This is a genomic window from Syntrophotaleaceae bacterium (genome assembly GCA_041390365.1).
GTDB lineage: Bacteria > Desulfobacterota > Desulfuromonadia > Desulfuromonadales > Syntrophotaleaceae > JAWKQB01.
In genome coordinates this window covers 902847-960517 of sequence record JAWKQB010000002.1, presented here as the reverse complement: position 1 = coordinate 960517, position 57671 = coordinate 902847, and the positions used below count along the sequence as shown (strand labels likewise).

The window sequence follows — 57671 nt, the reverse complement described above, 5'->3', positions numbered from 1 at the left end:
GGTCGTCTACAGTCACCTCGACCGGCAGAGAGCAGCAGGTTGCCCGACAGTTCCGGCACAGGCTTTTGTGATATTTGACCCAGGTGTGGGGATGGTCGACATGGCAATACTGTCTGACATGAGATTTCATGAAATAGGGGTCCTTCTGCTGATTGGGATTCAGATCGATGAGGGTTGTGACAGGGACTTCAGCAAAACGATGGGAAAACCTGCGGATTCCGGCACAACGGTCCGGGAAATTAATAAAAATGACGGGGGATTGCAAGGGGTTTTTTGGTGAGGGGTGAGGGGTGAGGGGTGAGGAGTGAGGCGAAAGAAACTGCACAAAATTCATGCAGACCCGGCTTTTTTCCTTGCACCTGTCCAGGCAAAGACGGTCTTTCATGACGCGATTCCGGGTATTTAAGCCGTATGGCAAGCCTCTTGCTTATCCCTTTCCTGTAAGCTTCAGTCCCAACGACGTGACAAAGCTTGCCCAACCCTTTGTGAAAGGAGTCAGGCTTTGGCACAGAAACCGAAAATCCGCGAACTGCTCGACGAAAGCTCCTGCTCCCATAATCAGACCAGAAAGAGCGCCTGCAACGCCCCGGTTCCCGGCGCCACCACCGGCGGCTGTGCTTTCGAAGGTGCCCAGATCTCCCTGTTCCCCTACGCCGATGCCGCTCACCTGGTCCACGGACCCAATACCTGTCTCGGCGCCTCCTGGGAGACACGGCTGACCAGAACCAGCTGGCCGGGCCGTGACCTGACCCAGATGGGGTTCACGACCGGCATTTCCGGCAACGACGTCGTTTTCGGCGGCGAGGAGAAACTGCGAGAAGCCATCGCCTATATCGTCGAACATTACGCCCCCCGGGCAATCTTCGTCTACAGCACCTGCGTCACCGCCATGATCGGCGATGACATCGATGCGATCTGCCGCAAGGCCGAGGAAACCCACCAGATTCCCGTGGTGCCTGTTCATGCACCGGGGATCGCCGGAAGCAAGAATCTCGGCAGCCGCCTGGGCGGGGAGGCGGTGCTGACTCATCTGATCGGCACCCTCGAACCGGAATTCACGACCCCCTGCGACATCAATCTGATCGGCGACTACAACGTCACCGGCGACATGTGGCAGTACACACCCCTTCTGGAGGAACTCGGCATCCGGGTGCTCTCCACTCTCAGCGGAGACGGCCGGGTGGAAAGGATCCGCACCGCCCACCGGGCCAAGCTCAACGTTCTGGTCTGCGCCAAGTCTCTGGTCAGCCTGACACGCAAGCTGAAGGAACGTTACGGCACCCCCTTCATCTCCGTCTCCTTCTACGGCAAACGGGACACCAGCGCCGGGATCCTGGCCATCGCCGAGGCCCTTGGCGATGAAAACCTGATCGGCAGGACCCGGGAGATCATCGCCCGCGAGGAAGCCTTGCTGGATGAGAAGCTCGCCCCCTACCGGGACATTTTCCAAGGCAGGAAAGCGGTTCTCAACACAGGCGGCAACAAATCCTGGTCGATCGCTTCGGCCCTGCAGGATCTCGGCATCGAGGTGGTGGCCACCTCGGTTCGCAAGGCGACGGAGGAGGACAAAGAAAAAGCCCGCCAGTACCTGGGGGAGAATGGCATCCTGATGACCAATCCGGCTCAGGAGCAGGCCCGCATCATCGATGAGACCGGCGCCGACCTGCTGCTGGCCGGCGGCCGCAGCCTCTTCACCGCCATCAAGAAGAAGATCGCCTTCGCCGACGTCAACCAGGAAAAGAAAAAGAGCTACGGCGGGTATGCCGGCCTGCTCAACCTCGCCGAGGACCTCAAACTGGCCTTGCAGAATCCGGTGTTCAGAAACGTCGGCAGGAGGGCGCCATGGGAGAAGTGATGAACAAGCCGGTCAAACCGCTGCAGGTCAACCCGATCCGCCTGACTCAGCCGATGGGCGCGGCCCTCGCCTTTCTCGGCGTGGACCGCTGTATGCCGCTCATGCACGGCGGCATGGGCTGCACCTCCTTTACCAAGGTTTTTCTGACCCGGCATTTCTGTGAGCCGATCGCCATTCAGACCACGGCCGTCACCGACGTCACGGCTGTCCTGGACGGCGGCGATGCCGGAATTGTTGAGGCCGTGAAAAACATCACCGCCAAGGTATCGCCAAGCCTTATCGGCCTGCACACCACCGGACTGACCGAAACCAAGGGGGACGACATCGGCGGTGTGGCCAGGCAGGTGGATTTCCCCCTGGTCTACGTCCACACCACCGATTACGATGGCGGTCTGGAAAGCGGATGGGGCAAGACCACCCGGGCTCTGATCGAGCAGCTGGCGGAACCCTGTACCACCGTCTGCCGGGACAAAGCAGTGCTGCTGCCCCACGTAAGTCTGCAACCGATCGAAGTGGAACGCATCAAGGAGTTCATCGGGCGATTCGGTTTCCGGGTCCTGGCCCTCCCCGATCTCTCCACCTCCCTTGACGGTCACCTGGGGGAGAAGCAGAGTGCCCTGAGCAGCGGCGGCATCACCGTCGAGGAGATCCGGACACTGGCCGACGCAAATCTGGTTCTGTCGGTCGGCGAGTCGATGAAGCCGAGCGCGGCGGCCCTGCTTTCCAAAAATCCGGGCATGCGGCACCTCCACTTCCCCCACCTGCAGGGTCTGGAAGCCGCCGACAATCTGGTAGCGGCACTGATGGCTGAAACCGGCCAGGAGCGGCCCCATGACAGCATCATCCGCTGGCGCAAGCGGTTGCAGGATACCCTTCTCGACAGCCACTTCGCCCTCGGCAAAACCCGCCTGCTTGTCGTGGGAGAGCCCGATTTCTTGGCCGGAGCCTGCCGCGCCCTGGCGGAAGCGGGGGGCCGAACGACCCTGGCCATCTCTACCGTCGACTCGCCCCAGCTGAAAGGTCTTCCCGCCGACCGTGTCCTGGTCGGGGATCTGGAGGATGCCGAAAACGCGCGGGACGAATACGACCTTATCGTCGGCAATTTCCACTGCGAATCCCTCGCTCATCGATGCCATAAGGGTCTGGTCCTCCGTGGTTTCCCCTGCTGGGAGATCGTCGGCAATCAGTTGAAAAATGATCAGCTGTACGAAGGGAGCGCCTATTTCCTGTGCGAGGTGGCCAATGCGGCCGAGGAGGCGGCAAAGGAGAACCACTGACGCCCCTTTGAGGAAAAGACACTGGAAGAGAAGGACATTGCGATGACCGGTTACACGGAAACCATTCTGCGATATGCCTCAGACAACCGTTTTTCGGGGGAGCTTCCCGATGCCGACGGGGTCGGCGAGGTGGGATTGGGCGAGGGGGAAGCCGGGCGGCGGATCGGGGTGCGCTTCGCTCTGAGAATCGAAGGCCGCCGTGTCAGCGAAGCCCGATTTCAGGTTTTCGGCTGTGGATTCTCCGTAGCCGCCTGCGCCGCGGCTGCTGAACTGACCACGAACAGGTCGGTGGAAGAGGCTCTGACCATCGATGCCTCCCGGGTGGATGCCCTTCTGCAGGGGCTGCCCGAGGAGCGAAGCTACTGTGCCGATCTGGCTGTGGAGGCGTTGCAGGCGGCTTTGGCATCCGCCCTGAATGGGTCCGGTACCGTTCATCAGAACTTTCAGCCGCGGATGGCGGACCACGGTCCGCGGGTGAACAAGGAAGATCCTCTCTATCGCGCTCTGATGGATGGACCGGCCCCCCCGGGGGCCAGAGAGGAGGATCGTCATCTGTTTGCCTGCCTGCTGGCGGTGGCGGCCACTGAACCCTTCGATACCGCCGAGGCTCTCGGCCTCTCGCCCGAAGACCTGAACGGGCTCCTCCGCGACTGGTTTCCCGCCGCCGACAGGAATTTGCTGCAAGGTTGCCCCCCTTCCACCCGGCAGTCGCCGCCGGAAGTCAACCCTGAGGTTCTGGCCATTCTTCTATCCCATGTGCCCTCGGATGCGGGCGGTTGTCCCCGGGCCGACGCGCGACGCCTGTCGCACATTCTCGCCGCCCGGGCCGCTCATCCTGGACACCTCTGGGTGGCCATGGGCCTGTTCGAACGGCCCGAGTTGAGTGCGGCCATCCGCCGCCACCTCCCCTCCCTGGCCGACGCCAACAGCCAGAACATGCGCTGGAAGCGCTACCTCTTCAAACAGGTCTGCGACCTCAACGGCGGGGTGATGTGCAAATCCCCGAACTGCGGCGACTGCGCGGATTACCCTCTTTGCTTTCCGGAATCTGAGTAGGTGGTTCGAGGGACATAAAGGACACAAGGGACTTCAAGGACGGTGAAAAGCCTTATTGACGTAATCTGCCCAGAAATTCGGCAACGGTGGCCATGCCTTTCTCGAATTGGGCCAGACTGAGTTTCTCGTCGGGTCCGTGGGGGCCGTCGTCCGGCAGTCCGAAGCCCATCAGCACGACGGGTACCTGCAGAACCTGGTCGAACAGGGCGGCAACAGGGATTGACCCTCCTTCCCGCAAAAACACTGGCGGTTCCCGGTATACGCTTTGGATGGAGGCGGCGGCAGCCCTGAGAAATGGATTGTCGGGCGAAACGAGCACGCCTTCTCCACCACTCATCCGAACGACCTCGACCCTATGGCCGGCCGGGAGATGAACACGAACCGCTTTTTCCAGCCAGGTGAAAACCTGCTCCGGCTTCAATCCGGCCGGCAGGCGCAGACTGACCTTGGCCGTCGCCTGTGCCGGTATGACCGTCTTCACTCCCTTGTCGACGAATCCCCCCCGGATGCCGTGCACCTCCAGGGTCGGCCGGGCCCCGATCCGTTCCAGAGGTGGATAGGCCGTCTCCCCCACCAGGATGTCCACTCCCATCTCCGCTCGCAGGGCGGCAGCCAGATTCAGAGGATCGGCCTCCCAAAACGCCTTTTCCTCCGATGAAGGCGGCTGCAGGGCCGCGGCGAGTTCGGGAATATGGATTGCTCCGTCCTCCCCTTTGAGCCGGCTCAGCAGCAGACACAGCCCGTGGATCGGATTGGGCGCCACGCCGCCATAGCTGCCGGAGTGAAGATCCCTGGCGGCTCCGAAAACCGTAATTTCCGTATAAAGGATGCCCCGCAGTCCGGTGATCAGGCTGGGCCTGTTTTCGGCCACCATGTGAGTATCGCAGATCAGCGCGGCGTCGGCCTGCAGCCTGCCGGATTCGGTCCGCATCCAGGCTTCGATCGACTCGCCGCCGATCTCCTCCTCCCCCTCGAGGAGAACCTTGACATTGACGGGCAGACCTCCCGTCTCCCGGGACCAGGCCTCCAGCGCCGCGAGCACCAGCATGACCTGTCCCTTGTCGTCCACAGCTCCCCGGGCATAGATGTTGCCGTCCCGGATCACCGGCTCGAAGGGCGGACTGGTCCAGGCCTGCAGCGGCCCGGCCGGCTGCACGTCGTAGTGGCCGTAGATCAGCAGGGTCGGCTGGCCGGGACGGTCCAGCCATTCGGCGTAAACCAGAGGATGACCCGCCGTCGCAACCGTTACAACCTGGGGAAATCCGATGTCCTCCAATTTGGCCTGCGCCCAGGCCGCCGCTCGCTGCAGGTCTACGGCATGGTCGGCAGAGGTGCTGACGCTCGGGATCTTCAGCCAGGTCGTAAGTTCGGCAACGAAACGATCGAAATGGTTTTGCAGGTAGGACTGAACCGCGATGATTGGCATTACTCCTCCTCCCCCCCGATCCGGATCACAAGGCGCCTCTGCGGTTCCCGTCCGGTGCTCTCCGCCAACAGGCCCCGGCCGGCAATGAGGCGGTGCTGCATCTTGCGCAGGGAGGCGGGGCGGGGTGTCAGTTCCACTTCGACCCCCTCGGCAAGAGCCCGCCGGATGGCATCCTCGGTTTCCGCAACCATGTCCTGCACCTCCTCCCCCTCGATCCCGTCCATGACGTAGAAAACCCGCTCCAGCAAACGGCGCATCTCGTTGGCGGTGTTCCGCTTGATATAATGGATGGGCACTCCGCTCACCTCCGTCATCCGGCGCAGGCGGCGGTCTTCATTGCGGGAGCGGAGGGCGATGATCAGGTCGGACTGTTCCGGACCGCCGACCGTGCGGGCATTCAGCCGCAGGCTCCGGATCACCCGCTCCAGCAGGTCTCTGGACAGGGCGTAGGGGTAGATACGCACCGGCCCGCGGGGCACCTGATCGTCGCCGCCCGGCACGCTGATGGACAGGCCCGGCGCCTCTTCCTCCTCCGCCTGCACATGGATCTGACCGTCACCGGCCTTTTCCCGCCGTTCCCCGCCCGGACTCATGCCCCGCAGCAGGCGATCCACCGCGGCCGCCGTATCCGGATGCACGATCACCTCTTCCCGATCCACCATCTCCACCACGATGTCGAAAGTGGGGAGAGCCCTGCGTTCACTGACCGTCTTGGCGGTACGCCGTCGCCGAGCCTCCTCGTCACTCAGGGTCACCACCTGCACCCCGCCCACAAGGTCGGACAGGGTGGGATTTTTGATCAGGTTTTCGAGGGAGTTGCCGTGAGCGGTACCGATGAGCTGCACACCCCGTTCGGCGATGGTTCGGGCCGCGACCGCTTCGGCTTCGGTCCCTATTTCGTCGACGATGATGGCCTCCGGCATGTGGTTCTCCACCGCCTCGATCATCACCGCGTGCTGTCGGGAAACCCGGGCCACCTGCATTCTGCGGGCTCTTCCAATCCCGGGGTGGGGAATATCGCCGTCGCCGGCGATCTCGTTGGACGTGTCGATGACGATCACCCGCTTGTCCAGGTCGTCGGCCAGCACCCGCGCCATTTCCCGCAGCTTGGTGGTCTTGCCGACGCCCGGCCGGCCGAGGATGAGTATGCTCTGTCCTGTCTCCACCAGATCACGCAGCAGATCGATGCTGCCGAATACGGCCCGGCCGACCCGAAGGGTCAGACCGACGATCTGCCCTTTTCGATTGCGGATGGCGGAAATACGATGGAGGGTCCGCTCGATCCCGGCCCGGTTGTCGTCACCGAACTCCCCGAGCTGGGCTGTGACGTGGGCGAGTTCTTCGGCATGAACCGGATTCTCTGAAAGCTGCTCCACCCTGTCCGCAAAACGGGCTTCAGGAATCCTCCCCAGATCCATCACCACTTCGATGAGCCGCTCGAGCTCCATCCCGAGCAGAACCCCCTGAAGCTCGGCGGGAAGAATCGATATCAGCAAAAGAATATCTTCGCCATGGGTCTGTATCTTTTTCCGGCCGCCCTTCATTTTTTCCTCCGATATCCACGGGGGCTGCAACTCTCTCTGTTTCAAGCATGACTCCGCCGGGAGGCTCAGTCAAGACAAGCATAAGTCCGTAAACTGAAGCTGCGGAGTAGGATGCAAGGATCGGAGCTTTTACCGGAGTTACTTGACTTTGATCCAGAGACTCAAACTGGCGGGAGCTTCCACATCGGCCCGCTCGTCCCAGGCCTTGAAGCCGGTTTTATGAAGACGTACCGCTTCGACGGCGGCCTCCGGGCCAATATAGGTCTGCAACTGGTCGGTGTCGATCCACAGGTTGTAACCGCCCGCACCGTTCGGGGCAATGGTAAATGTGCCGAGAGGGCTGTAATAGTACCACATCGCTTCTATCCTTTCTTGTTGTTCAGATGAGTAAATCAGCCGGGAGAACAGGGAGGGTACAGGCAAATAGTCCCGCGATCCCGACAGTTTATGCCATCTACCATAAACCTCTTCCCCATGCAAGGCCTAATGACGGTCCTATTGGACCGGCAGCCTGCTGGTCACCGGAAATAATTCCCCGTTCCGGTTGACAGGAGCTCCCCCCGAGATAGTAGTTATGCTAAATTAGCCGGCCTTCAAAAACCATATCTCAGAAAAAGGCAAAGAGATGAAGATACCAAGCATGGACAAGCAGCTCATCACCCTGTTCACCGTTCTGCTGCTGCTGTTCTTCCTGCCCTGGGGACGAATTAATCCGGTCGCGCAGGAGCAGAACGAATTCACCGATCAATTCCCAATCCGGGACTGTAATTTCCGCAGCCACGGGAGCAATGCGTTTTTCGACATCACTCCCGGCCGGACATGGAAGTACAGCAACCTCGAATGCTTTAATTCAGGAGAATGCGCTTCGCTGGAGGAAATGGACGTCTCGGTGCTGGACCAGACCCTTGACATCCCTTTACAGATTGAAGGGTTGGCGATGCCGATCAATGCCCGCGTTGTCGTAACCGAAAAAAGCGTCGACGGCCAGATGGTGGAGACCAGAAGTGATTACTACGCCGAGTGCCGCGAAACCCAGGATGTCTACCACTTCGGGGCATCGGTCCAGACCATTCTGGCTGACGGAAGCACAAGCACCGAAGGCTCCTGGCTGGCGGCTAGGGATGATGCCCTGCCCGGGCTCGCCTTCCCGGGGGGGGCTTTTCTGCTCGGATCCAGATATCGGCGGGAACAGGCGCCGGGGGTCGTGCTGAGCAGCGCTCACCACGATGCCATGGGGCTGGAGGTCACTGTTCCTTTCGGAACCTTTACCGGATGTGTTGAGGTGAGGGAAACCGACGGCCTGGACCCGGGGCGTCGCTCGACCAGGACTTACTGTCCGGGAATCGGACTGGTCAAGCAGGATGACACGCAGCTTCTCCTGACGACCGGCATAATTCCGGCAGGAGACGCAGCCCGGACGGTCCCGAACCGCCATTAGGGACAATTTTTCAGGGAACAGAGCGTCCGAATATTGCCTCGAGGACGATATCGAAAAGACTATTTCGCCCCCGGCTCCGCTACCGACAGCGACCGCCATGAAATTCATCCCTTGGGGAGGCTGCTGGCTATCCTTTAAAGGTTTTGCCCTGTTCCAGCCCGCAGGCCAGCATCTGGTCAAAGGCGGCCCGCTGGGGGGCATTGCCGATAATCGCGACCAGATCCCCCGACGCAAACCGGAAATCGGGTGCCGGATTGGCATGGAAAGCCCCGTCTCTCAGCACACCGACAATGGATGTGCCGGCCCTGTTGCGAATCTCGAGCTCGCGGATGCTGTGGCCGACCATCGGGCTGGTTTCGCAGAAACGCGCCCAGCCGAGTTCCAGCAGGTCCTTGGCGACCTTGAGCTGATGCAGTTCCTGGTAATCCTCCCGTGCCTCCGATATGGGATGGTAGAGTTCGCGACGGATGGTATCGGAATAACGCTGGATGACCGAAGCCGGAATCCTTAATTCCAGCAGGGCCTGCCGGGCGATTTCCAATCCGGCCTCGAATTCGGGAAGAATCACGATATATACCCCCAGACGGTGCAGGGCTTCCATCTGTTCCTGCCCTTCACAGCGGGCGACGATGGGCAGGTCGGGGCGAACCTGGCGGACATGACGGACCAGGGCCTGGGCCGGTACAATGGCGGGAAGGGTGATCAGCAACTGTCGGGCATTCTCGATTCTGGCCGCCTCCAGCACGGTGGGCTGGCTGGCATCACCGTAGATGCAGGGAAACCCCGCCGCTTTCGCATCCTGCAGGCGGCGGTAGTCGGCTTCCACGAGCACGAAGGGAACCTCGATCTCCCGCAGCAGCCGGGCGATATGCTGCCCGACCCGGCCGCCTCCGGCTATGACGATGTGGTCATCCAGACCACTTGCGGGAAGATTCAGGGTTTCCAGGGGTTCCTGAGAACTGAAACGCCGGTACAGACGGTAAATGGGAGCCGTCAGGCCGGCTATCACCGGGGTGACGGCCATGCTGATGATGGCGGCCGAAATGACAAAGGAATGCGCCTCCACATCGAAGACTCCCCGCGCATAGGCGACCTGGCCGAGCACAAAGGAGAATTCCCCGATCTGAAACATGCCGAGCCCGACCGCCAGGGGCACGACATTGCCGTAGCCGAAAAGCTTTGCCAGAAGGGCCATCATCCCCCCCTTGCCGAGCCCGACCATCAGCACCAGCAGTAGGACCGCCACCCAGTTTTCCAACAGGAATTGAGGGTTCAGCAACATCCCCACGGAGGTGAAAAAAAGCAGTCCGAACAGATCCCGCAGAGGAATAATATCGCTCAGGGCCTGGTGGCCGTAATCGGATTCGCTCATGACCAGGCCGGCGACAAAAGCGCCAAAAGCGAAAGACAGGCCGACCAGGTAGGTGGCGTACCCGACACCGAGACCGATGGCGGTGATGGTCAGCAGGAAGAGCTCCCTAGAATGCCAACCGGCCACGATCCCCAACAGACGGGGGAGCAGTTTGGTGCCGACAAGCACCATGAGCCCAAGAAACACCGCCGACTTGACAACGGCCAACCCCAAAGCCGGCACTCCGGTGGCAGGGTCGCTGATCTGCGGCAGCAGGATCAGCAGCGGCACCACTGCCAGGTCCTGCACCAGAAGCATGCCGATCATCACCTTGCTGGACAGGGTGCCGAGGCGCCCCTGACTCATGAGGGTTTTCAGGATGACCATGGTACTGGACAGGGAGCAGAGGCCCCCCAGCCACAGAGAGGGAACCGGCGCCCAGCCAAGATACTGTCCCAGCAGGTAACCGTAGCCGATGGTGAGCAGGATCTGGATGGGTGTACCGAGCAGGGCGATGGCCCGCACCGGCCGCAACTCCTTGAGGGAAAACTCCAGTCCCAGTGCGAACAGCAGCAGTGCCACTCCGATTTCAGCCAGGCGCTCGATCTGATGGATGTCGGAGACGGCGATGCCGCCGGTGTAGGGACCGATCAGCACCCCGGCCAGAATGTAGCCAAGAATCAAAGGCTGCCTGAGCCGTCGGGCCACCAGGGCCCCAAGCAGCGCGGCCACGACGATGATGACAATGTCCGATGCCAATCCCATTTACTTCGATCCCCCCGTTTGCCTCAATCAGATGATTACCTCGCATCATACCAGATAAAAGCATCGGTCCCGAATCCAAAAATCCCCGTCCCGGAAACCGGAGCCGAGGCTCGGACCTCGGACCTCGGGCCTTGAACCTCGAACCTCGAACCCGGGACCGCCCCTGCCCCTTGACCCCCAGCTCTTATGCGTTATTTTTTAATAAGATGAAAAGGAAATCAAAGGATACCGCCATGCCCCACTGTTGCACCCCCGGGAATCGACTGCGCGCGGCGCTCGACGCCGAAAAACCCCTGCAGGTGGCGGGAGTCATCAATGCCTATGCCGCTCTCCTGGCCAGGGAAGCCGGTTTTCGGGCCATTTACCTGTCCGGCGCGGGGGTAGCCGCGGCCTCTCACGGCTTGCCCGACCTCGGTATGACCACCCTGACCGAGGTGCTGGAAGATGCGCGGCGGATCACTTCCGCCGTTGAACTCCCCTTGCTGGTGGATGCCGATACCGGCTGGGGAACGCCCTTCACTATTGCGCGCACGGTCAGGGAAATGATTCGCGCGGGAGTTGCGGGCATTCACATCGAAGACCAGGTGACCGCCAAGCGCTGCGGCCATCGCCCAGGCAAGGAGATCGTATCGGCCCTGGAGATGATGGACCGCATCAAGTCGGCGGTGGATGCCCGGACCGATCCCTCTTTCGTCGTCATGGCCAGAATCGACGCTTTTTCCGTCGAAGGACTGGAATCGGCAATCGATCGGGCCCATCTGTGCCGGGAGGCCGGAGCCGATATGATATTCCCCGAAGCTCTCGCCAAACTTGACCACTATCGACGGTTCGTCGATGCCATCGAACTGCCTGTCCTGGCCAATCTCACCGAATTCGGCAAAACGCCGCTGTTTACCCTCCAGGAGTTGACGGACACCGGCGTCGCGCTGGCGCTCTATCCCCTGTCCGCCTTCCGGGCCATGAGCGCGGCGGCCCTCAAGGTTTATCGGGCCATTCGCGAGGACGGCACTCAAAGCGGCCTGGTCCATACCATGCAGACCCGGGAAGAGGCCTACCGACTGCTGAACTACCATGCACGGGAGGAACAGCTGGACCGGCTTTTTTCGAAGGAGAAGGAATAATGACCCGGAGTCCCGGCCTGGCCGGCATCATTGCCGGCGACACCGTTCTCAGCACTGTCGGCAAGGAAGGCCTCGGCCTGAACTACAGGGGATATGCCATCACCGACCTGGCGGACCGGGCAACCTTCGAGGAGGTTGCCTATCTTCTGCTCTACGGCAAGCTGCCCAACAGCCAGGAGCTGGAAAGCTACCGCAGAAAGCTGGTCGGACTGAGAAGGCTGCCTGAGGGACTGAGGAATCTTCTGGAGCAACTGCCCGCCAGTTCCCATCCCATGGATGTACTCCGCACCGGCTGCAGCGCACTGGGGACCATGGAACCGGAAACCTCCGAGCGGCCTCAGGATTCGGTAGCGGATCGGCTGCTGGCCACTTTTCCCGCCATGCTGACCTACTGGTATCATTTTCACAAGGACGGCAGGCGGATCCTCACCGTGTCGGAGGAAGAGGGTCTTGCCGGGCATTTCCTCCGCCTGCTGCATGGTACCCCTGCCGAGGAAAGTCATCGCCGGGCCGTGGAGGTGTCGCTGATTCTTTATGCGGAACACGAATTCAATGCATCCACCTTTTCCGCCCGAGTGACCGCCTCGACCCTTTCCGACTTCTACTCCGCGGTCACCTCCGCCATCGGCACTCTGCGCGGACCGCTCCACGGCGGAGCCAACGAGAAAGCCTTCAATCTCATCGCTCCCTTCACATCCGCGGAAGATGCGGAAAACGGCATCATGGCTATGCTTGGCCGCAAGGAAAAGATTATGGGCTTCGGCCACCGGGTCTACCGGAAGGCCGATCCCCGCTCGGAAATCATCAAGTTCTGGGCGGAAAAGCTGGCTGACGAGTCGGGCGACAAAGTCCTTTTCCAGGTCAGCGAACGTATCGAGCAGGTGATGAAGCGGGAAAAAAATCTTTTTCCCAATCTGGATTTCTACAGTGCCACGGTTTACCACATCTCCGGCATCCCCACCGAGATGTTCACTCCGATTTTCGTATTCGCCCGCACCGCCGGCTGGTCAGCCCACATCATGGAGCAGCGCGCCGCCAACAAGCTGATCCGTCCCACGGCCGAATACGTCGGCCCGGCCCCACGGCCCTTCGTGCCCATCGATCAACGGACCTGATGTCCATTCAGTCCATTCAGTCGATACAGTTCATAAAGAAGATTTTTTAAAGGACCTTCCGTGACCGAACGCACCGACGCCAGCAACATCCGCCCCCAACCTGATCAGGAACTGGTCGACATCGCCGACTACGTCCTCAATTACCGGATCGACAGCGAGGAGGCCTGGGAGACGGCCCGACTCTGCCTGATGGACTCCCTGGGCTGCTGTTTCCTGGCCCTGAATTATCCGGAGTGCGGCAAGCTGCTCGGGCCGGAGGTTGAAGGCAGCACAGTTCCGAACGGGTGCCGGGTTCCGGGTACCACATTTGTACTCGATCCGGTCAAGGCGGCCTTCGACATCGGCACCCTGATTCGCTGGCTCGACTTCAACGATACCTGGCTGGCCGCCGAATGGGGACACCCTTCCGATAATCTGGGAGGCATTCTGGCCGCGGCCGACTACGTCAGCCGACGAAAACCCGCGGGCCTGCCCATAAAAGAGGTTTTGACCGCCATGGTCAAAGCCTACGAAATCCAGGGTTGTCTCGCCCTGGAAAACGCCTTTAACCGGATCGGACTGGACCATGTGGTGCTGGTCAAGGTGGCCTCCGCTGCAGTGGTCACGGCCCTGCTGGGCGGATCCAGGCAGCAGGTGATCGATGCCGTCTCCCAGGCTTGGATCGACGGCCACAGCCTGCGGACCTACCGCCAGCTGCCCAACACCGGTTCACGTAAATCCTGGGCCGCCGGAGATGCCACCAGCCGGGCAGTGCGCCTGGCTCTGCTCACCCTGAGGGGGGAAACCGGCTATCCCGCTGCCCTCACCGCCAAAACCTGGGGTTTCTACGACGTGCTGTTTGGCGGCAGATCCTTCCGTTTCCAGCGTCACTACGGCACCTACGTGATGGAAAACATCCTGTTCAAGATCGCCTTTCCCGCCGAATTCCATGCCCAGACTGCCGTGGAGGCGGCCTTGGAGCTGCATCCCCAGATCAGAAACCGTCTGCATGAGATCGACCGGATCGTCATCACCACCCAGGAGGCGGCCAGGCGCATCATCAGCAAGACCGGACCGCTCTACAATCCTGCGGACCGCGACCACTGCCTGCAATATATGACGGCCGTTGCCCTCATCTTCGGCGAACTGACGGCAGACCACTACCAGGACCGCACGGCCGCCGACCCGCGCATAGACCACTTGCGCAACTTGATGGAGGTGGTGGAGGACAAGAGATACAGCACGGATTACCTCGACCCGGAAAAACGCTCCATCGCCAACGCGGTGCAGGTTTTCTTCAACAACGGCGACCAGACCGGAAAGATCGAAATCAAATATCCCCTCGGCCACCGCCGACGACGGCGGGAGGGCCTCCCCCTGCTCCATGAAAAATTCCGCAAAAATCTCGCCACCCGCTTTCCGGCGGATCGGGGCCAGATCATTCTTCAGCTGCTGGAGGATCGGGGCCGACTGGAAAGAACTTTGGTCCATGAATTCATGGAGATGCTGGCGAAATGAACAGTGAGGGGGTGTATTACGTTACGCTACGATTGAAAACCTTCAAGCTCTTCTCAAAGCAAAGGCTCCGTGTTCGAAAACAGCGTAGGAATCCTGATCGATCCAGTCGCCGAGGGCGATGAGCGTTTTGTCGCCAGTCTGCCGGAAAAGCGGCACATGGAAATGCCCGGTGATGACGGCGTCGTATCCCTCGGTGAAGCGTTCTTCGGCAAAATGGAGCAGGAGTTTTTCCGGAAGCCGGGGCTGGCGGCGGGTTTTTTTGCAGTTGCTTAAACGGCTGGCCCGGCGGGCCACCGACCAGGCCAGGTCGGGAGGGACCAGGGTAAGCAGCATTCGGGTCAGGCGGTTGCGGAGGACCTTTCGCAGCAGGAGATAGCCGCGGTCGTGGGGATTGATCAGATCGCCATGGGCAAGGAAGACCTTCCGGTCGTCGAGCAGCAGTTCACCGCCGTCGGGCAGAATTCTGCATTGGAGGATTTCGCTGAAGAAAGGGCCCATGTGAAAATCGTGGTTTCCCTCAACGAATATCAGCTCGGTTCCGCTTTCGCGCTGCCGGCGGAGCTCTTCGAGCAGAGGCACGAAGGGTGCGAATACCGTGTGGCGGTATCCGATCCAGAAATCGAAAATGTCCCCCAGCATGACCAGGTGACGGATACTGCCCCGATGATCGGCCAAAAACGCCAGCAGCCGGCGATAATTGCCGGCGGCGGGGTCGAGGAGGTGGGCGTCTGCGAGGAAGATGTCTTTCATTGCCGCTAAGAATAGAAGCCGGATAAAGGAAAGTCAAGAAACTCGAAATTTCATCGAAATCGAAATCGGGATCGGGATCGGCTATTAAGAGCTTTCCTCACCCCTCACCCCTTCTGCCTCCCGCCTTCAACCCTCCTCATTACCAAATCCTTCAGAGTCATTCCGTCAAAAACGCTTTTCTCCGACTCTTCCAGCTGCCTTTCCACCTCGGCCACCACCTGCCCGGCCGGCAGACCGGGATCGATCGGGCAGTCGGCCCCGGAAAAGCGCAGGCTTTGCAAAAGCTTTTCCATTTCTACGGTTTCCGCGGGCCGGCCCGGCTGGTAGCCCGTGTCCTCATCGTTCTCGCCATGCACCACGACCAGCAGCCCGAGGTGCAGCAGCTCGTCCAGAAGTTCGGTGACCTGCCGGGCCGGCAGACCCAGCTGATTGCAGAGCTGCATGCGGGTCCAGGGAGGGTTTCCCCGGTAAAAAGCCTCGCCGACCAGAACCAGGATGGTCAGGGCGACCCGCTGCCGGCTGGCGTAGTTGAGCCGACCATCGGTCAGTTCCTGACGTAAAGTGGAAGCGTTCTGCACGGCGTATGTCAATTCCAGTCCGAGCAGGACGATGACCCAGGACATGTAGAGCCAGATCATGAAGACCGGCAGAGCGGCCAGCGTTCCGTAGATGGCGTTGTACTTGGCCACGCCGAACTGGAAGTGGACGTAGGCCCACTGGACGAGCTGCCAGATGGTGCCGCCGACGACGCCTCCGACCAGAGCGGCATGGAATCGGACCCGGGTGTTGGGCATGAACAGATACAGAAAGATGAAGGCTGCCCACATGACCAGAAAGGGCACCAGTTTGAATATCAGCACAATCGCCTCTCCCACATAGGCGGTTTCCACCAGGCGCTGCAACAGAACCTGGCTCTGCAGGGTTGTGCTGATGGAGACTGCCGCCAGAATCAGGATCGGCCCCAGCAGAACGACGGAGAAATAGTCGGAAAAACGGCGAAGCAGAGTGCGGGTTTCCTTGACCCTCCAGATATGATTGAAACTTTCCTCGATACCGGACAGCAGGGCCAGAACCGACACCACCAGAAAGACCAGTCCGAGCCAGCCAAGGCGCCCGAAATTGGTGTTTTCGATGTAACGGAAGATGGCGGCAACAACCTGGTCCATCCCCCCGGCGAGCCGTTCCAGAATAAGCGGCTCGATGACGTTCTGGACGCCCAGCCCCTTCAGCACGGCAACCATCAGGGCAAGCAGGGGAACGATGGACAGGAGCGTGGTATAGGTCAGGGCCGAGGCCCGCAACAGACATTTGTCGTAATAGAAATCCCTGACGGCCAGGGACACGACCTGCACCAGACGCAGCCAGATTTTTGGCCATCGTCCCAACTCGCTGGAATCGTAATTCCAGATTTCCTCGGCAAAAAAAGTCCTGATCCTGTCCAGATTCTTTTTCGGATTGTCCATGTGTCCCCCGCGGGAAGATCCCGATCGTTACATAACATGACCAGAAATGTTATCCAGCCTTTCGCGTCTTTTCCGGCTCTTCCTTATCCTCCAGATCTCTGCCGGGGGCAACAGGCAGTTCGAAAGCTTCCGCCAGCTGCCTGGAATCCAACTGTTCCCCGACCAGAACGATCACCTGCTGCCGGGGATCGAGATAACGGCGTGCGACATCCAGAACCTGAGGTACGGTCACATCAGCCACCCGGTCGCGGTAGCGTTCCAGATAGTCGGGGGGATAATCGTAAAAATCGAGACGCATGGTCTGGGAGACGATTTCGTGGGTATCTTCGAAAGCGAAAACGAAGGAGTTGATCAGGCTTTCCTTGGCCAGCCGGAGTTCTTCATTGGAAACCGGCCGTTCGGTCATCTGCTGCATGAGGCTGCGCATGAGATCGACAACCTCCGGAACGGAGGCTGTCTTGGTCTCGGTACCAGCAATGAACAGCCCCGGCAAACGGCGGCCGATGTCGTAGTAGGAGAAAACCGAGTAGGCCAGCCCCCGGTTGGAGCGCACCTCGCGCATCAACCGGGAATTGAATCCTCCCCCGCCGAGGATGAAGTTCATCACCCGCAGCGCATAGAGATCCGGATTGTCCTTGTCAATGCCTCTTTCGCCAAGCAGAAGGGTCGTTTGCGGAAGGTCCTTCACCACCGGATAGATCGCCGGTGATGATGCCGGCGGCAGGGGAGGAATCTTTTGCTGGACGAAATTCCCCGAAGGCCAGGTTCCGAATAGGTCGTCCAACAGCTTCATCAGCTGTTCACGATCGAAATCTCCGGAAACGCCGAGCCAGAGGTTATTGGGCCTGCTGAACCGTTGGTGGAAATCGAGAAGATCTTCGCGAGTCACCGCACCGGCGGTTTCGACCGTCGGTGTGCGGCCCAGGGGATGGTCGCCGTAAAGAGCCTCGCGCAGGGTCCGGTTGGCGACAAAGCCGGGATCATCGTCCTGCCGCCGGATCTGCTCCACCAGCTGACGGCGGGCGAGCTCCAGCCGTTGCGGATCGAACCGGGGCTGACGGAAAACGGACGCCAGCAGTCCCAGCCCCCGCTGCAGATCGGAAGCCTGCATCGACATCCCCGCGGTCGTAGCGTAACTGTCGGCGCCGATCGCCAGATCGATAGCCAGACGGTCCAGTTCGGCATCGAAATCGGCTGGAGACAGATTACCCGCGCCGCCGGTCTGCAAAAGGGCGGCATAAAGCCGGCCGAGCCCCGTCTTGTCCGCGGGATCGCCGATGGTGCCGGCACCGATCATGGCGGTGACCTCCACCAAGGGCAATTCATGGTCCTCTTTCAGATAGAGACGGATGCCATTGGGCAGGGTGACCCGCTCCACCCCGGGCAGGTCGAAGACCAGCGGAGGCCCATCATACGCTCTCGGATTCAGCGCCAGCGACGATGACACCCAGGCGATCGGCAGAAAAAAGCAGATGAAGAGGAAAAAAAGTTTTCGCATCGGTCATCCCTCCTGATTGCCGACGGTGGCCACGGTGCGGTTGGCCGGCGTCAGATAACGCCGGGCCACCTGCATGATCTCCGACGGGGTTACCGTAGCGATCTGCTTGTCATAATCGACCAGGTAACGCCAGTCGCCGGCCACGCTCTCGTAGAAGGTCAACTGACCGGCCAGACCATCGTTGCTCTTGAGCAGCCGCAGACGCTCGACCTGCAAACGGTTGCGGACCCGGGCCAGTTCCTCTTCGGTTACAGGCTCTTCGGCAAGTTTTTGCAATTCTTCCGTAATGGCCGCTTCGACCTCCCCGGTGGTATGGGGATGGCGGGGAACGGCGTTGATGACGAAAAGGTTGGGATAGCGAAAGCCGGGAGCGCCGTAGGCGGACACGGATGTGGCCAGTTGTTTGTCGATAACCAGCGACTGGTACAGGCGGGACGTTCGACCCTGGGCCAGCAACTGGTCGATGACGTCAAACACATAATCGGCTCTCTCCGGCAGGGTCGGTTTGTGAAAAGCCATGGCCAGTTTCGGTTCCGAATCGAACCGGACATGAATCCGCTTCTCCCCCCGTTGCGGTGGTTCCACGGCCGTCACCTCCGGCACCGAGGTGCCGGGAGGTATATCCCCGAAATACTTTCCGACCACCGAGACCACCTTGTCGAAATCCACCGCCCCCACAATGGCGATGACTGTATTGGTGGGCATATAGTAGTTCTCCATGAACCAGTGGGCCTCGTCGGGAGTCAGATTGGCAATATCGGAAGGCCAGCCGATAACCGGGTTGCGGTACGGGTGAACAGTAAAAGCCGTGGCGATAAGGTTTTCGTAGAGCAGTCCGTCGGGATTGGTGTCGTAGGAGCGACGACGCTCCTCCATGACCACGTCCCGTTCGGTATAGAATTCCCGCAGCACCGCATTCTTCATCCGGTCGGACTCGATGGCGGCCCAGAGTTCGAGTTTGTTGGCCGGCAGTGAGATGAGATAGGAGGTCAGGTCCTTGCTGGTGAAAGCATTGTAGCCGACCCCGCCGTGGCGGGCATAGATGCCGGCGAACTCGTCCTTGATGACGAAACGCCGGTGCCGCTCCTGCAGTTCGTCCAGACGTTTTTCCAGTTCCGCGATTTGAGCCGGGTCGGCATCCTTGCGCAGCCGCATGCGGTCGAGGGCTTCTCCCGCTTCCTCGATACTGTCAAGCAGCGGTTTTTCCTTGGCGAAGTCGGTGGTGCCGATGGTCCGGGTTCCCTTGAATCTCAGATGTTCCAGGAAATGGGCCATGCCTCGCATGGAACTGGCTTCATCCACCCCGCCCACACCGACGGTCAAATATGCGGTAAAAATAGGCGCTGAAGGCCTTTCCACCACCAGCAGCTTCAAACCATTGGCAAAAGTATGTTCCCGAACCTTCTCCTCGAGCGTTCCCGCCTGGAGGACTTTCTCCTCGAGGGCGGCTGTCTGCCCGTCCACCGTTTCGGCAGCCTCTGGCGCCGAAAACGGAACCGCCAGTAACAGCAGGGCGGCCGCCAGCCGCCCGAAAATCCACTGAAGTCTCATTCTTTACTTCCCTCCTCTCAGGGGTCGGTTTTTCTCCCTGGCAGTATACAACAAGTAGACAACAGTTCCGCAACCCCATAAACCGGCTTCAGTAAAGGTCACTCGCGGTCATCCTGGTCGTTATCGTTATCTTTCTCGTTATCGTTGCCATGATCGTAAGCAAGGTAAAAAGCCGCCACTGCGGTTGCGACAACGACAACCGTTACGCTACCGCTTCACTGACAACGAAAAAAATGTTCCGGAATCCTGTTACAGTGCTAGGGTGCCATAGGGGGCGTGGGAATGGAATCCGACGGCAGCTTTTTCTTTTTCAGATCGCAACCCTCGATCAGGGCGATGGAAATGATATCCTCCATGCTCTCGACCGGCACGATTTCCAGTCCTTCGCGGATCGCCTCGTCGATCTCCCGAAGGTTATCCATATTGTGGCCCGGTATCAGGACCGTTTTCACGCCGGCCCGGTTGGCCGCCAGCACTTTTTCCTTGATTCCCCCGATGGGAAGGATGCGGCCGGAAAGGGTCAGTTCACCGGTCATGGCCACCTGGCGCCGGGATGGGCGTCCGGTCAGCAGGGAAATCAGTGCGGTGGCGATGGTCACTCCTGCGGACGGTCCGTCTTTGGGAATGGCGCCTGCGGGGACGTGAATGTGCAGGTCGGTCCGCTCGAAGAATTGCGGATCGATGCCGAACAGGCCGTGATTGGCCCGTACATAGGAAAGGGCCGTTCGGGCCGACTCCCGCATCACATCGCCGAGGTTTCCTGTCAGAGTCAGTTCCTTCTTGCCGGCCATCGAAGAGACTTCGACGAAGATGATGTCGCCGCCGTTTTCAGTCCAGGCCAGGCCCGTCGCAACGCCCACCCGGTCTTCTTCCGCCGCGGCGTTGGCGAAATACCGGCGGGCTCCCAGAAGATCCTCGACCTCGCACTCCGTGAGATTCACCCGCGGTTTTTCCCCTTGGGTGATCTCCTTGGCCACCTTGCGGCAGATGGAGGCGATCCTCCGTTCCAGGGAACGCACCCCCGCCTCACGGGTATATTCCCGGATCAGCTTCAGAATCGTGGCCGGCTCGAAGATGAAATGATGGCCGTACAGACCGTTTTCCTCGAACTGTTTGGGAATAAGATGCCTGAGAGCGATCTGCAGCTTTTCCTCGTCGCTGTAACCGGACAGACGAATCACCTCCATCCGATCGCGAAGGGGGCCGGGAATCGTATCGAGGAGGTTGGCCGTCGTGATGAACATGACCCGCGAAAGATTGAAGGGAACATCCAGGTAATGATCGGTAAAGGTGTCGTTCTGCTCCGGGTCGAGCACCTCAAGCAAAGCCGAAGCCGGATCGCCGCGAAAATCATGGCCCAACTTGTCGACCTCGTCGAGCATGAACACCGGGTTGCTGGACCCGACCCTGCTGATTTCCTGGATGATACGGCCGGGCATGGCGCCGATGTAGGTGCGTCGGTGCCCCCGGATTTCCGCCTCATCCTTCATGCCTCCCAGGGAAATGCGGATAAATTTCCGGCCCATGGCCCTGGCTATGGACCGTCCGAGAGAAGTCTTCCCCACCCCCGGCGGGCCGACCAGGCAAAGGATCGGTCCTTTCAGGGATTTTTTCAGAGAATGCACCGCCAGGAACTCGAGGATTCTCTCCTTGACCTCCTTCAGGTTGAAATGGTCCTCGTCGAGAATTCTCTGTGCCTGGAGGATGTCCAGAGACTCCTCGGTTGCACGATTCCACGGCATGTGACAGAGGTATTCGAGGTAGGTGCGGGAGACGGTGTATTCGGGCGATGCAGGGCTGATCCGCTCCAGCCGGGCGAGTTCCCGATCGGCTATCGGGCGAATATCCTTGGGCATGCCGGCTTCCAGCAGGAGGGCCCGGAGTTTGCGGATCTCGGCCTGATGGGGGTCCTCATCGCCGAGTTCGTTCTGGATCTGCTTGAGCTGTTCCCGGAGCAGATATTCCTTCTGGTTCTTGCCAATCCGCTTGGCCACTTCCGACTGAACCTCACCCTGCACCTGAAGTTTCTGCACCTCGACGGTCAGCAGCAGATAGACATCCTTGAGCCGTTCGAGAGGGTCGAGGGTTTCGAGCAGCCTCAGCTGATCCTTGAAGTCCAGGGTCAGGTAAGCTGCCACCAGGTCGGCCAACTCTCCCGGCTGGGTGACCTGGTTCATCATCCTCAGCACTTCACCCGGAAGCGGCCGACCGTAAGCCAGGGCGACCTTGAGCAGGCCATTGACGCTCTGCATCAGGGCATCGGCGATCGGACCGCGGCTTTCCCGGTCGACCAGCGCCTTGACCGTTGCCTGGGAGATGGGATTTTGCTGACGGATACCGATCAGACGAACTCTGCTCAGCCCTTCAAGCATGACCTTGGCGCCGCCTTCGGGAAACCGGAAAACCTGGCTGACCCGGCAAACGGTTCCGATCCGGTTGTACTGTAAAGGAGCGTTTTGCGTCTCGTCCCCGACCATGGCAAACAATCCGAGCAGGCGGTCGCCGCGCAGCGCCTCGTCGACCGGCGCGAGATCGTCAGACTGAACAAAAAGGGGATGAGCCATGTGGGGGAAGACAATCTGGCCCCGGGCGGGGAAAACCGGCAGAATGGATGGAATATTCAGAAAACTCTGCATGCATGGCTCCGTAGATAAGGGCCGAAAAAAACCGAGGAACATGCGCTCACTGAATGAAAACCGCAGATTCCGGCAAAAACATGGAAAACCGGCTTTATTTTCAAGAATACTTATGGTCCGGGGGGTGTCAAGGCGCGGGAGGAGTGACGAGGCAAAAGGTATGAGCGGGAAATGCCAATTTAATCTATGAAGCGGGGCGGGTGATGCGTCATCCTGAATTTTGAAACCGGTCCAGGGCCAGCGGCTGTCGGCCCTTCCCGGCCCTACCGCTCTCGGGTTACGACGTAATCGGCCAGTTCAAAAAGGGCCGATTTTTCAGGAGATTCGGAAAAGATATTCAATCGGCTCTTGGCTTGGCCAACAAGTTCCTCGGCCCTCTGCCAGCTATATTCGAGACCACCGGTGCGGCGGATGAGATCCATGGCATAACTCAGATCGGCCTCTTCCATTGTTTCCCCGGTAACAATTTCCGTAATGCGCCCTTTTTCTTTCGGCGAGCAGTTTGCCAGCGCATGAATAAGCGGCAGGGTCATCTTGCCTTCGGCCAGATCATGTCCGGGGATCTTGCCGAACACCTTCTCCTCGGCTACGTAGTCGAGGGCGTCGTCAACCAGCTGGAAAGCCAGTCCGATATTGAGTCCGAAGCTTGCAAGGGCATCTTCCGCCGCCGGCTCGACCCCGCCCAGGATCCCGCCGCAACGACAGGTAGCGGCAAACAGAGCGGCGGTTTTCTTCTCGATTATATTGAGATAGCTCTGCTCGCCGACCTCTAGATTGCCGGTCTCGATCAATTGCAGCATTTCCCCTTCCGCCATGAGGGTGGATGCCTGGGACAGGATTTGCAGGGCCCTGATATTGCCCCCCTCCACCATCATCACAAAGGCTTTGGCAAAGAGAAAATCCCCGGTCAGAACAGCAGCCTGATTACCCCAGACCGAATTGGCGGAGGGGCTGCCGCGCCGCAGTTCGGCACCATCAACCACATCATCGTGAAGCAGGGTTGCCGTGTGGAGAAATTCGATGGCGCTCGCCTGGGCAATGTGTTGGCGGCCCCGGTAGCCTGTGAGTCGGGCACAAAGCATCAGCAGCAGGGGTCGAATACGCTTGCCGCCGCTTTGCAGGAGGTGCTGGCCGACCTTGTTGATCAGTCCCACTTCCGAGGCCATGCTGTTTTTGAACTTTTCCTCGACGCTGGCCAGATCTTCGCGAAGCAGGACAAGGGCATTGTTCATAAAATAGAGGGTTCCCTTTCAGGCAAATGTCGTTCATCGTAAAGAATACGGTCCGGGCTTGTCAAAGCAAATCTTTGCCGCATTTTTATCCAAACGCCGGCAGAAGCCAATCCCTGGGCGGCCTGCGCCGGAGTCTATCGAACAGGAAGATTCATAAGCTCGGCAGACTTCTCTTTAGGAATCAAATACTGAGTATTTGCGAACTGGATCAAAAGGACCGAAAGGAAAGGATTCCTGGTGAATAGATGAGATTGTTAAAAAGGGATGCCATGGCCCACGGCTTGCCATGTGCTGTCAGCCAACACTGCCCAGACTGGCCAGGGCCACCAGGCTTTGGAGATTTATCGAGGCCGTATCGCCAAGAACCATCAACCGGGTTGTGCCGCTACAAACAAAGCCTGCCTTCTCCATAAGGCCGGAAGCTATGCGGCCGCCAAGGACGTCAGCCACCAATTCTTCACAGCATTTCGCCGCATCCCTTATCGAGTTAAGCAACTTGCATTGTTCATCGCCGGGACGGCCTGCGCCATACCAGGGCCCGAGAATACCCCTGCCCGGCTCCTGCTGCAGCAAAGCCCGTTGTTGTCCACAGGAAAACAGCCGGCCCCCGATCAGCAGATGGTCCAGCAGAATGCGCTGTCCCCCCCAGACTCCTGCGTCTGCCTGACGGAAAATTCTTTCAAGTTCTCCTGCGCAGGGACACTCAGCATTTCCGGCAGGATCGGTACCCCTAACTCCTGGCCGGGTTTGGAGAACCCACCTCTCCACCGGGCCAATTGTTCTGAAACCCTGGGCTGCATAAAGGGGAAATCCCGTTTCGGAGGCCGTCAGCCAAACGGACGCGGCTCCCCTTTTCTGCAGCTCGCACAAGGCTCTTTCGAACAATGCCCTGCCGAGGCCCTGTCCCCGCAGAGAGGGTTGGACGATCAGGTTTCCGATCCAGGCAGTGGCACCGTAATTGACAAAAGTCACCATTCCGGCAAAACTGCCGCCGCAATGCAGGGCAAGGGCGCCGGAGGCGAAAGGGCCACGAAAAAGTTCGATTTCGGCAGCCGGAACCCGCCAGCCTTCCTTTGCGGCGACAGCCAGGAAACTTTCCCAGTCGTACTCCTTCGGAGGTAAGAATTCACACCTTTGATTCATGCCGTTCCGGAAGAAAACCTGCCCCTCAGGTCGGTTCAGCCAATGTCACGCCCGAACTGATGGAATTCTTCAAGATTGCTGAATTCTCCCCACGCCAGATATTGATTCGGCGCGTTGATGAAATCATAAATCTGCCGTAGCCGGGCGACACGCCGGTCTTCCTCCTCAGCAATCCGTTCGAGTGCTTTTCTGATTCCCCTGGCCCGGGCACGCTCCAGAAGATCCTCAAAGCAGTGCATTTCCGCCTCTTCCCACTCCAGGGCCAACCTGTAAGCGGCCTCGTCGTCGATCTCTCCGTTTAACCGAACACCCTTGTGCCATGGGCCGCACGTCACCCCGTGGTCGTTCAAATCTTTCCACTGGCTGGAAACTTTGACCTTTTCGATAAATTGCCTGCGTTGCACATGGTCCATTGCCAAGTCGATAAAGATCTGCTTGGGCCCCCTGTCCGAAACCTGCCTGGCCAGATGAGTATAGAATTCCACGGCTTCCTTTTCCATCTGTAAGGCAAACTCGAAGATATTCATATGTAACTCCTTATCATCGATTCATCTCTCCCTTCGTCTGCTGCCGAGCAACCTCGAATTCCCAAACTCTGCGCCCGACCTCATCCATGGGAGACGGATAAGATGAAACCACAGGTTTTTTTGAAATTGAATCTCAAATACACACTCACATTCTACCCTATTTTTTTCATGAAGGAAGCACTTTTTACTTTTTTGTTTCAGAGCAACCCAAATCAGGCCACTTTGGGAAGACTTCTGCAAAGCAGCAACAGATCCTCGTCGCCGACCGGCCTCTTCTGCTGCTGGGAAAGGCTTCTCACCCGCTCCAGGAGGTCCTCCAGTGCCACTCCCTCGGGGGCCAGCCCGAGTTGGCGAAGTCGGGCTTCCAGAGCTCTTCTGCCTGAATGCTTTCCAAGAACCAGGTGGCGGGAGAGCCCGACGGTGGCCGGGTCGAAAGCTTCGTAATTCTCGGGGAATTTCAGGACGCCATCGACATGCAGTCCGGATTCGTGAGAAAACACCTTTTCCCCGACGATGGCCTTCCAGTCCGGTACCGGGCGGGCACTGGCTTGCGCGACCAGCCGGGAAACCTCGACGAATCGGCCGGTATCTATCCTGCAGTCGAGCCTGCAGGCGTGTTTGAGAGCCATAACCACCTCTTCGAACGCCGCGTTGCCGGCCCTCTCACCGAGACCGTTGACGGTGGTATTGACAAACCGGGCTCCTGCCTTGATGCCGGCAATGGCATTGGCGGTAGCCATTCCGAGATCGTTATGAGTATGGATTTCGATATCGAGCGGTGAATTTTCCGCTAGATAGCGGATCTTTTCGAAGGTAACAAAGGGGTCGAGCAGACCGAGGGTATCACAGAACCTGAAACGGTCCGCTCCCATTCCCCGGCCGATCTCCATCAGTTCGAGGATGAAATCGGGATCGGCCCGGCTGGAGTCCTCCCCGCCGACAGAAACATAGAGATCGTGTTCCTTGGCAAAGCCGAGGGCTTTCTTCAGCTGTTCCTTGACCCATTCGCGATCCTTGCGCAACTTGTTGGCAATATGAATATCCGAGACGGACAAAGAGATGTCGACCGCCTTCACACCGCTGTTGATGGACGCCTGGATATCGGAGACCAGGGCCCGGTTCCAGGTGATCAGCCGAGCCTTGAGGCCCAAATCGACCAGGGCCCGCACCGCAGCCTGTTCCTCGGCACCCATGGCGGGAATGCCGCACTCAAGTTCCTGAACTCCCATCTCGTCCAGGAGCCGGGCGATGGCCTTTTTCTCTTCCAGGGAAAAAACCACTCCCGCGGTCTGCTCGCCGTCGCGCAAGGTGGTGTCGTCAATGATGATCTCCGGCCTTGTTTCATCTATCATGGGAATCCCCCTCTTCTCGAAACGAAAAAACCCCGTGAGTCTTGTCGACCCCGGGGCCTCGGTGCCCTGATTCCCGCGCCGTTGCGGAGGTTGTCCATTTACCGGATAGAAACAGCAAATACCGTACCATGGCCAAAATATCGAAGAACCGGGGATTTAGCGATTCGATTCGAAAAAATTGCCATAAAATAAGGCATTCATGCGAAGGGGTTTGGTTAATTCCTGGGCTGGGAAAGCAGGGGAACCGGTAGCAGATGCTGACCGGTGGCAGGAGGGATACTGCCCCTTCTGCCAGGAAAGCGGTCGCAAGAGGCAGCGGTCGCAGAAAGCAGCGAAAAGCGAAAAGCAACTTCGCCGGTCCCGGCCGGCAGCCGGGTAACTTTCTTTTCAAGGCCGAAAAGAAAGTCACCAAAGAAACGGCCTTGCACTTGCAGTGGGCAGCAGCGGGCTACTGGCAACTAGCGGAACTGGAAAGGGCCATCTGCGGTGATTTCTGCGAACTTTTTCGCTCCTGCGAGAGAGTCGTTGTTGTACGGCCGGATGAGCCTCTTTTTAACAGGGCGTTAAGAGGCTGCTGTTTGAAAGGCAAAAACCTGAAACCTGAAGACAGGCAAACTTCCGATTTCGATTTCGATTTCGATTGAAAGACTTTCAACCAGCAACACATGCTGACGAGTGGCAAGAGGGATACCGGCACCTTCTGCCAGGAAAGCGGTCGCAAGAGGCAGCGGCGGCAGGAAGCAGAGGCCAAGGTCACGGTAAAAAATCTTAAATACCCACTACCATGCGAGCAATGCCCCCTGCAAGGGCAGCCGCTTTTTGCCTCCTTTTTGTCGGCTTACAAAAAGGAGGGCGCCTGCGGGGCGAGTCCCGGCGGTTTTCAGTTTAAAAGGTGAGAAGTGAGAAGGGAAGAGTAAATTCAAGAGCCAGGGCCGATATCAGTACAGACGCCGGAAAGCATCCGCCTTGATGCAGGCGAAAACCTCGCTGCCGATGCCGAGCTCCCACTCGGACACGACTCTTTTCACCACCTGGGCAACCACGGATTCCCCACCCGTCTCCAACTCCAGCCCCACCCGATTCTCCATCTCGATGATGCCTTTCACCCGGCAGAGGAGCAGATTTCTCGCGCTGACCGATTCCGGATGCCGGCGGAACAGAACGATATCCTTGGAAGACAGGGTGAACAGGGATTCCCGGCCACTGCAGCCCTGGGTCAGCAGCAACTGGTTGCCGCCCCAGCGGTATCGAAAAAGTCCGTCCTCTTCCACCGGGTCGCACAATCGGAAAAAATTCTGATACCCCATGGGGCAATTCTGCATGCGCAAACGGGCCACGCTCTCCGCCGAAGTCTGGGAGACCACCCGACCGCTGTCCAGCACCACCACTTCATCAGTCATCATGCGCATTTCGTTCATGGAATGACTGATGTAAAGCAATGGGATTCGGAAACGGGTCACCACTTCGTTGAGATAAGGAATGACCTGGTACTTCAGGGCCTCGTCAAGTCCGTTCAGCGGCTCGTCCATCAAAAGCAGCCGGGGATGAGCCAGAACCGCCCTTCCCAGTGCGACCCGCTGCTTCTCGCCACCGGACAGGGAGGTCACACGCCGGTCGAGCAGACGATCGATGTCGAGGACCCGGAACAGGGCCTCGGGATCGATGTGGCGCTTTTGGGCGGGAATGCGGCGCAACCCGAAGAACAGGTTACGGCGGACATTCATGTGCGGAAAAAGATGGGCCTGCTGAAAAACAACCGCAATCCGCCGCTTTTCAGGAGGGACGGCGATCTTTTTCGAGGAATCGTACAGAACCTCGTCGTCGACCTGAATCCGGCCCCGGTCGGGAGTCATCATGCCTGCCAGCAGATTGACCAGGGTCGATTTGCCGCTCCCCGACCTGCCCAGCAGACCGATGCGCGGGGCACTGGTGCGAAAAGCCGCGTCAAAACGAAAAGTTCCGAAGGTTTTTTCCAGGGAAAGGTAAAGATTCACTGTTCCACCCTCCCGCCGAAACGCCTGGCAAGGGTTTCATTGAAGGCCAGGACGACAAAGGAGATGGAGACCGATATGAGGCACAGAGCGAGGGCCATCGCATCACCCCCGGGTGTGTTGGTGTAGTCGTAGATAGCCAGGGGGATGGTCTGAGTCACGCCGGGAATATTTCCGGCCAGAATAATGGTGGCGCCGAACTCCCCCAGGCTGCGGGCGAACATCAGGGAACCGCCGGCCAGAACGGAGCGCACCGACAGGGGGGCGATGATCGAGATCAGGACATCGTGCCACCGGGCTCCCAGGGTTCGGGAGGCCATGATCAACTGACGATCGATATCCTCCATGCCGATGCGGATCGCACGCACCAGAAGGGGGAACCCGACGACTATGGCAGCCAGAACCGCCGCCCACCAGGTAAACACGATCCGCACGCCGAATTCCTTCAGCAGGCCCCCTATCGGACCCCGCTCGCCGAACAGAAGCAGCAGGAGATAACCGACCACCACCGGAGGCAGCACCAGGGGCAGGTTGAGAACGACCTCGACCACGGTTTTTCCCCTGAAGTTATGAAACACCAGCAGGTAGGCGGCCATGAAACCCAGAGGCAAGGAGAGCAGAGTCGCCATAAAGGCCACCCGGGCCGAAAGCAGCACCGCCTGCAGGTCGCTGAAGTTCAATTCAAACATGAGAACATCCTCTGAGACCTGTCCAATACGTCCTATAAGCCCTATAGGTCCTATAGGTCCAATAGGACTTATAGGACCTATGGGACCAAAGGCTCAAACTTACCCTGCAAACCTCACCCCGCCTGCCTTTGCCACCGGAGCCTGCAGGGTGTTCAGGTCGATGTCCTGCCCGATCAGTCCGGCAGCGTCGGCCCGGCACTGTCCGCAATGGCGGGCCTGGGAAAGAATCGATTCGGCCTGGTTCCGCACCAGATCCATGACCAGATCGGAAGGACGATCACGATCCTTGAAGATCCCCTGGGGAATCAGCGGCAGGATGTTCATCATCGTCGCCCCAAGTTTGCGGGCGGCTACAGCCAGCGGCAGGGTTTCGTGGTCGTTGACTCCGGGAATATAGACCGAATTCACCTTGACCAGCATCCCGGCCGCCACCGCCGCCTCGATGCCCTGAAACTGTTTTTCCAGCAAAAGCTTCGCCGCATCCTCCCCTTTGAGACGGGCTCCCTGGTACTGCACCCACTGGTAGACCCTGGCTCCGGTTTCCGGTGTCAAAGCGTTGACCGTTACAGTAACGGAATGCACTCCAAGCTCCTTGAGCTCGTCTATCCGATCCGGCAGCAGCAGTCCGTTGGTCGACAGGCAGAGCATCAGTTGGGGAAACGCTTCCTTAACCAGTCTGAAGGTAGCGAAGGTGTTCTGGTTGGCAAGGGGATCGCCGGGGCCTGCGATGCCGACAACCCTCATATTGGGCCCGCCGAGGGGATGGGCCATAACCTGTCGCACCCTCTGCACGGCTTCGCCGGGAGTGAGAACCTTGCTGGTCACGCCAGGACGGTTTTCGTTGGCGCAATCAAAACGCCGCTCACAGAAGCCGCACTTGATGTTGCATCCCGGAGCGACCGCCAGGTGGATTCTGCCGGCTTTCTGGTGATTGTTGCCGCCAAAACAGGGGTGACCCGATTTATTGCCGGTTCCGGAACAGGATTTTGTGGACATGACTCTCTCCTTTCATGGTGGACCCGACGCATCTCGGTCCTGGAAAACAAAAAGCCCCAGGGAATCAGTCCCCTGGGGCCTCGTTGCCGTCATTCATCGAGCACTTCGTTGTGTCGGATGAACCTTGCTGGAAAGCTCGATTTTTTTTTAGGCGGCCAGATCCTTTTCCGCCCGAAAAAAAGCGGGCAGGAAGTTCCTTATGGGGCCCTTCCTGCCCAAAAGCAAGTCTGGGGGAAGGATCTACGGTCGCTTCGGACAAGGGAAATGTTTCTTGCTAAACAGTGAATCGGACAATTTCCCTTGCTCTTATCTGTAATTTATGCATTCAGCATGCCAAGTCTTAAACATCGAAAAAATGGGCAGGAAGCTCCCCCCATGGGACCTGTCCTGCCCAAGCCTGGGGCAATTCCACCTCCGAAAGGATTTTTTTTACGCACCGGCCGGACCGAGTGGCCCGTCAACACCTCCCCCGGAGATCAGGAGATAAGCTTTTCGCAGGGCCTGTTCGAGGGAGCCCTGTCCATTGACATGCAGAATGCCGGAGCGGGTCAGTGCCGCCCTGGGCACATCGCCGATCTGTTGGCTTACCACGACCCGGCACCCATCCAGAACCTTGGCGATGGCGGCGAAGCGGGTTTCATGAAAGGTATGATTAGGGTCGCTGGAACAGTATTTTTCCACCGTAATCACACTTTTGCGGCGGATTTCCTGTTCATCGACATCATAGATGGTGAAAGAATCGGCCTGGCCGAAATGGACATCGACCTCTTGCCCTGAGCGGGTTGCTACCGCGATTCTCATGATCTCCTCCCTGTCGGGGCGCCTTCAATGTGCCGGCGTCCCCAGGCTCGAAATGGGTCTAGATGGTCAACGGTTTGAAGGAAAAAGCTTTTTTGGGGCAGGTCACGCCGCAGGCTGCACAGCCGATACATTTACCTGGGTTGGCTATGTACATGAACATGCGGGCGGAATCTTCCTCATCAATTTCCTTGAAAGCCAGAACCTTCTTGGAACAAACCTTGTAGCAGCGTCCGCAACCGAGGCACTTTTCATCATCAATCGATTCTATGAAAGTCGGGGTCCAGTCGCTGCCGTCGCGGGTTTTTCCGGTGTAGTAAGCCATGATGCTATTCTCCTTTTCATTTGTCTCTGGTCTTGATGTCAACTGCCCGGCCGTTCCCCTTTGAGCATGGCCTTGCGCAGCCAGGGAGGGGGGTTGCCCTGCAGAACCTCCCGCAGTTTCTCCAGAACCTCCGGAATAGTTTCCGCACCCTTGCTCTTTATGGGATGAATTTTGTGGGCCACCAGCCTTGCTGCGGCGGGCCCACCGATCTGGGTGACATAGACGATGGCGCAATCGTGCAAGGCCCCGAGCCTGGCTTCGATCTTGTCCTCGGCATCGTCACCCGAAGGCTGGACCTGCACCAGGCCGGCAAACCTCGCCTGGTCCACCTGCACGTCCCAGATGGAGAACTTGTCAGCCCAGCCGAAGTGCTGATCGATATGATGATTGTCACTGCTTGCAAAAGCTACTTTCATCGCACATCCTTTCTCCACAGGCGGATTCACGACTGTCAACCGTCTCGTCACTGCCACGATGGTTCCTCCCCCGAGGCCGAGGCTCCGGTTCCTGGTCATGATCGGCGGGGGACAGCTCCCCCGCCGATCAAGCCATGAATCATCTCATCATTTCAAAATTCCGGTTTTCACAATTACGATCCACCTCGTCCAGGAAGGTGTTGGCAATGGACGACAGAAGGTTGATCGCCCCCTGGTAGCCGATAAAAGGCAGACGATGCAGGTTGACCCGGTCCATGATCGGGAATCCGACCCGAATCAGTGGTATGCCGGTATCCCGGGAGATGAATTTCCCATGGGTGTCTCCTAGAAGGGCATCGACCGGGTCTGTCGCCACGATACTGCGCAGATGCCACAGGTCTTTGTTCATCCAGATCTGGCACCCTTTGCCGTAGGGCGATTTGTCCAGCAGAGCCTGCAGGTATTTGCCAACCCTCTTGTTTCCGCGGCTGCAGACAATGTGATAGGGCTTTGCCCCCATCTCCAGCAGGAAGCTGATCATGCCGGCCAGAAAATCCGGATCGCCGTAGATGGCGAACTTCTTGTTGTGCAGGTACTGGTGGGCATCGGTCATGGCGTCCACTGCCCTCCCCCTTTCGGCCTTGAGGGCGGCAGGTACCTCCTTGCCGAACAGTTCAGCGAGTTTTACCAGGAAGGCGTCGGTATTGGCGATGCCGATGGGGTAAGGCAACTCCTCGACCGGTGAGTCGGTCTGCTCCTTGAGCCATTTGAGTGTCTCGCCGGTGGCATGTTTCTGCATGGACAGGGTTGCATGGGCATTCAACACATCGGCTGCTTCCTCCAGCGGCGTGCCTCCCGGGTAAGGCCTGTAGGTTCCGTCCAGAGGCGAATCGAAGGATTCCGAGATATCTGCCAGAATCGTGACAGGAATTCCAAATGCTTCGCAGATCCTTCTGTACTCCCGGTAGTTTCCGGTATTCGCGTCGAAACCGGGGATGAGGTTGAGTTTGCCGTTGTCCTTCCCCTCGACCTTTTTGCCTTCGCTGAGGTAGGCGAGGATCGACTTCAGCATCGCATCGTAGCCATTGATGTGGGTGCCGTTGAAGCTCGGCGTATTGGCATAAGGAACCGGAAAATCCTGCGGGATGTGACCGCCCTTGCGCGCGTTGATGATGAAGGCGGTCAAGTCGTCGCCGATGATCTCCGGCATGCAGGAGGTGAAGATGGCGATCATTTTCGGGTGATAGAGCTTGTAGGCGTTTTCAAGGCCTTCGAAAAGATTGTTCTGGCCGCCGAACACCGCCCCGTCCTCGGTCATGGCGCTGGATACGGCGGGAGCCGGCTCGCGGAAGTGACGGTTGAGGCTGCTGCGGTAATAGGATGCACAGCCCTGAGACCCGTGGACGAAAGGCAGGGTGCCTTCGAAACCGTGGGCGACCAGTTGCGCCCCGAGGGGCTGGCAGGTGTGAGCCGGGTTGATGACCACCGCCTCGCGGGCGAGGTTCTTTTCGCGATATTCTTCACTGTTGATCCATTCCTTGACCCGAGCCACCTCTTCCGGTGTGATTTCGGTCACTTTTTTAACTGTGCAGGTTTTGCTCATGGCGTACTCCTGTCTTATGCAAAGTGAGGTAGTGAGTAGTGGGTTGCGAGAGACGGGTGAGTGGGCAACTCACTATCTCCCTAACTCGCTCCAAGCAACGTCTAGAACGGCGCCTTGATCAGGCCCCAGGTCGGGCTGTTGATCGCCATGTCGATATCCCGGGCGAAGATCGGGAAGCCGTCATAGGCGTGGTAGGGCCCAGAGTAATCCCAGCTGTGCATCTGGCGAAAAGGAACGCCGGCCTTCTGGAAGACATACTTCTCCTTGATCCCGCTGGCGACCAGATCGGGGCGTAAGGCTTCGACCCATTTTTCCAGCTCAATTTCCGACGCGTCGTCGAAAATCAGGGTGCCCTTGGGCATCTCCTCGTAGGTCCGGTCGTAATCGTCGTTGTGAGCAAACTCGTATCCGGAAGCAACAACCTCCATGCCCAGATCTTCGTAGGCGCCGATGGTGTGCCGGGGACGCAGGCCGCCGACGAACAGCAGCACTCTTTTGCCTTCCAGGCGCGGGCGGTACTCGTCGATGACCGCCTGCATCATCGGCTGGTATTTGGCGATGACCTTCTCGGCATTGTCCTGGATCTTCTGATCGAACCGGGCGGCGATGGCCCGAATGCTGGCAGCGATCTTGGTCGGACCGAAGAAGTTGAACTCCATCCAGGGGATGCCCCATTTCTCCTCGAGCACCTTGGCCATGTAGTTCATCGACCGGTAGCAGTGGATCAGGTTCAGTTTCACCTGGTGGGAGGCGGCGATGTGCTCGATCTGACCGTCGCCAGTCCAGATGGCCTTGACGTTCAGTCCCATCTCCTCCAAAACTTTCTTGGAAGCCCAGGCGTCGCCGCCGATGTTGTAGTCGCCGATCAGAGCGATGTCGTAGTCGGTGGCCGGTTCGGCGAACTCCCGGGTGCCGATGATGTAGTCGCGGATGGTGTCGTTTGAGATGTGATGACCCAGGGACTGGCTGACGCCGCGGAAACCTTCGCAGTTACAGGGCACCACCGGAATGTCCAGCTCCTCGGAGGACTGCTTGGCCACGGCGTTGATGTCGTCGCCGATCAGGCCGACGGGACACTCGGACAGCACCGAGATCCCCTTGGCCAGCGGGAAGAGTTCCCGCACTTCGCGGCAGATGACCTCCAGCTTCTTGTCGCCGCCGTAGACGACGTCCTTTTCCTGAAAATCGGACGTAAACTGCATCGCGCTGAAGACGTCCACACCCATGTCACCCTCAACCAGGTTGCGGCGCGTGCCCCAGCTGTACCAGCCGCAGCCGACGGGGCCGTGGGAGATGTGGACCATGTCGCGGATCGGTCCCCAGACCACCCCTTTGGCACCGGCATAGGCACAGCCACGGGCGCTCATGACTCCGGGAACGGTCTTGCGGTTGGACCTGACGCTGCAGCCTTCGACGCCGGGATCGTTGGCCGCCATATGGGGCGCGCGCTTCTGGCGGGCCTTTTCGGGATAAAGGTCGAGGGTTTTCTCGATCAGCTCTTCCGTTTTTTCTTTTTCAATGCCTTCAAGGGGAGCCTTGTTGGCTTCCGGGTTCTTTTCCATGAGATGCTCCTGTGTCAATGGCTGTAAGGGGATGGCGGCCCGCGTCGGGCCGCCCGTCCCGATGATGCTTTTGATCAAGCCGATTCGGCCTTGCCGATTACGCTTTCGTCGTCTTCCTCGATGATGCCGAATTCCAGCAGCAGGTCTTCCAGCTCGTCCATGGTCAGGGGAGTGGGAACAACCAGCATTTTGTTTTCATCGATCTTGCGGGCCAGTTCGCGGTATTCGTTGGCCTGGGGATGATCGGGCGAGTATTCGATGACGGTCATGCGTCGCAGTTCCGCCCTCTGCACCTGGTTGTCGCGGGGCACGAAATGGATCATCTGGGTTCCGAGCTTCTTGGCCAGGGCCTCGATCAGATCGGCTTCGCGGTCCGTGTTACGGGAGTTGCAGATCAGGCCGCCGAGCCGTACGCTGCCCGAAGAGGCGTACTTGACGATCCCTTTGCAAATGTTGTTGGCGGCATACATGGCCATCATTTCGCCGGAGACGACGATGTAGATCTCCTGGGCCTTGTTCTCCCGGATCGGCATGGCGAACCCGCCGCAGACGACGTCGCCGAGAACGTCGTAGAAGACGAAATCGAGATCATCGGTATAGGCGCCCTCCTCCTCGAGGAAGTTGATGGCGGTGATGACGCCGCGGCCGGCACAGCCGACACCGGGTTCGGGACCGCCGGACTCGACGCAGCGGACGCCGCCGAAACCGGTCTTGAGCACGTCCTCAAGTTCCAGGTCCTCAACCGTGCCGAGTTCCCTGACCTTGTCCATAACCGTTTCCTGCGCCTTGGCATGCAGCATCAGACGGGTGGAGTCGGCTTTGGGGTCGCAACCGACGATCATCACCTTCTTGCCCAGGGACGCCAGACCAGCGACGGTATTCTGGGTGGTGGTCGATTTGCCGATGCCGCCTTTGCCGTAGATAGCGAGTTGTCTGATTTTCTTGGCCATGATGAAACTCCTTTTTTTGCAGCGTTTGAATTTTGGCAGGCCTTCCGGTTCCTGAACCCGGGCTTCTGGGTTAAACTCGGCTCCGGCCTGTCGCCTGTTTAAATCTTGGTCGAATAAAAAAACCCCACCCGGACCGTCCGGATGGGGCGCCTTTACCCCTTGGCAAGCCACCGTGGCTTTGCCGCTTTCATATCGTCGGAAAAAACAAAAAACCCAGCGGGAGCATCTGTCCCGGTGGGCTTCATTGCCTGAATGTCGGGGCCACTTCGTCGTGTCCCGCATTTGCCCTCTTAGGATTGCAGGTCACGTGCCAAAATCTGAAAAAACCTACAAATCACTGTTTTTATTATATTTTTTCTTAAAAAGAAGCAGATCTGAAGGGTTCCTTCGCTGATTTTTTATGCAAAAAAAAGCGGCAGACTGAGTGCCGGAACATAAAAAAAACGGGCAGGAGCTTTCTCCTGCCCGCTCGGGCCCGTTCTGCATTGCAATGGCGCTTCCCGCCCCTCCTTGCCGAAAGCACCAACGATATACCGATTGGAATCAATGCAGCTTTTCCAGCAAATCCTCAAGGTTCCGCGACATCTGAATATTGTTGTTGTTCACCGATTCGATCCCCTCGACAAGCACCTTGGCTTCGCTGGCGGTCCCCTTCACCGCATCCGCCACCACCGAAAAGCTGCGCCCTTTTTCTCCGGCCCGGGCGGCCTCGATGGCGGCATTGATCGCCAGCATCTCCAGGTTGACCGCCACCTGGGTGATCCCGGACAGGGCTTTCTTCACCGTTTTGGTACTCCGGGAGATTTCTTCACCGATGGTGGTCATCTCGGAGAAAACCGCCTGATTGGTTTTGCGGCGGTTTTCGGCCAAGACGTTGTAGAACATCAGGGAAGCTTTGCTGCTGACCAGTTCGGTGCCAGGCTGCAGGTTTTCCTTGATCAATTCATAAACCTTTTCCGATCCGGTGGCCTCGATGATGAAATCGGTTCGGTGTCCCTTGACGGCGGCCACCAAATCAGTCTGAGTGGAGACGCCGCGCGCCTTGGCTTCGACCATGCCGATGGCCTGGGTATCACGATCGACCAGATAAACCACCTTGACCATTTCACTTCCGGCAAACACCTTGAGCATCTCGAGACCGCCGCGCCCTCCGCCGACGATCCCCAGAGTCAATACCTTCGACCTATCTTCTATCGTGCTCATAGCTCTCCTCCGCCACATATTTCGTTCCACGGGCGGATGGTTTGCATAAGTCGTTCCAATATTTGTCCTGACATCGGAAAGGCCTGTCCCTATCTGGGGAAGCCGCGGCGAAAACGTTCAAGGGCTGCTCTGCTGTTGTGGTTTTTCTGCTCCTGAACGAGTCGCTCAATCTCTTCAGCCAGAAGAATCTCCTTTTCGACAAAATACTGTCCAAGCTTTTTCTGCCGGGAGCGCTGAAAGAACAGGAGAGTGTTGAGCTGGCGGTCGGTCAGATACTTCAGACGAAGAGCTTTCTGGCCGAAGCGCCCCATGATCCCCCTGTGGCAGAGTATGGCCTTTACATCCTTTTCCGTCAGCCATCCCCAGCGTTGGGCGATATCGCCGAGGTTGGGTCTTTGACGCCGCTGCCAGATAAGGGCGTCGATCAACTGCCGGTAAGTAATAATCCCTTGATAATAAAGGAAAAGCCCGATTTCCAGTTGACGCGAAGGCAAGCTCTCGGAGGAAAAGGAACTGGAATAGGATCCTTTGGGCGGGTCATTCCGGGGCGAGCTGTGGCCTGGGTTTTCTGCCGGCCGGGGTGCGCGTGATTCACGAACCTGGTCGGTGGACGCTACCCAAAGTCCGCTTTCCCGTTGTTTGAAGAAGCCGGAAACGGTTTCGTATGCGGCCAGAAGGTCCTGGAAAAGTTTTGTCTGCTCCTGCTGCTGCCCAATGTCGCGGCCGCCGAAGGAATCGGGGTGGGTCTCCTTGACTTTCTGTCTGTAAGCCGACTTGACCCCGCTGGGCTGGAGATAGGCAAGGAACTCCCGGGAAAGGGTAATATCCGGTCCGAAAATGGTTCGGCAGGCCTTGATTATTTCATCTTCAGAAATAAGAGCGGACAAACGAGCTCTCCTTGAGCTGGACGGACTATCCGGCTTTCCCTGCCCAGCCCAGCCTGCTTGGGTCAGGCTTTTTGGTTGTTAATACCCTGTTCCCCCATTCTTTGTCAATGGTGGATGAAGGTTGGCGAGGATCCCCTTCCGGCCGTTACCGTCCTGTCAAATTTCCGTTGCAAGTCAGATTTTCGGCCATGAATTTTTTTCCAGGCACAAAAAAATGTCTTTTCTAAAAGGCCCGGACAGGGGAAAAAGTGAGACATGCTACACAAATGAGGCGATGACGGCGGGGCATGCCACACTTCGGAAACGTCTGACTTATTCTCTCTGCCACCGGTCGAGCCTCTTGCAAGGCCATTCCCGGAGGGATGCCCGCAAAGGTAATTGGGCGGCCGGGTGACTGCATCAGGCACAGCAGCGGAAAACGAGGCTGCTTCTTTACTCATGGAGATCATTGGGCACGCCTTTTGCTGACATGATGATTAAAAGTCACGCAACCAAATATATATCGGGCACAAACCCCGGACCCAAATAGCCAGCCGATACTCCAGGACTTATGGTCGGCGTCAGCTTTCAGGTTTGTTACTCTTTGTCATTCTCTGCCCGTGTAATCAAAAAGGAGTGCGCAGTGAAAAACCTTAAAATCAGCTACAAGATTTTCCTCCTGAGCGGAAGCATGCTGGTGATCTTCACCCTTGTCATGTCCTGGATGTATTTTTCCGCCAAAACGAATGTCATGGATGGGCGGCGTCAGGAACTGCGACATCTGGTAGAGTCGGCCTGGGGCGTACTGGATCACTACGCCCAGCAGGCCGCCCAAGGCCTTCTTTCCGAGGAAGAGGCCCAGGAAAGAGCCAAGGAAGCGGTTAAAGCCCTTCGCTTCGGGGAAGACAACTATTTCTGGATCAACGACATGCAGCCGCGCATGATCATGCACCCGACCCAGGAAAACCTTGTCGGCCAGGATCTTTCCCAGACGAAGGACTCCCACGACAAGGCGATGTTTCTCGAAATGGTCGACCTGTGCCGCAAAGAAGGTCAGGGGTTCGTCGACTATGCCTTCCCGAAACCGGGCAGTGAAAAACCGGTCGACAAAATCAGTTATGTCAAAAAAATGGACCGGTGGAACTGGGTCGTCGGTGCAGGCCATTATATCGACGACCTTCAAAAAACCCTTAACCGGATTCTTTTCGGCACCCTGACCGTACTGTTCATTCTGATCGCAGGTGCTGTTGCCGTGACTCTGATGGTTTCCCGCCAGATATCGGTGCCTCTCAAAAAAGCCGTAGAAGCCATGGAAAAACTGGGCAACGGCAACTTCGATGTCATTCTCGGGCAGAATCGTGAGGATGAAATCGGGCGCATTTCCTGCGCCTTCGACAAGGCCGTCGAAAACCTCCGGGAGATTTTCGTCGCGGTCAGAAGCATGGGTGTCAAGATCGCATCGAATTCCGTGCGTCTGATCAAGCAGGTTGATGTGTCGGCCAGCCACGCCCGCGAGCAGAGCGAAATCTCCAACGATATTTTTGCCAGCAGCAAGGAGGCGACCGCCGCCCACGGCGAAATCTCCAACAACACTCAGAAGATCTGCGCCTCCACCAGCAGCAATCTGGACAAGGCCAAGTCCTCCTTCAAGGAACTGATGGACGTCAACGGCCACATGAACAGCATGGCCGACAAGATTGAGGGGTACACCCGCACCATCAACCAGATGGATGCCGAATCCCAGGAAATCAAGAAGATCGTCACCCTGATCAAGTCGATCGCCACCCAGACCTCGCTGCTGTCACTGAATGCCGCCATCGAAGCGGCCCGGGCGGGTCAGGCGGGCAAAGGGTTTGCCATCGTGGCCGACGAAGTCAAGAAGCTGGCCGAAGAGGTGAACATCGCCAGCGAAAACATCGCCGAAAAGATCAACGCGATGCTCGGCCACATCGAAACCTCCATCGGCGAGTCGAAGGAGGTGGCCAAGTATGCCCAGGTGACCAAGACCGCGGTGGCCAAGTCCTGTGACAATTTCAAGGACATGATCGTCGAATTCGAAAGAAATGACGACCAGTTGCAGGGGATCACCGCTTCGGTGGAAGAACTTTCGGCAGCCAACGATGAAATCCACGGCAAGGTCACCACCATCAACGAAGTCAGCCAGGAGGTGGCCCAGTTGATGGAGGAAGCCAAAAACCTCTCCGAGGACCTGTATGAAATCACCGAGACCCTGCTCGGCAACAACTCCCGGTTCAAGACCGGCCGAGGCTATGGCGAGGTGGTCGTCACCAACGGCATGGATCTGCGCCGCAAGGTTCGCGACATGATCGAGGAAATGAACAGCCGAGGGGTCAATGTTTTCGACCAGAACTACCAGCCGATCCCCGGAACGAATCCTCAAAAATACAGGACCGCCTACGATGAAACCCTGGCCACCAGGATCCAGCCCCTGCTCGACGGTCTGCTGAATGAAACCAAGGGTTGCAGCTTCGTACTCTGCGTCGACGCCAACGGCTATGCGCCCACCCACAACAGCATCTACTCCCGCCCGTTGACCGGCGATTACGAAACTGACCGGACCAACAGCCGCGACAAGCGGATGTTTGACGACAAAGCCGGGCTCAAGTCGGCCAGAAATACCAAGCCGGTGCTGCTCCACAGCTATCTCCGCGATACCGGTGAAGTCCTGTCGGAGTTCGCCCTGCCGATCAAAGTCGCCGGAAAACATTGGGGAGCTATCCGTATCGGCATCGCCCCCGAAATGATCATGGACTGATCTCATTCCCAGAAATGAAAGAAGAGAGGCCGCCCGCCGTTTCCAGCGCGGGCGGTTTTTTTTTTGGACCTCAAACCTCAGCGAGGCAAATTGGTCTGTTAATCTTTCACGCCAATGCGCCATATCGCCTGGCCCGCAAGGCTTTCCCTGACGTCCTGGTGCCTTTGCGCCCTGGCGTCAGGGATTTTCCTTAGGAGTCGACTCTAAAATAAGGTTCCGGGCACCGTACCTCGGATGGGAACAGGGGCCGCGACAGGAGATGCTCCGGCAATTTCAGGAGGGTCGTGCCTTGGGGCGGGGACAGTTCCCGGTAAAGCTGATCAGTACGGCCATTGTAGGTCTTGGAAAGGTGCATCGGCAGGAAACAGGAGGGGCGCAGGCGGTCGAGAAGCAGATTGAAATCCTCGGTGCACAGATGAAAGGAGTTGCGGGCCTTGTCCAGATCCTCGCGCAGAAAGGCGCATTCGGCAATCAGCAGCGATGTTTTCTGCAGAAAACTTTCCATGCGGGCGAGGTTGCTTCCGGTGAAGCCGACATCGGTGATATAGCCGAGACTGGCGGAGGGGCGTACCCTGCGAATCCGGCGATACAGTTCGGCCGCATCGACCAGCTTTTCGACCTTGCCGTCTCCGTCCCGGCAGGGTACGCGCAGAGGAGACTTTTCGGCAAACCTTCGGTAAAAACGCCTTTTCAATTCCGCCAGCCAGGGTCCGCAAACCAGACCGGCCGCTTCCAGAGCGGATTCGTCGATGGAGAAGGAGGGTCGCTCACGGCAGCGGAACATTAACACGGGGATCTTGTGATCTGCCAGGCGGGCCTCGACCCGCAGATAATCGTTCTGATAGATAACCGCATCGCCACGCTCAAGCTCCCCTTCGAGATTCCGGGCAAACCCCTCAGGGCCGGAAAACACCCAGAGGACAATCCGGTCCTCCCAGACTTCATGAACACGGAGACTGCACCAGAAGTGCTCGGCAAGATTCCAGTCGTACCCGCCCAGTTTGTACTGCAGCTTGTCCGCAAGGCCGGGAGGCCCGAACAGATCAAAGGTTCGGGGCGAGACCAGCACATGGCGGATAAAGGTGTCGATCCCCATGAAATGATCCATGTGGGCATGGCTGATGAAAATGGCATCAATCTGCTTCAGCACCCGTTTGGCCAAGTGATGGATCTGCCCGCAATCGAAAAGAAGATTCCGCCCCAAGGGTCTGATCCGGATCAGCAGCACCGGATCGTCGAGCAGGCCGGCGAAAAAGGTGGGTTCCAGGTAACGAAACAGATGGTCAGGTTTGCGCACCGTTCCCCCTGCAAATGAAAAGGGAGGGAGATGATTCAGGCCTTGGGCCGCTGGACCAGGGAGCGGAAGGCACCGCTGCCTGCATCATAGCTGAGCAATTCGCCCCTTGCCATATCGAAATACCAGCCGTGCAGGAAAAGATCTCCCTGCTCAGCCCGCTGCTGCACCCAGGGAAAGGTCAGCAGATTGTCGAGCGACAACAGAATGGCAGCCTGTTCGCAGGCCCGCTGACGCTGCTCTGCGGATTTTCCGGACAACCTCTCGAGCACCTCGTCCCTAGCCGGAGCGGCGATTCCCACCCAACTGCCGATAAATTCTCCCGGGCCGTCCTTGGGACCTTTCATCAGGCTGTCGATACCACCGCATTGGGAATGTCCCAGAACGATGATATGGGTCACCCGCAGGTTGCGCACGGCATATTCAAGGGCGGCGCTGACCCCGTGATAACCGGCGTCCGGTTCATAGGGAGGCACCAGGTTGGCCACATTGCGCACGACGAACAGGTCCCCGGGCGCCGAATCCATGAGAATGGCCGGATCGACCCGGGAATCGCTGCAGCCGATCACCAGGGTGCTCGGCTGCTGGCCTTCCTTGAGCTGATCGTAGAGTTCGGTGTCCCCACGAAAATAGTTCTCCTGAAAACGCCGGAACCCGGCGATAAGTCTGGCAATGTCTTCCATTTCTGTCTCCTGCAGGTGTATTTCAGTCCCGCTTTCGAAGCGAATCTACCGAAGCGGGACACGAATGTGGAATATTGCCATGCTTCTTTCCGGAAACAAAACAAAATTTCGACCCTAGAGGGATGGGCGGGATGTCGGATACAATCTCTCATCTGTGTTGTTGCCTTTCATCCTGAATATCCTGGATATCCCTGTTCATTCTGATTTTGCAGGGACCTTGAGGCAGCTCCGGCCGGTATCTGTTGCCGGTCCCGTATCTTGGCAAGAGACTGCAGGGATGGTAATCTGGCTACCAGACGAATACTGGCTGATGGAGACAACACGTGAGCGAAACGGTCATCGAGGCGCAGAACCTGCGCAAAAATTTCAGCGCCTTTACCGCCGTGGACGGGATTTCCTTTGCAGTCTCCAAGGGGGAATGCTTCGGCCTGCTGGGACCCAACGGCGCCGGCAAAACCAGCACCGTCCGCATGCTGTACGGATACAGTCCAGCCAGCGACGGCACGCTTCGCGTTTTCGGTCTGGAGCTGAGAGAAAACCGGAGAACCCTGCAGCAGCGGGTCGGAGTCTGCCAACAGGAAGACAACCTCGATCCGGACCTGGACGTGCGCGAAAACCTCCTGACTTTCGCCCGTTATTTCAATCTCCCTCGCCCCCTGGCTCAGAAGAACGCCGAACGGCTGCTGCAATTTTTCGCCCTGGGTCACAAGGCCACGGCCAACGTCCGGGAACTTTCCGGAGGCATGAAGCGGCGACTGATGCTGGCCCGGGCCCTGATCAATGAACCCGACCTGCTGATCCTCGACGAACCCACCACCGGCCTCGACCCCCAGTCCAGACATCAGGTCTGGCAGTGCCTGGAGGAGCTGAAATTCGGCGGGTTGACCCTGCTGCTCACCACCCATTACATGGAAGAAGCAAGCCGTCTCTGCGACCGGCTGGTCATTATGGATCACGGCCGGATTCTGGTGGAGGGCCCTCCCGGCGAACTCATTCGCAGGCATGTCGGCCGGGACATCATCGAGATCGCCCCTCCCGATGACGAAATTCGCCAATTGCTCGAACAGCGGCGGCAGCCCTTCGAAGATTTGGGCCGCCGACTGGTGATTCCCATCCGCAATGACGGCAGTGATGAAGGGTTGTTCTCTCTGCTGATGGACGCATTTCCCGGGCGACGCTGCACCATCCGGCCCGCCACCCTCGAAGACGTTTTTCTCCATCTGACGGGACGCGAACTCCGGGAATGACAGCGGTATCTGAAGAGTGCCTCCCGTTGGCCGGTACCCAGCGGCGGCCTTGTGCCGTCCCTTTCTCTTCCTCCCCCTCTTGACACGACCGTTTCCACTGGTAAACAAAACTGTAAAGTCAGAAAAAATTCGAAAAATTAATGAGTTACCTTTCGCACATCCAGGCAAAGGAGCTTGACAATGAATATGGAAAACTGGATGGAAAAGGCCCACCGTAATGCCGGTTGGCTGGTTGCCCTGGGAATTTTGCAGATCCTGCTGGGGGTGGTGGCGGTTGGCTCTCCCCTGGCGGGCGGCCTGGTCGTCACCATGGTGCTCGGGGTGAGTTTGATCATCTCCGGCATCGCCAGGCTTTTCGCCGCTTTCGCCGCAGACTCCTTCGGGGCGGGAACGCTCGCCTTCGTGTGGGGGCTCCTCGTGGCCTCCACCGGATTCTATATCTTCACGAACCCCGGTCTCGGCCTCGCGACCCTCACACTGGCCATCTCACTGATGCTCTTCGTCAGCGGCCTGGCCGAAAGTGTGGTCGCCTTCCATGTCAAGCCCCAGAGCGGCTGGGGCTGGATCTTGTTCGGGGGGCTCGTCTCGGTGATCCTCGCGATTATGGTATGGCTCAGGTTTCCGATCTCGGGGATCTGGCTGGTGGGCACCCTGGTCGGCATCCACCTTCTGGTCACCGGAATCGAGACTGTTATGATAGGCAGCGCCGTCCGCAGGCGAACCGCGACTGTTTAGTCCTGTTCGTCAAACCCACTCTCAGAGCTGCTCCTCCACCGGCAGCATCTCGATGAACCCGGCCGTGAAGCGCTGCCAGAAGGTCGTCTCCGGTTCCTTGTCATAAAGAACCGGCATTCCATCGTTATCCGTTGTCCAGACGGGACTTCCGTCCTCGTCGAGACTCACCCGATAGCTGTTCACCGGGCGTATCCCTTCATCCAGATAAGCAATGGTCTGCCGGGCGAGTTCGGGGCTATCGACGTAGATCGCCGCCTCGGTATTCAAACTCAGGGAGCGGGGATCGAGGTTGAAACTGCCGATGTACAGGGCTTGCCGATCGATAACCATGGCCTTGGTGTGCAGGGCCGCCTTGGAACGGCCGGGGAGCAGACTCTGCTCGATCTCCCCCGCGTCCGGGCGCAACTCATAAATTTCCACCCCTGCCTTCAATAGCTTTACCCGCCGTTTCGCGTATCCGGCGTGGGCGGCGATCACATCGTTGGACGCCAGCGAGTTGGTCAGCACCCGAATCCGGAGCCCTCTCTCTATCATCTCCTGGGCAAGTTCGACCCCCCGGTCCAACACCACCAAATAGGCCGATTCGATCAGCACCTCCTCCTGTGCCTGTTGGAACTTTGCGGCGATATCCCTGACGATGCCGCCCTGCGCCCCGTTTGCAACCTCGTCCGGATTGTTCCAGACGATTCGCCCGGGCGCCCAGACAAATCTTTCCCTGATGGCTCTGAGTTCCGACTTCAAACGTGCGACATTCTGATCCAGGGGGTAGGGATAAACATCATCGGCGATCTTCCGGCGCAGTCTTTCCGCGACATCCTGCAGATCGGCCGGCGACGGGGTATGATCCACCAGGGCGGTAATCGGCATTGACCAGTTCGCATTCCAGAAGTAGTCGAAAACAGCCGAAACATCCCGCACCACCGGTCCGGCCGCCGCCAGATCGAGATCCCTGAAATTGGCCTCCGTATCAACGTCGAAATAATGGTTGCCGATGTTGCGGCCGCCCACAATGGCTACGGCATTGTCCGCGATGATGGCCTTGTTGTGCATCCGGTGATTGATTCGGCGAAGATCCGAAAGAAAGTCCAAAATACGCGCGTTGCGATTGGCGAAGGGATTGAAAAGGCGGATCTCTATGCCGGGATGGGCATCGAGGGCGGCAATCCCTGCGTCCCGGCCGGACTGGTTCATGTCATCCAACAGAATCCGGACCCTGACCCCCCTGTCCGCGGCTCGCAGAAGCCGTTCCATCAGTATCCGGCCGGTGGCATCCGGTTCCCAGATGTAGTACTGCAGATCCAGACTTTTCTGCGCCAGTTCGGTCATGGCGATACGGCTGGTAAAGGCATGTTTTCCGCTGCGGATAAGGGCAAACCCCGACTTGCCCGGATGCTCCCCTTCCGCTTCCGCGAAGAATTGTCCCAGATCGGTTGCCAGGTAATTTGAAAAGGCGGTCGAATCCGTACGGAGATAATCCTTTGGCAGAGTCGCACAGGCTGCGATCATCACCGACAGGCAAAGGACCATGCCGAATCGAATAAACATTGAAATTGGTCTGCCAAACCCTGGCTTGAAAATACTTTTCAATAATCGATGCATGCTTCCGGTAATCACTTTTCGAAACAATGTCCTGCCATTTTTTTATTCTTCACTGGAATGAACCCATTCTAGCAGGAAACGGGGCCCGGGAAAAACATTGCCGTCAATTTCCGGCCAGAGCTTTCCTTTCTGGTCAACTTCACCAAATCGGGCTCACCTGCAGGTGAATGCAAACCTGGAGAAGCCTGGCGCAGCATCTTGGCAGTCCTCGAACAGCATGCTAATCTGGGAGCGTCACGGGGTGCGGAAAAGATTGATACCGGAAGGGAGCGGAACGTGAATCTTCAAGCGGGCATCAGCCGGCGCTGGCTGCGGGTCTGGCAGCGCAACCTGGGGGTCTATCGCAGGACCTGGCGGATCAGTTTTCTTCCGCCGCTGCTGGAGCCGCTGCTCTATCTGGCCGCCTTCGGGCTCGGTCTGAGCCGCATGGTAGGCGATTTCAGCTATCAGGGCAGGGACATCGCCTACCTGCCTTTCATCGCTCCGGCCCTGCTGGCCATCACCATGATGTACAACGCCTTTTTCGAAACCAGCTATGCATCCTTCGTGCGCATGTATTATCAGAAAACCTTTGACGCAATGCTGGCTACTCCCCTGACCCTGGAAGAGGTCATCACCGGGGAAATCGCCTGGGCCGCCACCAAAGCGGTCATCGCCGCCACACTCATGCAGCTGGTGATCAGCGCCTTCGGCCTGGTTCCCTACCCCGCCGGCCTGCTGCTGTTGCCCCTGGCTGCTTTGGGCGGCCTGGCCTTCGCCGCCGCCGGCATGGTCTTCACCAGTCTGGTGCCCAACATTGAAACCTTCAATCTGCCGATCTTTCTCTTCATCACCCCGATGTTCCTGTTCAGCGGCACCTTTTTCCCTTTACAGAATCTGCCGGAATGGGCCCGGTGGCTGGCCCTGATCTTCCCCCTCACCCACCTGACCGCACTGGCTCGCGCATGCACCCTGGGCCAGCTCGAGCAGGGTTTGCTCTGGAGCCTGGCATACCTGGCAGCCTTCTTCGCCATCTGCTATTTACTGGCACTGCGGGGAATGAGAAAAAGGCTGATCAAATAGAAATCGTGGCTCGTGGCTCGTGAATTGTTGTCCACTCAGTCCACGCCGTCCATTCAGTCCATCATCCCACCCAGAGGCGACATCTCCACCAGGCTTTCCGCCAGCTCCTCGATCTCCTGCCTGACGGCCGGATCGAGCTTCTTGAGCCATTTTTTCGGCAGTGCCTCCAGCCCGTAAAAGGCCCCGGCGATCATCCCGGCAATGGCGCCGGTAGTATCCGCATCGCCCCCCTGGTTGACCACTCCGATAAGACATTCATCGAATTGGGCTGTGCCGAAAAAATAGTGGAAAACCGTCTGCATGGTTTCCACCACATAAGCTGAAGCGCCACCCCGATACCGATTAAACTGAAATTTGGGAAATTCGGCGATCAGCTCCCGCACCACGGCATGCAACGCTGGCCGGTCTGCGCCTAGAATGGCCAGCTGTGCCAGGCGCCCTACGATCACGCTGGCGGCGTCAGAAAGGGCGTTGTTGTGGGTGAGCCTGGCCTGCTCGACGGCCAGCTTTTCCAGCAATATCTCGTCGCCAAGGGTGAACAGGGCCACCGGAGCCATGCGCATGGCAGCGCCGTTGCCGGCATCCCAGTCGCTGTAAGGCCGCCCGATTTCCCCCTTGACGATGTAGCGGCTGATGCTGCGCCGGCAAGTGGCGCCCACATCCACCGGCTTGCTTTTCAGCCAGCCGGCAAAATGATCCATCACCACCGAGGCGTCCCATCCGCCGGTTTGTGCGATGGACCGGGCGATGCACAAGCTCATCTGGGTGTCGTCGGTGATCTGGCCCGGTTTCAGATTCAACCAGCCGCCACCGATGATTTTGTTGTGGACCTTGTACTTGAATTGAATCTCCCCAGGCAGCAGAAACTCGGTCGTCGCTCCCAGAGCATCACCGAGAGCCAGACCGAGAAAGGATGCCCTGGCCCGCTGCAGAATCTCCTCTTTTTTAAGACGAGGTTCAATTTCAGCCACCGGTGAGCACCTCGACTTCGTATTCCCCACCGACCACCATATACTCCTCTTCCCCCTGCATCGGCACCGTCGGCAGCAGGCCGCTGAAAAAAAAGACTTTGGCCAGAGGCACATCCGTTCTGAGAACCCGACTGCCGAATTCCCAGGCCCGTTCGAAATCGCCGGTAAAGGAGTTGAGATTGTTGAGCCGCATCAGACATCGATGCTTGTCGTACTCCTCGAGTATGACGTGCTCCTCAAAGCTGTAGATTCCGCGATAGAGGGTAAAATGAGTCAAATTGGGGTAGCGGCGTTTCAGTTCGTATTGGGCGAATTCATAGAGCAGGTCGAGCTGCTGCAGGATGGCGCTGGTCCGTGCCGACCCTTTCATCCGGTCGATCTGATAGCGGAAATATCCTTCCGAATGGTGGTCCTGAATAGGTGTGGCATGATAGGTGGGATGCAACCCGAAGCGACTTTCCACCCACCCCTTGAGGACTGCTCCTTCACGTCCGTTGGAGTCGAACATCCACCCCCGGAGAAAACGCAGATAGCTGTTTTTCAGACTCTTTCGCCCCCCGACCGTTGTCTGGGCCTGCCACTGGTGGAGCTGAAAGGTCACATCCATGAAATCATTGAAAATGGCCGCTCTTTTTTCGGCAGCATCTGATTGGTCGAGCCGCTCGAACAGCAACCGATTGGCCTGACGGACCCCCTGAATCTCCAGGGGCTGGGGATGCCGATTGTAGTGGCGGGAAGCAATCGCCCAAGGAGGCAGATTGCACAGGTTGAGAGCTGCCGTCGACATCAGCCGCCCAGTTCTTCCGCTAGCAGGATGGCCTCGGCTACTTCCCGCAGACTTTTGCGTTTGTTCATGGCCAGTTTCTGGATCTTGCGATAAGCCTCCTCTTCAGAAAGCCCGCCTTTCATCAACACACCCTTGGCCTTCTCAATCACCTTGCGGGCCTCAAGGGTCTCCTTGAGCTTGTCCACTTCCTCACGAAGGGAGGATTCAAACACAAAATGATGGATGGCCAGGTCGACTGCTGGATAAAACTGTTCTTCACGGAAGGGTTTCACCACATAATTCATCACCCCGGCCAGGCGGGCCCGTTCAACGGTGCGAGCATCTGTTTTTCCCGTCAGCAGAACGATTGGCGTTGGCGCTTTTTTGCTGATTATTTCAGCAGCTGTCAGTCCGTCCATGATCGGCATGCCGACATCCATAACGATCAGCAAGGGCTTGTGGACCAGGGCAAGATCGACCGCCTGCTGGCCGTTTTCTGCCTCTACGATATCAGTGAATCCATATCTGATCAGCGCTTCCGCCACTTGCCGGCGGTTTTCCGCCTTGTCATCGACAACCAGTGCTTTTTTCACGGGAAAAACCTCCAGGCGCTTCCCTCGGGTGGACGTTAAGGGGCGAGTACTGATGTCGGTATCTGCATAATCAATGCCGCCCCTGAATTTGATGGCCTGGAACTTTTGTTTGTTTGTTTCGATCAGGAAGTGATCGAATCGAGTAGGGTGAGGCGAACTGATCAGGTTCGCCTCATCCCTCTCACAGAACCGTGCGTACGGGCCTCGTACACGGCTCCTGTCTTTTCTTTCTCTCAGTAGTCCTGAGGCAGGTATCCGGTTTGTACCGAAGCCATCTCAAAAAGACCCAATTCCCTTAAATAGCTGTTGGGAATGGCGTAGTTAGCCAGATTGCTGGCGGCATTGCACCAAGAGTTCATCTTTATTGCCTTGAACTCCCCTGATAGCCAAGCTGTCTCAATCTGCGGTGCAGCCTTTGGGGCTTTTTCCACTGTCTCAACTGCTTGGCTCGCAGGCGCCTTCTGATCCACTGCATCAGCGCTCCAAACTCTTTGCGGCAGTTGGCCACTCGGAAGTAGTTGGCAAACCCGCGTATCACCGGATTCAGGTCGGCAATGACCTTGGCCAGGTTGACTGGCGAGTTGCGCTGGGTGATTTTCTTCACCTTGTCCTTGAACTCGCGCACCTTCTCTCGCTTGATCCGGGTGTACTTGGTGTGGATCGTGACGCCAAGATAGCTGACGCCCTCGAAGCTGGAGACGATGCGACTTTTTTGTTCATTGACGGTAAGGCGAAGCTCCCTTTCCAGGTATTCTCTTGCCACCTTGAGGGCATGGTGTGCCGCGCTTTTCGAGCGGGTGAGGATCAGAATATCGTCCGCATAGCGGACGATTCGATACCCCCGACTCTTCATGAACTGGTCGAAAGCATCGAGGTAGACGTTGGCGATGAAGGGGCTGATGACCCCGCCTTGGGGACTGCCTTCTTCGCTCGCCTGCCACCCTTCCATGGTCATCACCCCACTTTGCAGAAACATCCGCAGCAGCCCCAGAATACTGCCATCGGCGATCTTCCGGCGAAAGCTCCGAAGGATGAGATCATGGTCCAGGGTGTCAAAGCACCGCGAAAGGTCCATGTCCGCCACCCACTTGAACTCATACCGCCGGATGAACAGGCTGGCCTTGGCGATCGCCTGGTGTGGGCTTCGCCCGGGCCGATAGCCGTAGCTCGATGGATGAAATTCCGGATCGAATAGCGGCTGCAGAATGTTCAGCAAGGCTTGCTGGACAACCCGGTCGCGAACCGCGGGAATGCCGAGCAACCGCTTCCTCCACCGGCTTTGGGGATTTCGACCCGCTTGACCGGTAAGGGGCGGTAGCTCTTCTGCCGCAGTTCGCGTACAAGCAGGGCGATCTCTTCGGGCAGATGCGCGGCAAAATCCTCCACGGACTGCCCGTCGATGCCGGGCTTGCCCTTGTTGGATTTGACCTTGGCATATGCCTGAAGCAGTCCCTTCTCATGCACCATGCGGTCATAGAGACTGTAGTATTTCTTCGCCATGCTTGTTCCTGCGTCTCCTTGCCCTGCCCCTTCCGCCGTGCCTCGCGCTCTTGGCCGGAAGACCGTCGCCTTTTATCCCTCATGGGCAATCTACGACAGCGTATCCCGGTTACTTCGCTGGACGACCATTACCGGCAGACCCCTGTCACGGGCTACCGCCGTTAGCGTGTCCCACCCCGTCGGGCGGCTTGTGTCCGGCGTGACGTGAAAATGCAGTTTCCGAAGACCTTCGAGTAGACGTCATCCCTTCGCATTCCGCTCATGGCTTTTGGCACATGGCGGCCCCCGCCGACCAAGCAGCGGATCATCCCGGTTTTACCCTCCAGTCTGTTACCAGCTTTCACAGGCCGGGACTTCATCACTACTACGGAATCTTCTGCCACCTCGCACCGCATCGCTTGGCCTTGAGTCTCCTCTTGTGCCGCCCTTTTCCGGAAATCGACCGCCGATTTTCGGAACGATACGAGGCTTCCCCAGTTACTACGAGTTCCCTGTGAGCTACGCCATCCTCAACCACGCCACGGGTCTGACCAGGTATCGGGCTTCGCGCTATTTAAGACGCTTGCCCACCCGCAGCGCCGAATCAGGTTCGCTTGCGCTATGTGCAGATCACTTCCTATCGCTTCCTTCAGACCCTGCCGTTGCCAGCAACGCCCTTGCGATTCGGATTGTCTTCCCCCTGGTCGGGGTGACGCCTGTTTCTTTCAACAGGCCGGGTTTGCCCGCTTCGCTGGGCAAACATCGAGTAGGGTGAGGCGAACTGATCAGGTTCGCCTCATCCCTCTCACAGAACCGTGCGTACGGGCCTCGTACACGGCTCCTGTCTTTTCTTTCTCTCAGTAGTCCTGAGGCAGGTATCCGGTTTGTACCGAAGCCATCTCAAAAAGACCCAATTCCCTTAAATAGCTGTTGGGAATGGCGTAGTTAGCCAGATTGCTGGCGGCATTGCACCAAGAGTTCATCTTTATTGCCTTGAACTCCCCCTGATAGCCAAGCTGTCTCAATCTGCGGTGCAGCCTTTGGGGCTTTTTCCACTGTCTCAACTGCTTGGCTCGCAGGCGCCTTCTGATCCACTGCATCAGCGCTCCAAACTCTTTGCGGCAGTTGGCCACTCGAAGTAGTTGGCAAACCCGCGTATCACCGGATTCAGGTCGGCAATGACCTTGGCCAGGTTGACTGGCGAGTTGCGCTGGGTGATTTTCTTCACCTTGTCCTTGAACTCGCGCACCTTCTCTCGCTTGATCCGGGTGTACTTGGTGTGGATCGTGACGCCAAGATAGCTGACGCCCTCGAAGCTGGAGACGATGCGACTTTTTTGTTCATTGACGGTAAGGCGAAGCTCCCTTTCCAGGTATTCTCTTGCCACCTTGAGGGCATGGTGTGCCGCGCTTTTCGAGCGGGTGAGGATCAGAATATCGTCCGCATAGCGGACGATTCGATACCCCCGACTCTTCATGAACTGGTCGAAGGCATCGAGGTAGACGTTGGCGATGAAGGGGCTGATGACCCCGCCTTGGGGACTGCCTTCTTCGCTCGCCTGCCACCCTTCCGTGGTCATCACCCCACTTTGCAGAAACATCCGCAGCAACCCCAGAATACTGCCATCGGCGATCTTCCGGCGAAAGCTCCGAAGGATGAGATCATGGTCCAGGGTGTCAAAGCACCGCGATAGGTCCATGTCCGCCACCCACTTGAACTCATACCGCCGGATGAACAGGCTGGCCTTGGCGATCGCCTGGTGTGGGCTTCGCCCGGGCCGATAGCCGTAGCTCGCCGGATGGATGAAATTCCGGATCGAATAGCGGCTGCAGAATGTTCAGCAAGGCTTGCTGACAACCCGGTCGCGAACCGCGGGAATGCCGAGCAACCGCTTCCTCCACCGGCTTTGGGGATTTCGACCCGCTTGACCGGTAAGGGGCGGTAGCTCTTCTGCCGCAGTTCGCGTACAAGCAGGGCGATCTCTTCGGGCAGATGCGCGGCAAAATCCTCCACGGACTGCCCGTCGATGCCGGGCTTGCCCTTGTTGGATTTGACCTTGGCATATGCCTGAAGCAGTCCTTCTCATGCACCATGCGGTCATAGAGACTGTAGTATTTCTTCGCCATGCTTGTTCCTGCGTCTCCTTGCCCTGCCCCTTCCGCCGTGCCTCGCGCTCTTGGCCGGAAGACCGTCGCCTTTTATCCCTCATGGGCAATCTACGACAGCGTATCCCGGTTACTTCGCTGGACGACCATTACCGGCAGACCGTCACGGGCTACCGCCGTTAGCGTGTCCCACCCCGTCGGGCGGCTTGTGTCCGGCGTGACGTGAAAATGCAGTTTCCGAAGACCTTCGAGTAGACGTCATCCCTTCGCATTCCGCTCATGGCTTTTGGCACATGGCGGCCCCCGCCGACCAAGCAGCGGATCATCCCGGTTTTACCCTCCAGTCTGTTACCAGCTTTCACAGGCCGGGACTTCATCACTACTACGGAATCTTCTGCCACCTCGCACCGCATCGCTTGGCCTTGAGTCTCCTCTTGTGCCGCCCTTTTCCGGAAATCGACCGCCGATTTTCGGAACGATACGAGGCTTCCCCAGTTACTACGAGTTCCCTGTGAGCTACGCCATCCTCAACCACGCCACGGGTCTGACCAGGTATCGGGCTTCGCGCTATTTAAGACGCTTGCCCACCCGCAGCGCCGAATCAGGTTCGCTTGCGCTATGTGCAGATCACTTCCTATCGCTTCCTTCAGACCCTGCCGTTGCCAGCAACGCCCTTGCGATTCGGATTGTCTTCCCCCTGGTCGGGGTGACGCCTGTTTCTTTCAACAGGCCGGGTTTGCCCGCTTCGCTGGGCAAACTAAAAAAGGCCCTCCCGTTTTTAGGGAGGGCCTTGAAAAAGGACTTCAGGGACAGCAGGGACGGCAAGGACGTGTAAGATTGATCAGCTCTTCTTCGCCACCACTTCTTCCAGCATGTTGAGGGTGACCGATTTTGGCCTTTCCAGGGGATAGCCAAGAGCGCGGTCCCAGGTGATGTTGGCCAGCACGCCTATGGCCCGACCCACGGCGAACAGCACGGTATAGAAATCGTACTCGGTCACGCCGTAATGCCATTGGACCACACCGGATTGTGCATCGACGTTGGGCCAGGGGTTGCGCGCCTTGCCGTGTTCCTGCAGCACCTTGGGGGCCACCTTGTAGATCATCTGCACCAGCTTGAACATCGGATCGTCGGGCAGATGCTTTTCGCAGAATTTCATCTGCGCGGTAAATCGCGGGTCGGTGCGGCGCAGCACCGCATGGCCATAGCCGGGAATGACCTGCCCGCTTTTCAGGGTCTCCCAGAGAAACGTTTCCAGTTCCTGTTCCGTCGGCAGTTTTCCACCGAGTTTCTCCATGACCCCCTGGATCCAGCGCAGCACCTCCTGGTTTGCCAGGCCGTGGAGAGGACCCGAGAGTCCGTTGACCCCGGCCGAGTAGCTGTAATAGGCATCCGCGAGGGCCGAAGCCACCAGGCGGGTGGTATGAGCGGAGACATTGCCCGATTCATGGTCGGCATGGAGGATGAAATACATCCGGGCGACATCGTCATAGGGAGGCGCTATGCCCATCATATGGGCGAAGTCCCCGCCGAAATCGAGGTCTGGGTCAGAGGGTATCGGGGTATCGTTCTTGTACTTCATCCGATAGATGAAGGCGGCGACGGCCGGGAGTTTCGCCAGCAGATTGCAGGAATCCTCGTACATCGGGTCCCAGTAGTCCATCCGGTTCATGCCTTCGTTGTATTTCCGGGCAAACTCGGATTCCCTCTGCATCACGACCACGGCGGCGGACAGCATCGCCATCGGATGCAGGTCGCGGGGCATGGCCCGGAGTGTATCGAATACATACCGGGGCACTTCGCGCCGGCGGCGAAAGTCCTTGACCACTTCCAGGGTCTGTTCGGGGGTGGGCACCTCCCCCGTCAGCAGAAAGTACCAGAAACCTTCCACATAGGGGTATTCGGATCCGGGGATTTTGGGCAGAACGGAAAAGGTTTCGGGTATGGTCCTGCCCCGAAACCGCACCCCTTCCTCCGGGTCGAGATGGGAGATGTCAGTCACCAGGCACTTGACCCCGCGAACGCCTCCTATGGCTTGACCAATGGTGACCTTATCGAGTAAAACGGAGCCATGCTCTTTGGCAAGCCTGGCCACTCGCGGACGCTGTTCCTGAATTTTCGCATAGAGAAGTTCTTTCAAACCTGCCATGTATGTTCCTCCTGATTAGAATCCCGCACGTCTCATGCCGGATGGCAAAAGACCCGACTTCGTTCACCGAGTCTTTATTATATTATGCAGATCGACGTTTTTTTTCCACCCGCAAATGCCAGGTTCCTTTTTGAAAACATTATCCTTTTTTCTGTTCCGCGGAGACAGGCTTCTGCCTGTCTCTTGCCCGGCCGTGATTAATTATTAGGCAGAGATTTCAAAACATGCCCATAAAAAAGCTACTTTCCCAAAACAGAGTCGTTCTTGCACCCATGGCGGGGATCACCGACCTTCCTTATCGCCTGATTATGCGGCGTTTTGGCGTGGGCTTGGCTTTCACCGAGATGGTCAGTGCCAATGGTCTGATTCGTGCAGGGCAAAAAACCCGGGAGTTGCTGGCGACAACGGCGGAAGACCGACCGCTTGCCCTTCAGCTCTTCGGAGATGATCCTGAGGTCCTGGCGGAAGCGGCCCGCAGCGTCGAAGGGGATGGAGACATTCTCGATCTCAATCTCGGTTGCCCGGTGAAAAAGGTCATTCGTTCCGGTGCCGGCTGTGCCCTGATGCGGAATGGTCGCCTCGTCGCCCGGATCCTGTCCGCGGTAAAAAAAGCCACCCGGATGCCCCTGACCGTGAAACTGCGCTCCGGATGGGACCATCAGTCGGTCAACTACCTCGAAATCGCCCGAATCGCCGAAGCCGAGGGGGTCGATGCCCTCACCCTGCATCCCCGTACCCGCAGTCAGGTGTTTTCGGGAAAAGCCGACTGGGAACAGATTGGCCGGCTGAAAGCGACGGTATCGGTCCCGGTCATCGGCAGCGGAGATATTCTGCAACCGGAAGATGCCCTGGCCATGCTTCAAACAACCGGCTGCGATGCGGTTATGATCGGGCGTGGAGCCTATGGCAATCCCTGGCTTGCTCGCAACATCCAGGCCTTGTGCGAAGAACGCGAACCCTTTTCACCCGACCCCCTTGATCGGCTGGAGGTTTTTCGGATGCACCTTCAGCTCTTCATTGAACATTTTGGCCCTGGAAGGGCCGTATTCGACATGCGCAAGCATCTTGGCTGGTATGCCCGCGGGCTTCCCGGGGCTGCGGCCTTTCGAGCCCGGGTCAACCTGACGTCCGAACTGGCAGAGCTCAGCAGCCTGACCGAGCACTTCTTTTTGTCGGCAAAAGAATTGGAGGACTGATCCATGCCCCGCATGCCGGAAGACACCTCTCTCTACCTGCGCATTTTGGAGAACATGGAGGAAGCCGTGATCGCCGTGGATCCGGAAGAAAGGATCGTGCTGCTCAACCCGGCGGCTCAGTCCTGCACCGGGATCTCGGAACGGCATGCCCTCGGCCGGAGGTTCGACGCCATATTCAAGGGTCAGAATGAACTGTTGAATCTGATGCGGACGGCCGTCAGCGAAGGACGCTCCCTCTACAGTCACCAGGATATTCTTCTACCCCGCAGCGGCAGCCCGCCCCTGCCCATCCGGGCCTCGGTCTCTCCTATCTACAGCAAGCAGGGGGAAGGGGACGGCGCCGTCATGATCCTGCGAGACCTGTCCCAAGTCAGGGAATTGGAAGAAGCCATCCGGCGGTCGGAACAGCTCTCCATGCTGGGCACCCTGGCAGCAGGGTTGGCTCACGAGATCAAGAACCCCCTCGGCGGGATCAAAGGGGCTGCCCAGTTGCTGAACATGGAGCTTCCGGATCAAAGCCCCCTCAAGGAGTACACCACGGTCATGAACCGGGAGGTGGATCGGGTCAATGGACTGATCGAGGAACTCCTCGACCTTGCCCGGCCCCCCTCGACCAAACTGGGACCGGTCAACATGGGCCGTGTGCTGGCCGACATCGTTCTGCTGCAGAAGGCGAGTCAGTCGAACAAGACGGTCGATTACCAGCTGCGTCTCGACCCGAGCATTCCGCCCATCCTTGGCGATCAGAACCTGCTGATCCGGCTTTTTCTGAACCTGATCAAGAATGCCGGCGAAGCTATTGAAAAAGAGGGTGTGATCGAGATATCCAGCCGCATCGATTCTCAATACCGGATCAATCGTCCGGGAGAACGCCCCGTTCCCCTGGTCACTGTGGAAATCAGGGATACCGGCCGCGGAATTCCCGGCGACCAGCTGGATCATATCTTCACCCCTTTCTTCACTACAAAAAGTCGCGGGACCGGCCTGGGTCTCGCCCTTTGCCAGAAAATCGTCAGCGAC

Annotated in this window: 51 protein-coding genes (2 of these 51 cut by a window edge); 14 read left to right on the top strand and 37 right to left on the bottom strand. The window is 58.2% G+C overall.

What is annotated here, in order from left to right; all coding sequences use genetic code 11:
- On the bottom strand, positions 1–385 hold the 5' portion of the coding sequence (locus tag R2940_11570) for a YkgJ family cysteine cluster protein (GenBank protein MEZ4600415.1). It extends 266 nt beyond the left edge of the window; 385 of the gene's 651 nt are visible here — the first part of the coding sequence; the start codon lies at positions 383–385; its stop codon lies off the left edge, out of view.
- Positions 386–502: 117 nt separating this feature from the next.
- Here R2940_11570 and nifE point away from each other — a divergent pair, with 117 nt between their 5' ends.
- Genes nifE through R2940_11555 form a run of 3 tightly spaced genes read left to right on the top strand, consistent with a single transcriptional unit; the run spans position 503 to position 4188 of the window.
- Positions 503–1855, top strand: coding sequence for a nitrogenase iron-molybdenum cofactor biosynthesis protein NifE (nifE, locus tag R2940_11565; GenBank protein ID MEZ4600414.1), 1353 nt, complete (start codon positions 503–505; stop codon positions 1853–1855).
- Positions 1843–3132 (top strand): nitrogenase iron-molybdenum cofactor biosynthesis protein NifN, encoded by a 1290-nt coding sequence (gene nifN / locus R2940_11560; GenBank protein ID MEZ4600413.1) that lies wholly within the window; start codon positions 1843–1845, stop codon positions 3130–3132. The genes nifE and nifN overlap by 13 nt, the downstream gene beginning before the upstream one ends.
- A gap of 42 nt (positions 3133–3174) precedes the next feature.
- Positions 3175–4188 carry a nitrogen fixation protein NifQ gene (locus tag R2940_11555; protein ID MEZ4600412.1) on the top strand — a complete coding sequence of 338 codons (1014 nt, stop codon included), beginning with the start codon at positions 3175–3177 and terminating at the stop codon, positions 4186–4188.
- Between the two features lie 52 nt (positions 4189–4240).
- Here the strand turns inward: R2940_11555 and R2940_11550 are convergent, their stop codons facing one another.
- From R2940_11550 to R2940_11540, 3 genes are all read right to left on the bottom strand, one after another.
- The gene (locus R2940_11550) at positions 4241–5614 is read right to left on the bottom strand and encodes a dipeptidase (protein MEZ4600411.1); all 1374 of its coding nucleotides are present in this window, start codon (positions 5612–5614) and stop codon (positions 4241–4243) included.
- Positions 5614–7158: a R3H domain-containing nucleic acid-binding protein gene (locus tag R2940_11545; GenBank protein ID MEZ4600410.1), complete on the bottom strand. Its 1545-nt coding sequence runs from the start codon at positions 7156–7158 to the stop codon at positions 5614–5616. The genes R2940_11550 and R2940_11545 overlap by 1 nt, the downstream gene beginning before the upstream one ends.
- Positions 7159–7296: 138 nt before the next feature.
- On the bottom strand, positions 7297–7515 hold the full coding sequence (locus tag R2940_11540; protein MEZ4600409.1) for a hypothetical protein: 219 nt from the start codon (positions 7513–7515) through the stop codon (positions 7297–7299).
- A 268-nt stretch (positions 7516–7783) separates the two neighbouring features.
- Here R2940_11540 and R2940_11535 point away from each other — a divergent pair, with 268 nt between their 5' ends.
- Positions 7784–8596, top strand: a complete 813-nt coding sequence (locus R2940_11535) for a hypothetical protein (protein ID MEZ4600408.1) — start codon at positions 7784–7786, stop codon at positions 8594–8596.
- Between the two features lie 127 nt (positions 8597–8723).
- Here the strand turns inward: R2940_11535 and R2940_11530 are convergent, their stop codons facing one another.
- The gene (locus tag R2940_11530; protein MEZ4600407.1) at positions 8724–10712 is read right to left on the bottom strand and encodes a cation:proton antiporter; all 1989 of its coding nucleotides are present in this window, start codon (positions 10710–10712) and stop codon (positions 8724–8726) included.
- Between the two features lie 233 nt (positions 10713–10945).
- Here R2940_11530 and prpB point away from each other — a divergent pair, with 233 nt between their 5' ends.
- From prpB to R2940_11515, 3 genes are read left to right on the top strand one after another with little or no spacing between them, the layout of a single operon-like run.
- Positions 10946–11833, top strand: a complete 888-nt coding sequence (gene prpB / locus R2940_11525) for a methylisocitrate lyase (protein MEZ4600406.1) — start codon at positions 10946–10948, stop codon at positions 11831–11833.
- The gene (gene prpC / locus R2940_11520) at positions 11833–12948 is read left to right on the top strand and encodes a 2-methylcitrate synthase (protein MEZ4600405.1); all 1116 of its coding nucleotides are present in this window, start codon (positions 11833–11835) and stop codon (positions 12946–12948) included. Before prpB ends, prpC begins: the two co-directional genes overlap by 1 nt.
- A gap of 60 nt (positions 12949–13008) precedes the next feature.
- On the top strand, positions 13009–14445 hold the full coding sequence (locus tag R2940_11515; protein ID MEZ4600404.1) for a bifunctional 2-methylcitrate dehydratase/aconitate hydratase: 1437 nt from the start codon (positions 13009–13011) through the stop codon (positions 14443–14445).
- A 42-nt stretch (positions 14446–14487) separates the two neighbouring features.
- Here the strand turns inward: R2940_11515 and R2940_11510 are convergent, their stop codons facing one another.
- The 20 genes from R2940_11510 to R2940_11415 form a co-directional block, all read right to left on the bottom strand.
- Positions 14488–15195 (bottom strand): UDP-2,3-diacylglucosamine diphosphatase, encoded by a 708-nt coding sequence (locus tag R2940_11510; protein MEZ4600403.1) that lies wholly within the window; start codon positions 15193–15195, stop codon positions 14488–14490.
- A 104-nt stretch (positions 15196–15299) separates the two neighbouring features.
- Positions 15300–16658 carry a YihY/virulence factor BrkB family protein gene (locus tag R2940_11505; GenBank protein ID MEZ4600402.1) on the bottom strand — a complete coding sequence of 453 codons (1359 nt, stop codon included), beginning with the start codon at positions 16656–16658 and terminating at the stop codon, positions 15300–15302.
- A gap of 49 nt (positions 16659–16707) precedes the next feature.
- Complete coding sequence (locus R2940_11500) at positions 16708–18156, bottom strand: pitrilysin family protein (GenBank protein ID MEZ4600401.1); 1449 nt, start codon at positions 18154–18156, stop codon at positions 16708–16710.
- Between the two features lie 3 nt (positions 18157–18159).
- The gene (locus tag R2940_11495; GenBank protein ID MEZ4600400.1) at positions 18160–19707 is read right to left on the bottom strand and encodes a pitrilysin family protein; all 1548 of its coding nucleotides are present in this window, start codon (positions 19705–19707) and stop codon (positions 18160–18162) included.
- Positions 19708–19964: 257 nt separating this feature from the next.
- Positions 19965–22343: an endopeptidase La gene (gene lon, locus R2940_11490; protein MEZ4600399.1), complete on the bottom strand. Its 2379-nt coding sequence runs from the start codon at positions 22341–22343 to the stop codon at positions 19965–19967.
- A gap of 263 nt (positions 22344–22606) precedes the next feature.
- Complete coding sequence (locus tag R2940_11485; protein MEZ4600398.1) at positions 22607–23575, bottom strand: polyprenyl synthetase family protein; 969 nt, start codon at positions 23573–23575, stop codon at positions 22607–22609.
- Positions 23576–23869: 294 nt separating this feature from the next.
- Entirely contained in the window at positions 23870–24718 is an 849-nt protein-coding gene (locus R2940_11480) for a GNAT family N-acetyltransferase (protein MEZ4600397.1), read from the bottom strand.
- Positions 24719–24753: 35 nt separating this feature from the next.
- Positions 24754–25245, bottom strand: a complete 492-nt coding sequence (locus R2940_11475; protein ID MEZ4600396.1) for a ferritin family protein — start codon at positions 25243–25245, stop codon at positions 24754–24756.
- 212 nt (positions 25246–25457) lie between these two features.
- Positions 25458–26597, bottom strand: coding sequence for a homocitrate synthase (nifV, locus tag R2940_11470; GenBank protein MEZ4600395.1), 1140 nt, complete (start codon positions 26595–26597; stop codon positions 25458–25460).
- 938 nt (positions 26598–27535) lie between these two features.
- Complete coding sequence (gene modC / locus R2940_11465) at positions 27536–28591, bottom strand: molybdenum ABC transporter ATP-binding protein (protein ID MEZ4600394.1); 1056 nt, start codon at positions 28589–28591, stop codon at positions 27536–27538.
- The gene (gene modB / locus R2940_11460) at positions 28588–29277 is read right to left on the bottom strand and encodes a molybdate ABC transporter permease subunit (protein ID MEZ4600393.1); all 690 of its coding nucleotides are present in this window, start codon (positions 29275–29277) and stop codon (positions 28588–28590) included. Before modB ends, modC begins: the two co-directional genes overlap by 4 nt.
- A 99-nt stretch (positions 29278–29376) precedes the next feature.
- Positions 29377–30273, bottom strand: a complete 897-nt coding sequence (locus R2940_11455; protein ID MEZ4600392.1) for a radical SAM protein — start codon at positions 30271–30273, stop codon at positions 29377–29379.
- Positions 30274–30702: 429 nt separating this feature from the next.
- Entirely contained in the window at positions 30703–31074 is a 372-nt protein-coding gene (locus tag R2940_11450; protein ID MEZ4600391.1) for a NifB/NifX family molybdenum-iron cluster-binding protein, read from the bottom strand.
- A 58-nt stretch (positions 31075–31132) separates the two neighbouring features.
- Positions 31133–31396 carry a ferredoxin III, nif-specific gene (gene fdxB, locus R2940_11445; protein ID MEZ4600390.1) on the bottom strand — a complete coding sequence of 88 codons (264 nt, stop codon included), beginning with the start codon at positions 31394–31396 and terminating at the stop codon, positions 31133–31135.
- 38 nt (positions 31397–31434) lie between these two features.
- Positions 31435–31812, bottom strand: a complete 378-nt coding sequence (gene nifX / locus R2940_11440; protein ID MEZ4600389.1) for a nitrogen fixation protein NifX — start codon at positions 31810–31812, stop codon at positions 31435–31437.
- Positions 31813–31951: 139 nt separating this feature from the next.
- Positions 31952–33415 carry a nitrogenase molybdenum-iron protein subunit beta gene (gene nifK / locus R2940_11435; protein MEZ4600388.1) on the bottom strand — a complete coding sequence of 488 codons (1464 nt, stop codon included), beginning with the start codon at positions 33413–33415 and terminating at the stop codon, positions 31952–31954.
- A 101-nt stretch (positions 33416–33516) separates the two neighbouring features.
- Entirely contained in the window at positions 33517–34977 is a 1461-nt protein-coding gene (gene nifD / locus R2940_11430; GenBank protein ID MEZ4600387.1) for a nitrogenase molybdenum-iron protein alpha chain, read from the bottom strand.
- Between the two features lie 74 nt (positions 34978–35051).
- On the bottom strand, positions 35052–35927 hold the full coding sequence (gene nifH / locus R2940_11425) for a nitrogenase iron protein (GenBank protein MEZ4600386.1): 876 nt from the start codon (positions 35925–35927) through the stop codon (positions 35052–35054).
- Between the two features lie 543 nt (positions 35928–36470).
- Positions 36471–37130 carry a methyl-accepting chemotaxis protein gene (locus R2940_11420; protein ID MEZ4600385.1) on the bottom strand — a complete coding sequence of 220 codons (660 nt, stop codon included), beginning with the start codon at positions 37128–37130 and terminating at the stop codon, positions 36471–36473.
- An 89-nt stretch (positions 37131–37219) separates the two neighbouring features.
- Complete coding sequence (locus R2940_11415) at positions 37220–38017, bottom strand: J domain-containing protein (GenBank protein MEZ4600384.1); 798 nt, start codon at positions 38015–38017, stop codon at positions 37220–37222.
- 622 nt (positions 38018–38639) lie between these two features.
- Here R2940_11415 and R2940_11410 point away from each other — a divergent pair.
- The gene (locus tag R2940_11410) at positions 38640–40772 is read left to right on the top strand and encodes a methyl-accepting chemotaxis protein (protein ID MEZ4600383.1); all 2133 of its coding nucleotides are present in this window, start codon (positions 38640–38642) and stop codon (positions 40770–40772) included.
- 190 nt (positions 40773–40962) lie between these two features.
- On the opposite strand, the gene R2940_11405 is transcribed toward R2940_11410, so the two are convergent.
- Complete coding sequence (locus R2940_11405; GenBank protein MEZ4600382.1) at positions 40963–42069, bottom strand: MBL fold metallo-hydrolase; 1107 nt, start codon at positions 42067–42069, stop codon at positions 40963–40965.
- Between the two features lie 35 nt (positions 42070–42104).
- The gene (locus tag R2940_11400) at positions 42105–42749 is read right to left on the bottom strand and encodes a carbonic anhydrase (GenBank protein MEZ4600381.1); all 645 of its coding nucleotides are present in this window, start codon (positions 42747–42749) and stop codon (positions 42105–42107) included.
- A gap of 323 nt (positions 42750–43072) precedes the next feature.
- Between R2940_11400 and R2940_11395 the strand changes: the two genes are divergently transcribed.
- Both R2940_11395 and R2940_11390 read left to right on the top strand, forming a co-directional pair.
- Complete coding sequence (locus R2940_11395; GenBank protein ID MEZ4600380.1) at positions 43073–43996, top strand: ATP-binding cassette domain-containing protein; 924 nt, start codon at positions 43073–43075, stop codon at positions 43994–43996.
- A 180-nt stretch (positions 43997–44176) separates the two neighbouring features.
- Complete coding sequence (locus R2940_11390) at positions 44177–44731, top strand: HdeD family acid-resistance protein (GenBank protein ID MEZ4600379.1); 555 nt, start codon at positions 44177–44179, stop codon at positions 44729–44731.
- Between the two features lie 21 nt (positions 44732–44752).
- On the opposite strand, the gene R2940_11385 is transcribed toward R2940_11390, so the two are convergent.
- Complete coding sequence (locus R2940_11385; GenBank protein MEZ4600378.1) at positions 44753–46276, bottom strand: phospholipase D family protein; 1524 nt, start codon at positions 46274–46276, stop codon at positions 44753–44755.
- 330 nt (positions 46277–46606) lie between these two features.
- Here R2940_11385 and R2940_11380 point away from each other — a divergent pair, with 330 nt between their 5' ends.
- The gene (locus R2940_11380) at positions 46607–47392 is read left to right on the top strand and encodes an ABC transporter permease (GenBank protein ID MEZ4600377.1); all 786 of its coding nucleotides are present in this window, start codon (positions 46607–46609) and stop codon (positions 47390–47392) included.
- A 53-nt stretch (positions 47393–47445) separates the two neighbouring features.
- On the opposite strand, the gene draG is transcribed toward R2940_11380, so the two are convergent.
- From draG to R2940_11340, 8 genes are all read right to left on the bottom strand, one after another.
- Positions 47446–48363: an ADP-ribosyl-[dinitrogen reductase] hydrolase gene (gene draG, locus R2940_11375; protein ID MEZ4600376.1), complete on the bottom strand. Its 918-nt coding sequence runs from the start codon at positions 48361–48363 to the stop codon at positions 47446–47448.
- A complete protein-coding gene (locus R2940_11370; GenBank protein ID MEZ4600375.1) occupies positions 48356–49150 on the bottom strand; it encodes an NAD(+)--dinitrogen-reductase ADP-D-ribosyltransferase in 795 nt (264 codons plus the stop codon). The genes draG and R2940_11370 overlap by 8 nt, the downstream gene beginning before the upstream one ends.
- Positions 49150–49722 carry a response regulator gene (locus tag R2940_11365; protein MEZ4600374.1) on the bottom strand — a complete coding sequence of 191 codons (573 nt, stop codon included), beginning with the start codon at positions 49720–49722 and terminating at the stop codon, positions 49150–49152. Before R2940_11365 ends, R2940_11370 begins: the two co-directional genes overlap by 1 nt.
- Before the next feature lie 233 nt (positions 49723–49955).
- Complete coding sequence (locus R2940_11360) at positions 49956–50081, bottom strand: hypothetical protein (GenBank protein MEZ4600373.1); 126 nt, start codon at positions 50079–50081, stop codon at positions 49956–49958.
- 2 nt (positions 50082–50083) lie between these two features.
- Positions 50084–50983 carry a group II intron reverse transcriptase/maturase gene (ltrA, locus tag R2940_11355; protein ID MEZ4600372.1) on the bottom strand — a complete coding sequence of 300 codons (900 nt, stop codon included), beginning with the start codon at positions 50981–50983 and terminating at the stop codon, positions 50084–50086.
- Positions 50932–51222 carry a hypothetical protein gene (locus tag R2940_11350; protein ID MEZ4600371.1) on the bottom strand — a complete coding sequence of 97 codons (291 nt, stop codon included), beginning with the start codon at positions 51220–51222 and terminating at the stop codon, positions 50932–50934. Before R2940_11350 ends, ltrA begins: the two co-directional genes overlap by 52 nt.
- An 836-nt stretch (positions 51223–52058) precedes the next feature.
- Entirely contained in the window at positions 52059–52301 is a 243-nt protein-coding gene (locus tag R2940_11345; protein ID MEZ4600370.1) for a hypothetical protein, read from the bottom strand.
- Positions 52301–53005: a reverse transcriptase domain-containing protein gene (locus R2940_11340; protein ID MEZ4600369.1), complete on the bottom strand. Its 705-nt coding sequence runs from the start codon at positions 53003–53005 to the stop codon at positions 52301–52303. Before R2940_11340 ends, R2940_11345 begins: the two co-directional genes overlap by 1 nt.
- An 812-nt stretch (positions 53006–53817) precedes the next feature.
- Between R2940_11340 and R2940_11335 the strand changes: the two genes are divergently transcribed.
- Positions 53818–54141 carry a hypothetical protein gene (locus tag R2940_11335; GenBank protein ID MEZ4600368.1) on the top strand — a complete coding sequence of 108 codons (324 nt, stop codon included), beginning with the start codon at positions 53818–53820 and terminating at the stop codon, positions 54139–54141.
- Between the two features lie 6 nt (positions 54142–54147).
- Here R2940_11335 and R2940_11330 read toward each other — a convergent pair whose 3' ends face one another.
- Positions 54148–55455 carry a citrate (Si)-synthase gene (locus tag R2940_11330; protein MEZ4600367.1) on the bottom strand — a complete coding sequence of 436 codons (1308 nt, stop codon included), beginning with the start codon at positions 55453–55455 and terminating at the stop codon, positions 54148–54150.
- Positions 55456–55679: 224 nt separating this feature from the next.
- Between R2940_11330 and dusB the strand changes: the two genes are divergently transcribed.
- Both dusB and R2940_11320 read left to right on the top strand, forming a co-directional pair.
- Positions 55680–56651, top strand: coding sequence for a tRNA dihydrouridine synthase DusB (gene dusB / locus R2940_11325; GenBank protein MEZ4600366.1), 972 nt, complete (start codon positions 55680–55682; stop codon positions 56649–56651).
- Between the two features lie 3 nt (positions 56652–56654).
- Positions 56655–57671 carry the 5' portion of an ATP-binding protein gene (locus R2940_11320; GenBank protein ID MEZ4600365.1) on the top strand. The gene runs 93 nt beyond the window's last position, so the window shows 1017 of its 1110 coding nt (coding positions 1–1017); it begins with the start codon at positions 56655–56657; its stop codon lies off the right edge, out of view.

Excerpts from the sequence above, each read along its gene's own strand:
- modB (MEZ4600393.1), bottom strand. The coding sequence starts at position 29,277 with ATGTTTGAATTGAACTTCAGCGACCTGCAGGCGGTGCTGCTTTCGGCC.
- nifH (MEZ4600386.1), bottom strand. The coding sequence starts at position 35,927 with ATGGCCAAGAAAATCAGACAACTCGCTATCTACGGCAAAGGCGGCATC.
- R2940_11510 (MEZ4600403.1), bottom strand. The coding sequence starts at position 15,195 with ATGAAAGACATCTTCCTCGCAGACGCCCACCTCCTCGACCCCGCCGCC.
- nifV (MEZ4600395.1), bottom strand. The coding sequence starts at position 26,597 with ATGATAGATGAAACAAGGCCGGAGATCATCATTGACGACACCACCTTG.
- fdxB (MEZ4600390.1), bottom strand. The coding sequence starts at position 31,396 with ATGGCTTACTACACCGGAAAAACCCGCGACGGCAGCGACTGGACCCCG.
- R2940_11550 (MEZ4600411.1), bottom strand. The coding sequence starts at position 5,614 with ATGCCAATCATCGCGGTTCAGTCCTACCTGCAAAACCATTTCGATCGT.
- R2940_11400 (MEZ4600381.1), bottom strand. The coding sequence starts at position 42,749 with ATGGAAGACATTGCCAGACTTATCGCCGGGTTCCGGCGTTTTCAGGAG.
- R2940_11450 (MEZ4600391.1), bottom strand. The coding sequence starts at position 31,074 with ATGAGAATCGCGGTAGCAACCCGCTCAGGGCAAGAGGTCGATGTCCAT.
- R2940_11495 (MEZ4600400.1), bottom strand. The coding sequence starts at position 19,707 with ATGAGACTTCAGTGGATTTTCGGGCGGCTGGCGGCCGCCCTGCTGTTA.
- R2940_11330 (MEZ4600367.1), bottom strand. The coding sequence starts at position 55,455 with ATGGCAGGTTTGAAAGAACTTCTCTATGCGAAAATTCAGGAACAGCGT.
- dusB (MEZ4600366.1), top strand. The coding sequence starts at position 55,680 with ATGCCCATAAAAAAGCTACTTTCCCAAAACAGAGTCGTTCTTGCACCC.
- nifK (MEZ4600388.1), bottom strand. The coding sequence starts at position 33,415 with ATGAGCAAAACCTGCACAGTTAAAAAAGTGACCGAAATCACACCGGAA.
- R2940_11385 (MEZ4600378.1), bottom strand. The coding sequence starts at position 46,276 with ATGTTTATTCGATTCGGCATGGTCCTTTGCCTGTCGGTGATGATCGCA.
- R2940_11500 (MEZ4600401.1), bottom strand. The coding sequence starts at position 18,156 with ATGCGAAAACTTTTTTTCCTCTTCATCTGCTTTTTTCTGCCGATCGCC.
- R2940_11370 (MEZ4600375.1), bottom strand. The coding sequence starts at position 49,150 with ATGTCGACGGCAGCTCTCAACCTGTGCAATCTGCCTCCTTGGGCGATT.
- R2940_11545 (MEZ4600410.1), bottom strand. The coding sequence starts at position 7,158 with ATGAAGGGCGGCCGGAAAAAGATACAGACCCATGGCGAAGATATTCTT.
- R2940_11540 (MEZ4600409.1), bottom strand. The coding sequence starts at position 7,515 with ATGTGGTACTATTACAGCCCTCTCGGCACATTTACCATTGCCCCGAAC.
- R2940_11530 (MEZ4600407.1), bottom strand. The coding sequence starts at position 10,712 with ATGGGATTGGCATCGGACATTGTCATCATCGTCGTGGCCGCGCTGCTT.
- R2940_11360 (MEZ4600373.1), bottom strand. The coding sequence starts at position 50,081 with ATGAACTCTTGGTGCAATGCCGCCAGCAATCTGGCTAACTACGCCATT.
- nifX (MEZ4600389.1), bottom strand. The coding sequence starts at position 31,812 with ATGAAAGTAGCTTTTGCAAGCAGTGACAATCATCATATCGATCAGCAC.
- R2940_11480 (MEZ4600397.1), bottom strand. The coding sequence starts at position 24,718 with ATGAATCAAAGGTGTGAATTCTTACCTCCGAAGGAGTACGACTGGGAA.
- prpC (MEZ4600405.1), top strand. The coding sequence starts at position 11,833 with ATGACCCGGAGTCCCGGCCTGGCCGGCATCATTGCCGGCGACACCGTT.
- R2940_11555 (MEZ4600412.1), top strand. The coding sequence starts at position 3,175 with ATGACCGGTTACACGGAAACCATTCTGCGATATGCCTCAGACAACCGT.
- nifD (MEZ4600387.1), bottom strand. The coding sequence starts at position 34,977 with ATGGAAAAGAACCCGGAAGCCAACAAGGCTCCCCTTGAAGGCATTGAA.
- R2940_11535 (MEZ4600408.1), top strand. The coding sequence starts at position 7,784 with ATGAAGATACCAAGCATGGACAAGCAGCTCATCACCCTGTTCACCGTT.
- R2940_11455 (MEZ4600392.1), bottom strand. The coding sequence starts at position 30,273 with ATGTCCACAAAATCCTGTTCCGGAACCGGCAATAAATCGGGTCACCCC.
- R2940_11485 (MEZ4600398.1), bottom strand. The coding sequence starts at position 23,575 with ATGAACAATGCCCTTGTCCTGCTTCGCGAAGATCTGGCCAGCGTCGAG.
- R2940_11390 (MEZ4600379.1), top strand. The coding sequence starts at position 44,177 with ATGAATATGGAAAACTGGATGGAAAAGGCCCACCGTAATGCCGGTTGG.
- nifN (MEZ4600413.1), top strand. The coding sequence starts at position 1,843 with ATGGGAGAAGTGATGAACAAGCCGGTCAAACCGCTGCAGGTCAACCCG.
- lon (MEZ4600399.1), bottom strand. The coding sequence starts at position 22,343 with ATGCAGAGTTTTCTGAATATTCCATCCATTCTGCCGGTTTTCCCCGCC.
- R2940_11475 (MEZ4600396.1), bottom strand. The coding sequence starts at position 25,245 with ATGAATATCTTCGAGTTTGCCTTACAGATGGAAAAGGAAGCCGTGGAA.
- R2940_11350 (MEZ4600371.1), bottom strand. The coding sequence starts at position 51,222 with ATGGCGAAGAAATACTACAGTCTCTATGACCGCATGGTGCATGAGAAG.
- R2940_11505 (MEZ4600402.1), bottom strand. The coding sequence starts at position 16,658 with ATGGACAATCCGAAAAAGAATCTGGACAGGATCAGGACTTTTTTTGCC.
- R2940_11420 (MEZ4600385.1), bottom strand. The coding sequence starts at position 37,130 with ATGAGCACGATAGAAGATAGGTCGAAGGTATTGACTCTGGGGATCGTC.
- prpB (MEZ4600406.1), top strand. The coding sequence starts at position 10,946 with ATGCCCCACTGTTGCACCCCCGGGAATCGACTGCGCGCGGCGCTCGAC.
- R2940_11345 (MEZ4600370.1), bottom strand. The coding sequence starts at position 52,301 with ATGCAGTGGATCAGAAGGCGCCTGCGAGCCAAGCAGTTGAGACAGTGG.